Here is a 57,671-nt window from a genome sequence, read left to right on the forward strand (position 1 = left end):
CATAGTGTTGACCTGACTTGGAGCGGTGCAGCATCAGCGAATGTTGATATCTATCGCGATGGTCAATTACTAACAACTACTAGTAATGACGGTGCTTACACTGACTCAACTAACAATCGTGGTGGCGCGGTATATAGCTACCAGGTATGTGAAGCAGGAACTTCAACCTGTTCTTCTGAAGTGAATGTAATCTTCTAATATACTTTGTAATAAGAAAAAGCGGACTTAGGTCCGCTTTTTTTTTAAATAAAATTTTTAATTAATGCAAACATGCATTAACAGCTCAAATTATAACCATTTTCTTGATACAGTCTGATACATGCTCATAATAAAGTGTTACATTTCGCATAAAACTAACTAATTTGTACAATTAGTTTAATTATTGCTTGACGACTTTTTGATCACTTTGCTTTAATCATTAGCGCCTCATTTGCTATGGATGGAAATTGAGATTTGCATTCATAGCAGATGGGGCTTTTTTGTGCCCAGAAAATATTCATTGATAAGATCTTGGAAACATTCTGATAAATCACAAAAGAATAACATTCAATTAATTTGAATACATAAGTCGAAGACATAATTTAACCAACGAGGGGTAGGTTTAATGTCATTTAAAGTAAAGATGGCTTGCGCGGCCACATTATTAGCGCTTGGTTCAGCTGCACACGCTGAACGCGTGATCGTTTCTTACGACAGCAACGGTCAAGGCCTTAAGAAAGGTCACCAGGTTAAAGTAGAAGGTAATGGTTGGTTCGCTGTTGAACTTGATGAGAATGGCAAAAGCGCCATGCGTGGCCAGAAAGGCTTCAAGTCAATGGAAAAAGATTTCCAGCGTTTTCCAATGGCAATCTGGAATGATGATGCGGGCGATCCAAGTGCGCAGCAGTTGACTCCATATGCTGTTTATCAATCTCAGGCTAACCAGCTTGTACTTCAGTCAGGCCAGAAAGTATGTGTTATCGATTCTGGTATTGCTGGTGCTCAAGGTGAAACTGGCGGCAAAAATAACGACTTTAACTGGTCCGTAATCACTGGTGACAGCGATTCAGGTACTGGCGACTGGTTCACTGACGGTGGCCCACACGGTACTCACGTAGCGGGTACAGTTGGTGCAGCTGACAATGGTGTTGGCGTAGTAGGTATGGCTCCTGGCGTACCGATGCACATCATCAAAGTATTTAACGAAGCGGGTTGGGGTTATTCTTCTGACTTGGCTTACGCTGCAGAAAAATGTACGCAAGCTGGCGCTAACATCATCACCATGTCACTGGGTGGTGGCGGTGCTAACTCAACTGAAGAGAATGCATTCAACACTTTCACCAATAACGGTGGTTTAGTATTGGCAGCAGCGGGTAACGATGGTAACAACGTTCGTTCATACCCAGCAGGCTATAAATCAGTGATGATGGTTGGTGCTAACGATGGCAACAACAACATTGCTAGCTTCTCTCAATTCCCAACTAACACCAAGACTTCTGGTCGTGGTAAGCAAGCTACAACTGAAACGCATGATGGTTATGGTGTTGAAGTAACTGCCGGTGGTGTTGATACTTTATCAACTTACCCAGCTGGCGGCGCTACTATTGCTAGCCTGACTGTTGATGGCGTTGGCGTTCCAACAGCAGCAACAGACAACACTGGTTCAGTGTCTGGCGCAACTTACTTCATGGGTACTGCTGAAGCAACTGATTCAGGCGCTAACGGCAAAATCTGTGTGATTGATCGCGGCAACATTTCTTTTGCTGACAAAATCAATAACTGTGGCAACTCAGGCGGTATTGGTGCAGTCGTTATCAACAACGTAGCTGGCGAAGGCGTTATCTACATGGACATCACTGGCGTTACAACCAGCATTCCAGCGGTAGGTACAGCATTTGAAGATCGAGCAGCCATCGTAGGCGCAGCAAATGCCAGCATCAGTTCAGGTGCAAGCGATTACGGTTACATGAGCGGTACTTCAATGGCGACTCCAGCAGTAGCCGGCGTAGCAGCTCTAGTATGGTCTAATCACCCAACTTGTACTGGTACAGAAATTCGCGAAGCATTAAAAGCAACTGCGGAAGATCAAGGTGCAGCAGGTCGTGATGACTACTTCGGTTATGGTATCGTTAAAGCCAAAGCAGCTAGCGATTACATTACTGCAAATGGTTGTGCCGGCGGTGATCCTACAGACCCAACGGATCCACCAGCAGGTGATTTAACTGCAAGCGGTAGCCGTTCTAAAGGCGGTGGTCAGCTGGATCTAGTTTGGAGTGGTTTCACAAGCTCTAATGTTGACATCACTTTAACTTCAGGTGGCGCTACAGTGCTTCAGGATACTCAAGTGAATGATGGTGCAGTATCTTACTCAGGTGCAAGCAAGCAAGCGACTTACACAGTAACAATTTGTGAGTCTGGCACAACAACCTGTGCAGCTTCATTCGACTTATAATCGAATACTAGCGTAATAATCAGCCCCGCTTCGGCGGGGCTTTTTTATGCATAAGTGAAAAGAACTCAATGCAAATATGCATTAGTAAAACTTATTGGTAAGACCTCTATACAAAAAGCAAGAATTTGTTTGATTGTATCCATTTATGTTGATATAAGTATTCTGCTTTCATTAGAAAAAATAATGTTTGAAAGCAATTCTTTTAACATAAATTATATACACACTAAGGGGTAGGTATATGAAAAAAACACTAATAGCTAGTGCTGTTGGTATGGCCGTCGTGTCATTCTCAGCTACGGCAACTCAACCAACCTATTCATCAAACGATGAATTAAACGTGCAGAATCGTTGTATCGTAAGTTTTCATGATTCAGTAGACGGTTTGCAGGTTAAAGGGTTGGCTAAAGGCTTAGCGCAAAGAGCGAATGCATCAGTTCGCCATGTTTATCAAAACTCAATCAAAGGCTTTACCGTGAATGCACCTTGCCATGCTGCTGAAAAAGCGTTTGGCGGTGACATGAATGTGAAAAGCATGAACCCAGACGGTGTTGTTAGCGTTAGCTTTAAAGGTAAGCCTGGCGGCGGTGGTGGTGGCGGTGGCCAGACTACGCCATGGAGTGTAACTCGTGTTGGTGGTCCAGTCAGCGGTTCAGGTTATACAGCCTGGGTTATCGATACCGGTATTGATGTTGACCATACTGACCTAAATGTTGATGCCAATCGTGGTTTCTCGGCTTTTACTTCTGGTAAAGATACGGGTGTTGACGATGGTAACGGACATGGTACACACGTAGCAGGTACCATTGCTGCGCTTAATAATACGCAAGACGTGGTTGGTGTTGCTGCAGGCGCAACTGTGGTTCCGGTTAAAGTTTTGGATTCACGCGGTTCAGGCTCATATTCAGGCGTTATTGCCGGTGTTGATTATGTAGCTGCCAATGCTAATTCAGGCGATTGTGCAAACATGAGCTTGGGTGGCCCAGTAAGCCAGGAGCTTGACGATGCGGTTAAAGCAGCGGCTCAAAACTCAGGTGCTTATTTTGTATTAGCGGCTGGTAATGATGGCGACCACGCCAGCAACCATTCTCCAGCACGTGCTAATGGAAATCGTGTCTATACCATTTCAGCAACGGATTCCAATGACAACATGCCGTACTGGTCAAACTATGGTAACCCACCCGTAGATTATGCTGCGCCAGGCGTAAGCATTCTGTCATTACGTGCCGGTGGTGGTACAACAACCATGTCAGGTACATCAATGGCATCACCAGCTGCTTGTGCTGTGATCATGATGCGCAACGGTAACCCATCAACTGATGGCACGGCCGGCAATGATCCAGACGGCAATCCAGATCCAATCATCCATCTATAGATAAGTTTGGATACTTTGGGGTAGGAGAGGCGCTCTTAGTTGAGCGCCTTTTTTTTGTGAAAAAAAAAGATAGGCAATGGACAACAAGAAGACTGCTAAGAAGAATCTGAGAGAAATAGAAAATGCTACAAAAGGCTACAAATGAAGGGTTTTTTGTAAAGCATATCGACACTTTTCACATTATATTTAATTATTGGTTTGTCCAGTTCTCAATATTTAAAATAATGATTGCGTGATAAAAAATTGATTGCTATAAAAATGGAGCCTGTTCAATCGAATATATTTTGAGCAGCTATTTCTAAACAAAGATATCGAAACAGATAAATACAGTAATTCACAAATCCTAAGGGGTAGGTATATGAAGAAATCTTTAGTCGCAAGTGCCGTTGGATTAGCGGTTCTTTCCACATCAGCTTTGGCTGTCGAGCCAACTTTTTCATCGAATGATGAGCTCAATGTGCAAAATCGTTGTATCGTGAGTTTCAACGACTCAGTCGATGCATCTCAAGTCAAAGGTCTTGCTAAAGGACTTGCACAACGCGCTAATTCATCAGTTCGCCACGTTTACCAGAATTCAATTAAAGGTTTTGCTGTCAACATGCCATGTCATGCTGCTGAAAAAGCATTCGGTGGTGACATGAATGTGAAAAGCATGAATCCTGATGGCGTTGTTAGCGTTAGCTTTAAAGGCAAGCCTGGCGGCGGCGGTGGTGGCGGTGTCCAGACTACCCCATGGAGCGTGACTCGTGTTGGTGGTCCAGTCAGTGGTGCAGGTTATACTGCTTGGGTCATTGATACTGGTATCGATGTTGATCACGGCGACTTAAATGTTGATGCCAGCCGAGGTTTTACCGCATTTACGAAAGGTAAAGACGCTTCTGTTGACGATGGCAACGGTCATGGTACGCACGTCGCGGGCACTATTGCTGCGCTTAATAACACCCAAGACGTAGTCGGTGTTGCAGCCGGCGCAACCGTGATTCCGATTAAGGTATTAGATTCGCGCGGTTCAGGTTCGTACTCAGGTGTTATTGCCGGTATCGACTATGTAGCGGCAAATGCTAATTCAGGTGACTGTGTGAACATGAGTTTGGGTGGCCCAGCTAGCTCTGACGTAGATAATGCGGTAGAAGCGGCAGCACAAAGCTCAGGTGCATTCTTCGTGGTAGCGGCAGGTAATGACGGCAGTCATGCCAGCAATTACTCGCCAGCACGCGCAAGTGGTAATCGTGTTTACACCATTTCAGCTACAGACTCGAATGACAATATGCCGTACTGGTCGAACTATGGTAACCCACCAGTAGATTATGCTGCTCCAGGTGTGAGCATTCTGTCTACTAGAAAAGGTGGTGGTACAACGACCATGTCAGGTACTTCAATGGCATCACCAGCAGCATGTGCTGTAATTATGCTTCGTAACGGTAACCCATCGACTGATGGCACAGCCGGCAATGATCCAGACGGCAACCCAGATCCGATTATTCATCTGTAAGGGTGTTGTCTACAACTAATAATAATTAACGGATAGTTAATTCAAGCGCTCCTCGGAGCGCTTTTTTTATGCAAAATGTAAAACATGATGTAGCTAAAAAATACAGTCAGGTAAATGTGAACTAAGAGCAGATTATTTTTTAACCAGTTGCTATAAAAGTGTGAGTAAAGTACCTATTCAAACCAGTTGTACTGTGGAAAGTGAAGGTACTTGGACTAACAAAGGAGAAGGAAATGAAAATAGCGACTAAATTAAGCATCGTGGCATTGTTGAGTTCAACTGCAATGATGGCAAATGCAGACCACCAATGGGCTGATTATCACTGGGCAACACTCGGAAATGGATTGAACCTGCCGGTAATTGACAGCGTATCGCCAGACTGGCAAGCATCCTATACTCAATCCTTGGCTGAGTGGGAACAGGGTACACCTATTTCTCACAATGAAGTAGGGCAGGATGACTCCAGTCGAACACGTAAGCAGTGTCGAGCGGCAGACGGCAAAATGCGGGTATGTAATGCGAACTACGGTTATAACGGCTGGGCCGGACTGGCATCAATTAACTTGGATTCAAATGGCCATATTATTAAGGGTGTAGCAAAGATGAATGACAGTTATCTGGCATCTTCATCGGTAGCATACCGCAATCACGTGATGTGTCAGGAAATCGGGCATGTTTATGGTTTAGGCCATACATCAGAAGATGGTTCGAGTCAGCAAACCTGCATGGACTATTCGAATGATGTGAATAGTCAATGGCCAAACTCTCATGACAGACAGTTGTTAACTCAAATGTATAGCCATGACGATGGTTATGAAACAACCGATGGCTCTGGCAGTGAAGAGCCTTGCCGTGGCGGACCAAAAAAATGCGGCAGCAAAGCTGCAGATGTAGGAATGGGCATCAAAGTATGGCAAAAAGGCAGGGCACAGATTAGAGTAGCAAAAGGGCCTGATGGAACCTGGTGGATTCACCACATTACTCTAGCCGAGGGCTACAATGATATTGTTGAACATCATTGATCCGAACCTGTAAAAATAAAAAGCGCTCCTTGGAGCGCTTTTTTTATACATCGCATATAAGCGTGAAGTTATAGAATGGGATAAGGCTTATGTCTAACCTATATTATGAATTCAGATCTGGTAGGGGCGGGCCAATGTGCCCGCCCTAATCACATATAGGTATGGAAGTCAGTACCAGCGCGGGTCTGCCTCTTTGGGTTTAACTCAATCTATGAATTCAAAAGAGAGCTGGGATTCATTCTATTCATCCCAGCCTACCAGTCACCGTTCTTAAATGAAGATAGATTACTGCTGTGGTTTTTGCTGATTCTGAGGGGCTGTTCCATACATGTCTTGCGCACGCTGATAAAGCACCCAGCTGGTGAAAATGTATTTATCACCAGATATCGGCTTCTGACCACGGTGAGTATGCGTAAAGCCAGCAGGGAAGATAACCAGTGAGCCTTGCTCAGGTTTGCTTTTGATTTGCTGGTAGAAAAATTCAGTTTCGCCGCCTTCTTCAACGTCATTCAGATAGAACATCCAGACCAGACTACGATGCAAGCTGTCCTGATGCGGATCGGTTGGATGCGGGTAATGCTCTGAGTGCCAATGGAAATAGCCACCCTGGCCTTTATCGTATTTCTGCATATTAACAGGGCCAAGACGGTAAACGGCTTTAATAAACTCGCCTAAACTGGCGTCATCCATCTTTTCAACATCAACATAGCTCAAATTTTCCATCTCGCCTTCTTTATTCTGATACTGAAGCGAAATAGCTCCTGCTAGTAGGAATGGATATTGACGCACATAATGAATCAAACCACGCAACACAACGTTTTGCAAATGAAGCATTTCCTCCTGCCACTCATCCGGAAAACTGGTGCAGGTAATGTCGGTACTATTCTTTTTGATTTTATCGACACCGGCGCCGGTTTGGCCTTGGTGTTTGTGTTTGCTCTGTTCGAATTTTTCGATACAGCGCTGACAGAATTCTGGATCTAATGCTTCTTTATAAATGTTAATGAAACTGGACATACCAATATAACCCCATTTGTAAATATGATGTTGGTCTTTTATTAATCAAAGTTGCCATAGCCTATTATACTGGGTACATTGTTGCCAGTCCTTTTATGTAATCATATAAATTCAGAATAAAGACGGTAAAAATGATGAGAAGAAGAAAGTTTATTGGAGCTTTGGGTGCTGGTGCAGCAGTCGCGGGTTTGGCTGCGTGCGGCGGTGCGCCAACTGAATGTGCTGACGGTCAGGTAGCGGTTAAAAATGGTGAGAAGATCAAATGGACCATGGTGACCACTTGGCCAAAAAACTTTGCCGGTTTAGGAGAAGGTGCTGAATATCTGGCCAAGTTAATTGGTCAGTTAAGTGGTGGCCGCATGGAAGTCAAAGTTTACGGAGCGGGTGAGTTAGTGCCGGCGTTACAGGTCTTTGAAGCGGTCGCAACCGGCGCTGCGCAAATGGGCCATGGCGCTGCCTATTACTGGTCAGGAAAACTCTCGATGGCACCTTTCTTTGCGGCGGTACCTTTTGGCCTCAACGCACAGGAAATGAATGGTTGGTTATTGCATGGCGGCGGTATCGAATTATGGCGTGAACTCTATGCGCCATTTAATTTGATTCCAGAGCCAGCGGGAAATACAGGCGTGCAGATGGCGGGTTGGTTTAATAAAGAAATTAACTCCATCAATGACATTAAAGGCCTGAAAATGCGTATTCCAGGATTGGGTGGTGAAGTCTGGAAGCGGGCAGGCGGCATTCCAGTGCTAATGCCCGGCAGTGAGGTCTTTACTTCGCTGGAAACCGGTGCCATTGATGCTGCTGAATGGGTTGGTCCTTATAATGACCTGGCCTTCGGTTTATTTAAAGCAGCTGAATATTACTATTATCCGGGCTGGCAGGAGCCAGGTTCAACGCTAGAGGCGTTAATTAACAAAGAAGCCTTTGAGGCATTGCCGCAGGATCTGCAGGATGTCGTTCGCCACGCCTGTCGAGTAACCAACGCTGATATGCTCGCGCACTTTACGGCTGAGAATAATAAAGCGCTGCAAACACTGGTCACCAAACATGGCGTGCAGCTAAAAGAATTACCCAAAGATGTGCTTAATGAATTAAAGACGATTTCAGATACTATGATTGAAGAACAGGCCAAAACAGAACTCGATCAACGGATTTTACAATCCTTTAAAACTTTCCGTGATCAGGCCAAGAGTTGGCATCAGGTTTCAGAGGTCAGTTATTATCAGGGAAGGCTATAAGCTAGAAAAAAGACAGAGCTAAAAATAGTTAAAAAAAGGCGCCAATTGGCGCCTTTTTTTATTTTAAAGAAAACCGGTGAGTTTGTGAGCGGACTTTTCGAGCAATATCGAGGTTCCATCCTGTAGAAATAATAATAGAAACATTCTGAAAGAGCTGAGTCTGGGGATGTTCCTTGATTAAATCTGCAATTTGTTTCGCTGCTTTATCTAGGTCAATGTCTGTATCAAAGCTATGAATATTAATGACAAGGTTTTTTTGTTTTACGCCACCCATAGAAGGATGTGAAGAAACGTTAATATTTACAGCCGTGACAAGATAATTAGTCTCTGTTTCAAGATGAGGTATGAGAGTGTCAAACTGATTAATAATTGCTCGTTTGTCTTGGTGTCTATCGAAAGATAAGGAAAATACAACGAGAAGCAGTGGAACAATTGCCAAGAAGTGCCATTTCCAGAATGGGGTGGGCAGCTGTTTTTCTGCGGAGTCATTCACCACCATCGTGCCTACAGCATAATCGTGGAGCATACGACGACTAGGGCGATTAAATATAAATAAGTAACTTGAGATAATCAAAACAAAACTGGATATCAGGGTAATAACAAAATCTATAACGCTAAAAGGGGTTACCCAAAAAAGGATGATTGCAGAAACATAAAAAGGAAGATCTAAAACGGTATAGCGAAGAAAAGCTCGTCCTATTGAAAGATAACTGCCCTGCTGGTCCGTAACTCTGATATCAAGAAGAGACTTGCCAATAGTTTGACCGTGTAAAATATTACTGTAGCCCAATGTGAAATAGCTGGCCGATATAACAAAGCCGATAAAAATAGCGTAAGAACCAAAGGTAGAAAAAAAATCAAAAAGATAAATTCCGATTAACATTAATAGCAACGTTAATATAAGAGCGTCAATGAGATAAGCAATAGTTCTGCGCCAAAAGCCTGCAAAATAAGGCATTCCTTTTATATCGAAAGCTTCAATGTTGCCGGTTAGTTTTCGCTCTTCAAGTTCTTTAATAATGGCTTGATAGTTATCTGGAAATTGCTCCTTTTCCACTGCATTGAGTGCCTGAAGGAGCTCATTATAACTGTATTTACTGTAATCAATTGTCTGCATTAGAGCATCTCCTGAATAGTAATCTCTTCCTGAAGCAAAACAGACATAACCTGGTTTGCAGTCTTAACATTGCCGCTCGTATAGTATCGTACATATTCCTGATCTTTAAAATTAAGCAGTTGGTTTTCTGCAAGGATTCTGGTTAATTGCAAAGATACGGCATCGGCGGTGTGAATAATCTGTAGCTCCTGATTTCCTGCCACCTGTTGCGAAGAAATTTTACGCATCAGTGGGGCTAAAAACGGATAATGGGTGCAGCCAAGAACCAGCACATCGATATGTTCATCAATCATGGGCTGCAGATATTTCTCGACTAACTGAAAAGCTTTTACGCTGGTTAAATCACCGCTCTCAACCTGCTCAACAAAACCATCACAGGCAGACTCAAACACTTTCTTATCTTTGGCATATTCCGCTAGCAATTTCTTATAACGGTCACTTTTCAGTGTATGGTCAGTAGCAAAAACGCCGATTTTGCCTGTGCGGGTGGCGAAGGCTGCTGGCTTAATCGCTGGTTCCAGGGCGATGATTGGAATATCAAATTCACTGCGTAACCATTCTGCCATGACAGCTGTTGCAGTGTTGCAGGCGATAACCATAGCCTTAGCCCCCTGCTCAATAAAAAAGTTGGCGATGTGGCTACAGCGTTTGTGCAAAATATCTTTAGGCAGGCGACCATAAGGCGCGTAGGCAGAATCTGCTACATAGAGCAGATTTTCATTAGGCAAATGTTCGCGAATGGACTTTAAAATCGATAAGCCGCCAACACCTGAATCAAAAACACCAATAGGTGCATTACTCATTATGATTCACCTCAATTAACCGCTGACATAGGCGGGCAGCCAGGTAGCTAAAGATGGCCAGGCAGCAATCATCGCCAACACCACAATTTGAATCGCGATAAAGGGTATAACACCACGATAAATTTGCGAAGTTCGGATGCTTTTCGGGGCTACGCCACGTAAATAGAACAGCGCAAAACCAAACGGTGGTGTCAGGAATGAGGTTTGCAGATTAATCGCGATTAAAATGCCCAGCCAGATAGGGTCAGCGCCCATCATCAACAACACGGGGCCAACGATTGGTACCACCACAAAAGTGATCTCAATAAAGTCGAGAATAAAACCGAGCAAGAACATTACCAACATGATGATCAGTAATGCGGTGAACAAACCGCCGGGTAGATCGGCGAAGAAGTGTCGAATTAATTCATCGCCACCATACATTCTAAACACTAGCGAGAAGATGGAGGCGCCAATTAAAATCAGGAAGACCATGCTGGTGGTTTTAACCGTTGAGCGCATCACATCCAGCAAACGAGCAAGCGTTAACTTGCGACGCAAAACAGCCAGTACAATAGCGCCCAAAGCGCCTATCGCCGCGGCTTCAGTCGGCGTGGCGATACCATAAAGAATGGAACCTAAAACGGCGACAATCAGGAGCAAAGGCATTGATAGGTTAATCAGCGCTTTCCAGATAACGCTGCGCATATCGACCTTGTCATCGAATTCAATCGCCGGTGCCGCTTTGGGTCTGCGCCAGGCCACAAAAGCGATATACAGCATATAACCAACCACCAGAATCATGCCCGGAATAATAGCGCCCATAAACAGATCGCCAATAGAGGCAACTTGATCGGTTTGTAAGCCAAGACTCTTGGCTTCGGTCATGGCATTAGCCAGTACATCACCTAACAGAACCAACACGATTGAAGGCGGAATAATCTGGCCAAGGGTTCCCGAGGCACAAATAACCCCGGTCGCCAGCTCTGGCTGGTAGCCGCGTTTAATCATCGCTGGCAAAGACAGCAAACCCATGGTTACAACCGTTGCACCAACAATACCAGTACTGGCCGCCAGCAACATGCCAACAATCGTTACCGCAAAGCCCATACCACCGCGCAACTTGCCAAATAAAGTTGCCATCGAATCCAGCAGATCTTCAGCAATCTTGGTGCGCTCCAGCATCAAGCCCATAAAAATGAACAGCGGCACCGCAATAAGGGTACTTCGCTCCATAATCTTATACAGGCGGCCAGGCAAAAAGTTGAGCTGAATCGGTTCGATCATGCCGGTACCGGCGCCAATAGCCACAAAGATTAAAGACACACCGGCCAGAGACAGTGCAACCGGATAACCCCATAGCAGAACCAGACACACTGACAGGAACAGCAACAATGGCATTAAGTTAAAGAGCGTATCAGCCATGATGTATCTCCTTGTCACCGGTCATCTGCGGCACTGACTCAGTGTCTTCCTCCGCGCCATGCGGTAAAGGCTTCCAGCTCAATAAATAAGCCAGATTGTGCAGGAATTGAGCCGTCCCCTGAATAATCAATGTGATCGGAAGCGCCAGCAACACGGTTTTAAACATATAAAGGTAAGGCAAGCCGCCAGGTTGGCTGGAGCCTTCTTTAATCTTCCAGTTGAAGATGACGTAATCGAGGCTGTAAACAATCAGGAAAATACATACCGGTAACAACAGAATCAAAAAGCCCGCCATATCGACCAGTGCTTTAGTGCGATGCGAAAAGCGATGATAGAAGACATCAACCCGCACATGATCATGATGCTTTAAGGTATAGGCCGCACCGAGCATAAAAACGATGCCATGCATGTAGGTGACGGATTCTTGTAGCGGAATGGCGCTAATACCAAAAATATTACGAAGGACCAAAACAGCAACCACGATCAGCACCATAAACAGGGTCAGCCAGCTAATCAGCTTGCCGGTCCACTCGGTAAAACTTTCGAGGATGTGTATTAGCGCAAGAATAGGGCGTTTGACCATAGTCCTGACTCTTAAATTTATGTTTATTAAGCACTAAATGAAAATTTAGGCACGGCTTATCCACAGGTTTGAATAAATATTAACAAACCCGCATATTAATAAGGTTCTTTTAGTTGGCTTTGTAACAGCCTGAAAATACTGAGAAAATCGACGAAGGATAGATTCCCCAAAACCTATATAGGTGATTTATTATATGATTCCCAGTTTCCCTCAAAAAGTTTTCACCATAGTTATCCACAGAAATATTAACCTTGTGGATAAAAAATAAGCAAAAACTCAGGCTGATAAAGATACTCCAAAACAGCCTAAAGATCCAATAGCTGAGAAGCTAAAAAGTAACATTTAGAACCAACTTTATACATAGAATAAATATCGTGTTAGAAGTAATGGGAATAAAATGATTGGCTCAGCGTTAAACAATCGAAATAAAGAGTTTTTCGGGCCGATTGTCTGCTAACTGAACAGTGGAAGAAAGCGCCAGGAATATAAAGATAAAGGAAAAAGAGGAGAATCGTATGCAATCAACAGTGAAGAGTGCTTTGCTGAGCTTAGCCATCATCGCCAGCCCTATGGTTATGGCCGATAGCGCTAAAGAGAACGTCATAAAAGCCACCGAACCATTAACGGAGCAAAGCGAGCAGCAATTAGATCGTTACTTTCACCTATTAGCCGGTAACAACCGCTTCCTGGGAACCGCTGTTATCTACCAAGACACAACACCGGTCTACCAAATAACCATCCAGCCAAGTAACAAAGCGAAAAAAGGATGGAGAACCAGCACAGACCACGACCTTAAATACAAAATCGGCTCAATCAGCAAAACCTTTACCTCGGCAATTATTTTCCAGCTGATCGAAGAAGGAAAACTAACGCTCGACACCAAGCTGTCGAAGTTCTACCCCAAAGTAAAGAACGCCGACAAGATCACCATCAAGCATCTGCTCAATCATCAATCCGGCATTTTTAACTACACCAGCGAACCAGACTTCATCAACTATGTGTATTTACCGAAAGACAAAGACTTCCTGGTTAAGAGAATCGAAAGCTTCGATTCCGTCTTCGAGCCTGGTGAAAAAGCAGAGTACAGCAATAGTGGCTACTTACTACTAGGCTTTATCGCCGAAGACATCGAGAAGAAATCATACGCTAAAATTGTCGAAGAACGGATCAGTCAGCCTTATGGGCTAAACGACACCTACTATGGAAGCGCTATCAACGATAATAAAGGCGAGGTGCACTCATTTGAATACAAAGGCAAGTGGGGCAAGATGGCGCAGTGGAACATGAACATTCCGGGAGCCGCTGGCGCGTTAGTATCTAACGCCGATGATCTGAATAGATTCATCAATCTGTTATTCGACGGCAAAGTCATCAGCAAAGACAGCCTCAAAACCATGACCACCATGGACATGAAATATGGCCTTGGCATTTTCGAAACCAGCTATGGCGAGGAAGACGATAAACTCGAAGGCTATTGGCACAATGGCGGTATCGAAGGCTTTAGAACGCATCTTGCTTATTACCCAGAAAAAGATTTAAGCGTCGTCCTATTATCCAATGCCCTACGTTACGACATGCGCGAAATCTACGAAGCCATGCTCGACGCCTATCATGGAAAAACCGTGGCCGAACCAGAGTTCGACAAACCCATTGAGCTGAGTAAAGAACAACTGGAACCATTAGTCGGCGACTACAGCAGCGACACCTTCCCGCTGGATATCACACTCAGCATCAAAGACGGCCAGCTTTATGCCCAGGCAACCGGACAGGGAGCATTCCCGCTAACCGCCTACCCAGACGACAAGTTTGAATACATTGAAGCCGGCATCGAAATACGCTATGACCGCGACATCGCCCAGTTCGTGCTGATCCAGGGCGGACAAGGCTATGCCTTCACCAAAGAAGGCGCAAAAAAACACAAAGGCTTTGAAGTATCAGAGGCAGTGCTAGAACAATACGTTGGAGTCTACGCCGCCGACGACTTCCCGCTTGATCTCGAAATCAGCATCAAAGAAGGAAGCCTTTACGGACAAGCCACCGGCCAATCCGACTTCCCGCTAACAGCCGAAAGCGAAACCCGCTTCCGCTTCAAACTAGCCGGAATCGTCATCAACTTTGAAGCCGATAAAAACCAACTGATAATCACCCAGCACGGCAAAGATACAGTGTTGGTAAAGAAATAGAGACGCTAATATGTAACGGTAGGGGCGAGCTGCGCTCGCCCCAAAACTAGGCATGATAAAAAATTAAAGGACAAAAAATGACTCAAAGGCATGTCATCCTGAACTGTGACCAACGGGAATACCTTTAGGTAATTCAGGCGACCAAAGGGAATCCCTTTAGGGAATCTGCTCTTAGGTTTTTTAAGTTCTTTATAGTTAGAGTAGAGTGCGCCGAAGTACGCCCTACAGTGACCTGTTAGTCCTCAAGGCGTGACCAGAGGAGTACGCCAACATACCAAGGCCTTAGCTGTCATAACGAAAGGACAAAAAATGAAACCACTAATACAAACTCTTAAACTAGTGTTGATGACCGCCTCATTCTTGATGATAGGCATTCCAGCATCAGCATGGGCAAACCCGCAACTGGCAACAATTCCCGGCTCGCGGGTCAACATGGAAATCCTCGAACCAAAAAGTTTCCAGTCAGAAGACATTCCGTATCCGCACCAGGTAACGGTTGCCCTACCGGCAAGCTACAAGGTTCAGCCTGACAAAACCTATCCCGTACTCTGGGTATTGGATTCACCAATGATCATGCGCTCAACAGTCGGATTACTCGATATTTTAGTGCTTGGCAATCTAGCACCTGAAATGATTGTGGTTGGCGTCGGCAGTCCAACCGAGGAAGGCTTAGCAGGCGTTGGTCGACGAGTCGTAGACTTCTCGCCACCCGGGGATGGTTATGCCCCAGCGGGATTGCCCGGTGAGCGTTGGTCAGAATTGGCGCCGATACCAGAATTCCCGCATAAAGCAGATGCTTTCCTGGATTTTCTAGTGGACGATGTTAGAACAGAACTCGCTAAGGAATACCGATTCTCAGGAGAGCATGCACTACTAGGGCATTCGGCTGGCGGAATGTTTGCCGCCTATAGCCTGTTCACACGCCCCGATGCGTTCCAGAAAATGATAATCGGCAGCCCCTATCTAGAAGGCGTCAAAGGTGCCGTATTTGATGCCGAAATGAAATACGCCGAATCTCATGATGATCTCGATGTAGCAATCTTCATGGCCGTCGGCGAAAAAGAAACCGAAGAATACTTCATCGCCATCTCAGGCATTGTAGAATCCACAGCCCGACTGTCGCGCACACTGACCGCGCGCCACTATCCCTCGCTAGAGCTCAAAACCAGAATCTTCGCCGAAAAAGATCACTACACAGTACTACCGGATCTAATCATCAACGGCATCGGACACCTATGGCGCGACGAAATCGCCGAATTACCATCCTCATGGCCAGAACCAAAGAAAAGCAACTGACACAACAGCTGGTCTTCTGATGAAAGTCAGGGGACCAAAGGAAATCCCTTTAGGGAATCTGCTCTTGAGCAGTTTCTTTCGAGACTTGTAAATAACTATTAATAATAATAAAGTCTTGCAGATAGATAAATATAACAAAACCATTTTAGGAAGGATAATTCATGGATTTATTTAATTTAGAGAGAGAAAGAAGGATTTTGAAGTCAGGAGTAAGGGAAATATTCACACCATATCAACCAATAATGACTCGAGAGTTATTCTTCGGTAGGTCGGAAGAAGTATCAAGTATTATTCAACAGTTAAACACACCAGGGCAACATTCGGTTTTGTTTGGGGATAGAGGTGTTGGTAAAAGCTCTCTTGCAAATGTAGCAGCAGAAATGTTGAAACCGTTGAAGAACGACTCACTGATAAAAAAACGATGTGATAGTAGTGATAACTTTTTAACGATAGTTGAAAAGTTGCTTATAGAGGTAGGGATAGATCTTCAAGTAAGCAATACTCAAACACAAAATGAAGGAAGAGGAAAAGCTGGATTAAAACTACCACTTTTTAATGCAGGTGTTGAATCGAAGTCTTCAGATAGTGTCTCAAAAAAAGGATTCGAAGGTAGAGCCTATTCTCCTAGCTGGGTAGCGGAAAAAGTGAAAGGTCTAAATGCAATTTTTTTATTAGATGAGATAGATGTTATAAAAAAAGAAGAGAAGTGGAAAGTAGCTGAACTGGTAAAGCAGCTAAGTGATGAAGGATCACAGTTAAAATTTTTGATCGTGGGTATAGCAGAAACTTCGAGTGAATTAACACATGGGCATAAATCAGTCCAAAGATGTCTAAAAGAAACACCCTTAAAAAAGTTATCAAATCAAGAAGTAGAGCAAATTGTACTTGAAGGAAGCAAAAAGCTTGGTTTAGTCTTTGCACAATCTGCTATTAGAAAAATAGTTAAAGTAAGTGCTGGTTATGCACATTTTGCACACTTGTTAGCATTGAAATCTTCAGAAAATGCAATTGCAGAGTCTCGAAATGAAATTTCTCTTGGGCATATTCAAAGAGCAACTGACGATGCATGTGGGGATGCAGAAGGTGCTCTCAGAACAACTTATAACGAAGCAGTAAGATCATCAAATACTGAAGAATTTAAAAAAATACTAATTGCAGCCTCATCAATTAAAGAAGATGAATTTAACGCCTCAAACTTAAGAAAGGCTTATTCAATATTATGGGGAGGAGAAATTAGTCAGGGGTGGCTAAACAATTATCTACAAAAAATTGTGTCTGAGGATAAAGAGACGATACTAAGGAGGCTAGCCAAAGGAGTGTATAAGTTTAATGACCCTAGGATGCCAAGCTTTATTAGATTAGCAAATTTAACAATGCTGCCTGAAACAGAAGACATAAGCGTAACTGACTAATAATGGAAGCTTGAGCGATCAAAAATTCCTATAAATTATTCGTGCAGAATAAATAAAAAAAACGCTATGGATTGAGTAGATTAGAGAGTTTATAGAAGTAAAACTGAGGATGTTTAATAAATATAATTTGTATAATTACAAGTTGCGATATTCAATTATCTTGTAGCTTGTTAAGTAATAATTAAATAATGTTCGTATTTAAAATTTACAAAGGAGACTATTATGGGAAGTACAGGATCCGGACGATTTTCAGATTATCCTGGTACGAGATCTAAAAAAGTAGGTCAAGATGGGGCTGATAGGGAAGGGGGGGCGAGCGGACAAGATAAATGTAAGAAAGCATTTACTGTGCTGTTAGAGGACGTCGGCAATTGTGACCTTTATTCGCAGTCCAAAGTTGTACCTAGTGTCGGGGAACAATTAAGTATTCACCTTGATAAGAAGCGAGTCTTAGCTGTTAATGTTAATGGAGTGAGTGTTGGAGCGCTACCAACAGAATACAACTATCTTGTGGCTTGTATGAACGATGGTTTCACTTATGTTGGGGTAGTGACATCTTCGGCAGTTGAGCCTGTTCCAACTATATCTGCCGATTTCAAGCCGCAATAATTATGACTACGCAGCCAGTATTAATTGTTGGTGAGCTTATTGTGGATTATACGCTTCCTCAAAATGGAGCGATGAGTAAACTTCGATTAGGTGGTGTATGCCATGCAGCGCGAGGTTTATGGGCAGCAGATATTGAATATTCAGTGGCCGTAGTTTGTCCACAGTACCTTCTTGAAGAAGCAAAACGATACCTTTCAGAGATAAGATGCAAAGATTTCATCTGGCTTGGTGATGTTGTCGGCGCACCGAATGTTGTTCTTATTGGTGACGTGAGGGAGGTATCTCAACAAGGATATGAAGACTTGATGCGTGATACCAAGGAAGTGAAGCTACATAGACCTCTGCCTTCACTCAAGGATTATAAGAAAGTGCTCATCTTTCCTGGTAAGTTCGATATTAGCACACTCGCCACCGCGTTCTCTAAGAATGCACGTTTATCGTTTGATGTCTCATACGATCTTGAGAGTCTTACATTGCTAGAAGTGTTCAGAGGTCGCGTGGAAGCTATTATTATTTCGACTTCATCCTCACTTTTCATGAAGCTTGGGAAGGACAATATTGAAGGATTGCTAGATGCTGTTAAGGAACTCTCACCTGACGTGTTTTTGTTAAAAGAGAATAGAGGTGGCAGCCGACTCTTTAACATCAAGAATGAAAGTGTTGATGAGATGCCTGCGAGTTTGGGCAGCACTATTAATTCAGTTGGTGTTGGGGATGTTTATTCTAGCGTGATGGTGGGGCTTTCTGAGAAGGGATGGGCTGAAGCTGCGTGGCGAGGCAGTTCGGTTGCTTCAGTATACTCCCAGTCAACGTTTCCCGATGACATAAGGCGCGATGTACAGCGTAATTTTAGACTTCCCATGGAGGTGCTGCAAGAGCTTGGCGGAACGGTACTTCCTTGGCACGATCGTCAAAGTTACCCGATCTACGTTGCCGGGCCTGACTTTTCTTATGTTGAAAAACGAGAGTTAGACTTTGCTGTAAAAAGTCTTACATATCATAACTTTATGGTTCGATGTCCCATACAGGAAAATGGTGAGTTAAAGCAACCAGCTAACGAATTTGATCTCCAACTCACATATCAAAAGGATCGTCAAATGATAAAGGAATGCTCTATGGTCTTCGCGGTTCCTCTTGGACGCGATCCCGGTACGCTCTTTGAAATCGGCATGGCAATTGAGATGGGAAAGCCGGTCATAACCTACGACCCTCGGTGTGAAAATGAGAACACTATGGTGATTGCTGGAAGTTCGGTATACTCAGCGGATCTTGATTTGTGTCTCAATGGTATCTTTGACGTTATTGCTAAATTAAGGACTGAATTGTGATGAAAAAAGCACTCCTTTTGGCTTCTGGTGGCTTAGATTCGACAACGGTTGGATACCAACTTGTGGCGGCAGGAGTAAAGGTTGTACCAATTTTCTTTGACTACGGGCAACACTGCTCGGAGATTGAGTGGAACCGAGTGAATGAAGTCTTGCCCTCGGATATGCAGCGGCCTGAGTACTTCAATATATCGGACATCTTCCAAGGTTCGTCGTCGCGACTAATTCGAGAAGCTGACCTTTGGACTGAGGAGGTTATGGATGACGATTTATACATTCCATACAGAACGATGCTGTTTTTTGCTGCTGCAGCTGCCCGCGCACAGACTGTTGGCATCTTTGATGTATATACCGGTTTTATTAATAGCAACCACGCTAAAGAAATTGACTGTACAGCTGCGTTTTTGAATAGTCTGGATGGACTTACAGCGAACATCGGGCCTGTGCGCTTTCATTCTCCATTCCGCAACTCATCGAAAGCAGATGTGGCGAAGGTTGCTGCTGAATTAGACGTTCCTATTGGGCGAACCTATTCGTGCCAAGCTTCGGCACAATTCCCGTGTGGAGCCTGTCCAAACTGTGTGGAGCGACTGAATGCGTTGAAAGAGGCTGATTTAATATGACTAATTACGCTATAGAAGTGTTGCATGCTGCACGATGCATTGTTAATTATGCACAAAGTGAAGGTCTGATTTTTGAAAAGGAACATCCACGTGTCATTTGTGAGCACCTAGGAGCTGTTATTGGAGATTCTATTCTTCAGGCTGGACTTAATTACAGTACTGTTGTGCGTCCACGCGTACAGGCTATTCTTCAATCCTACCCAAGTCACAATACTATTTCATCTTTGGTAGAGCTGATAAAAGAAGGAGAGACGGGTGAGTTTTTATGTTGGCACCATGGTGAAAAAATAAGGCGTTTTAATGAATTGGTGTTGTTTTTACAAAGTTGGGGAGTAGAAAACGCTCAAGATTTGCGAGAAGAATTAGTATCAAGCGAGCTTTTTGATGAAATTCAAAGTGTGAAAGGGGTGGGGCCTAAAACTGTAGATTATATGGCGTGTTTAATCGGTGTCGAGTCTATTGCAGTTGATCGTCACGTACGGTCCTTTGCTAAAGCAGCAGGAGTTGAAAGTGATAGCTATCACTTCCTTAGAGAATCTTTTTGTTGTGCTGCTGATCTTTTATCCCTTCCACGAAGGGAATTCGATAGTTGGCTATGGAGTCGAGCTGCAAAGCCAGAACGTGTTCAGTTGAGTCTTCCTGTTTAGATGAGGATTACGGTAAACGGAGCAAGCAGTGCTTGTAAAAAGGATAATGATAATAGAGCCTTACAACCGAACAATATAATAAAATGTTATGTTGTCAGCGACCATTTGTATGAGCTCGGGAAATGAAGTTCTTGTTAAACGAACAGAGGCGGAATGAAATTCAAGAGTAGAAACTTACGCGCAATCGCGGAGTTGGTAGTAGGAGACAAAGAATTCTTCCCCTACCGCTCAAGTAGTTACATCACTCAATTTTTTGAGGAATGCGATCTTGATTTCGTCCACGATGGGTCAACGCGTTGGCGTTGGGCTGCCGATCGCTTAGAGGAATTGCTTCAGGAACCGCAACCCGCTACTCACTCCCTTCCCGAACGTTTTGTTCATGTTCTTCGTGTGTTAATGCATAAATCCGACGCTGAGACAAATGATCCTGATCGCTCAAAGGCATTGGAAGAGTTGAACAAGCCCCTGTCACGAGAAGGCTACGAAGCTTTCTATGGAGAAGACGCCCTCTTGTATATTCGCCATGTAGGCACAAAAATAATATCACTTTCTGCAAATCCGCATCGTCCATTTACTCCGAAAGAAATTGAAAAGCGAGACCAGTTAATTAACTATTTGGATAAGTGCTCTGAAGACGAATTAATTGAAGACGTTCTTCTCCCTCTATTCAGGCAGTTGGGTTATCACCGAATAACGGCGGCAGGGCATAAAGACAAGGCCTTGGAATACGGGAAAGATATCTGGATGCGGTTCGCCCTTCCCACACAGCATGTTCTTTACTTTGGCATACAGGTCAAAAAGGGAAAGCTGGATGCATCCGGAGTAAGTAAAGCAAGAAACGCTAACGTGTCCGAGATCTACAATCAGGTGTTAATGATGCTCGGCCATGAAATATTCGACCCTGAAACAAGTAGGCGTGTCTTGGTTGACCATGCATTTATAGTTGCTGGAGGGGAAATTACCAAACAGGCGAGAAATTGGCTTGGAGGGAAGTTAGACGCGTCCAAGAGAAGTCAGATACTCTTCATGGACCGCGAAGATATATTAAACCTTTATATAGCGAACGGCCTGCCACTGCCGCAAAAGGCCCTTCCCTTAACAGAGTCGGAGTTTGATGATGACATTCCATTCTGACTTGGCTTGGAACATGGTCAGACACTATTGTCGGACGCTTCAGGGCTCCGAAATTGCCGCAAAGCTTCTCATTAGGGCAACTGATAATCAAACTCGTAAAAATGGTCACCATCCTCGATATAAATATTCATCTGCCCAGAAAGTCCAGCTAACTGCCCCACGCCTGAGTCGGGTATGACTTCGAGGGTTAACTTCTCAGCCCCTAATTCCATCACTCCATAATGTTGCAGCACAAAGCTCCCTTGTTTTCCATCAAGGGTACCAACTACCTGTTCGATGGCTACATAACCGGCTGAGCCTTTGGTTGGGGTCATGACACTGAGCATTTCGCCATTACTGGTAGCATCCAATGGGCCGGAGAAGACTTTTTCTATCGACATACGACGAAAGTTCATGCCATCAGTTCCATTGATGGCAGACTCGATTGGGTTCAGTGTTACTGAAAACTGACCTTCTATTTTCATTATTCCCCCTTACTAACAAACTTTTTAATCAAATCTATCGGTAATGGGAAGACGATGGTGTTGCTGTTCTCGCCTGCGATTTCAGTGAGCGTTTGCAAGTATCTAAGTTGTAGAGCTTCTTCTTTTTGCCCTAACACTTGTGCGGCTTCGAATAACTTTTGCGAGGCTTCCATCTCACCTTGTGCGTGAATGACTTTGGCCCGACGGCGGCGTTCGGCTTCGGCCTGTTGGGCTATGGCGCGAATCATGCTTTCGTCCAGATCGACGTGTTTAATTTCCACGTTGGAAACTTTAATGCCCCAGGCGTCGGTCTGGCTGTCGAGGATCTCCTGAATGTCTTCGTTGAGCTGGTCGCGCGAGGCGAGCATTTCATCCAGTTCATGCTGACCCAGTACGGAACGGAGTGTGGTTTGTGCTAACTGGCTGGTGGCATCATAGTAGTGCTCAACATTGATGATGGATTTTTGTGGGTCGACTACGCGGAAGTAAACCACTGCGTTTACTTTGACCGAGACGTTATCACGCGAGATAACATCCTGGGTTGGCACGTCCATGACGATAATCCGCAAATCTACGCGCACGATTTGTTGCACGAAGGGGATTAGGATAATCAGACCAGGGCCTTTTACTTTCCAGAATCGGCCAAGCATGAAAATAACGCCACGTTCATATTCGCGAAGAATCTTAAACATGCTGGCGACTGTCAGTATGATCAGCGCCAGAATAATCGGATAAAAAATGTTCATAATAAATCCTTCTATTGAGCTTAAAGTTCGGGTTTGTCATCCACGATTGGGATGACCTCTAAATCTAAATCATTAACGGCTACTACCTTGACTTGCTGTCCTGCTTTTAAGGGCTGGGCACTTTTTGCTTTCCAAATCTCTCCATGAATTTTAATCCAGCCTTTGTCATCAAAATCGTGTTCGACAATGCCAACTTCAGACAGCATTTCTTCAGTGCCGGTGACTACGGGTCTATTCCTGGCTCGAATGGCGAGACTGAGTACGAAGCTGAGTAATATAACGCTGACGATGGTGACGAAAATGAGAATCGGCATGGCAATCGCCATTCCTGTTTCCGGCTCATTAAAGAGCAGGAAGGAGCCGAGAATAAAGGCGATGATTCCGCCAACGCCGAGAATGCCGAAACTGGGCGCGAATGCCTCGACCACCAGCAGGGCAATGCCGAGCACTAATAATCCAGCGGCGACATAATTGACCGGCATGATTTGCAACGCATAGAAGGCAAGCAATAGGCTGATAGCGCCGATAACCCCAGGGATGAAGGTACCGGGGTTGTAGCCTTCAAAGATCAGGCCATAGATACCAACGATCAGCAAAATATAGGCAATATTCGGATCGCTGATAATGCTTAACAGCTGGGTCTTCCAATCGATTTCAATTTCATCAATGAGCATGCCGTCTGTATCAATTTCGCCCTGACCTGAGGGTAGACGAACTGACTTTTGATGAATCATGGATAAGAGTTGCTGAGGGTTTTCGGCAATCAGATCAATCACGCCGATTTCCAGCGCCTCTGTTGAAGAAAGACTTTCCCCTTCGCGCACTGCGTTTTTAACCCAGTCGATGTTGCGGCCATGGTAGGCGGCGAGACTTCTTAAATAGGCTTCCGCATCGTTTATAACCTTCTTTTCCATGGCAGTTTTATTGGATGGCGCGGATTGTGTGGGTTGATCGTTAGACTTTTCAGAAGCTGCTTCATCTTGAGTAGGTTCTTTACTTTGGTCTGGTTGGTTTGGTTGATCGGGAGAGGGCATACCGCCGATAGACACAGGCGTTGCCGCGCCAAGATTAGTGGCCGGGGCCATTGCCGAGACATGGCTGGCATACAGAATATAAGTTCCGGCGCTGGCCGCGCGCGAACCGGGGGGATAAACATAAGTCGCGACGGGAACCGGCGATGACAAAATGGCGCGAATAATGTCACGCATTGCCAGATCGAGCCCGCCGGGTGTATTCATTTTGATAATAATCAACTGATAATCCTGCTCAGCAGCTTCCTCGATATTCTCGACGAGGAAGTGGGCTATAGCTGGATTGACCGAGCCATCAAGCGTGAGCTGCATGGCGCGTTTAGGCGAGTTTGTTTCAGCAGAGTGAAGTTGCTGCGCCGAAAAGCACAGGAGTAGAAAAGACAGCGCAATGTACAAAGCCTGTTTCATACCAAATCCTTCTAGCTAAAGCCCCCAAGATCGGGAAGCAGGAATTCATGGCTTCATGCCATAAGAATAATGTAGCGCGAATGCATGCGGAATACAAAGGTGCTATGTCAAGAGTGAGAGTTTTGTGAAAAAGAAAAGTTGGTGTACAGAGTGAAGAAAATGCAAAGGCTGAAAGTTGACAAAAAGGAAACGCCCAGTATAATCGTTGACAAAATGGAAACAACGAAATTTGATGCATATTATAACGAAAAGGCCCTTTATGGAGGCCTGTGTTAAGTATCCGAATGACAGAGTGGCGATTATGGATGCGTATAGAGTTTTAAGAGCGAATACGTTCGAAACACCTGATCAGCAACGTCAGTTATTTCCGTCATTGGATAACTTTAAATACAAGAACAAGTGGTGGGTTATTGATATTGGCGGCAACAATTTAAGGTTGTTAGCCTTCATCCAATTCATCAATAACAGGTTTTATGTAAAGCACATCGTAACTCATGCCGAGTACGATAAACTGTGCCAAAAATATAGGTAAGGTGATTGATATGTCACAGATAGCCGAAGTTATTAAGTCCAGCTACCAGCAGTTTTCAGAGGTGGCCAGGGATTATATCAATATAAAAGATGATGAGCATTATCAAGAAAGCTTAGCGTTTATTGAAGAGCTGCTTGAAGAGGCCGAGGATGGCCAAGATGATTCTATCAATGGCTTAATTGATATCATTGCTCACGCTATTGAAAAGTATGAAAGTAAAGATCCTGATATCGTCCAGTTTGAACAAGAAGCAATGAGTGTTGGTTCCGATGTGGCTGTACTGAGATTATTGATGCAGCAATATAATCTAACCGGTGCAGACTTTCCGGAAATTGGCGATCGATCATTAGTTTCAAGAATTCTTTCTGGCAGTAGAAGCTTAACTAAATCGCACATTCAATCATTATCAGAACGATTTAATTTAAACCCAGCCTGGTTTTTTGTGTGTGAGCAAAAAGATATGTAAGCAATAAGTTAAGTTGCAAAGACAGTTGATTGAAGCAAAGAGCCGAAGGGCTCTTTTTTTTGAATTAAAAGAATCACTAAGAAAATTCGTAATATATTGTAGACACAAAAAAGCCCGACTATTTCTAGTCAGGCTTTCTTAATAATGGTGGCCCGGGGCAGACCAATTTGTCAGGCAGAAAAAATGCTCCTGCATTTTCTGTATTCCCGCCATCCCTGGCGGTCAGTAAATTATCACATTGCAGCTTGCTGCAATGACCGTAAGGCAAACTACAGGGATGTAGTTTGTAATTGAACGCAGTTCAATTCGAGAAGTATTTCTGCAGGGCACAAAAAAGCCCAGCTATTTCTAGCTAGGCTTTCTTAATAATGGTGGCCCGGGGCAGAATTGAACTGCCGACACAAGGATTTTCAATCCTCCGCTCTACCAACTGAGCTACCAGGCCGCAGGACGCGTATTAAACCGATTGAGGGGCTTTAAGTCAAGCCCCTTTCTTAAAATTATTAGAATTTTATTGGCTTAGGTTAAGAGGTCTTTATTTGTCTTCTTCTGGGACGTAGCCTTCGGGCTTTTCGTAGTCGCCACCAAACAGGTACATTTCCATTTGTTCGGCCAAATAGGACTGCGCTTGCGGGTCCATCAGGCTGAGTCGTTTTTCGTTAATGAGCATGGTTTGATGGTTTAACCATTGGGTCCATGCTTCTTGCGAAATCTCGTTGTATATTTTTTCACCAAGTTCACCTGGGTATGGTTTGAAGGACATGCCTTCGGCTTCTTTTTGCAGTTTTTTGCAGAATACGGTGCGTGACATTTCTATCTCCACTTGTCATCGGTTGAGTGGTTTGCCGTGCTTTTCAAACTCAGGCGTTCTCTAGGAACTTTCTAAGAGTTTGCTCAGTAATTTGCTGACCGGAGTGGGTAGGCCAATCTCGCTCAGCTGACTTTGACTAAACCAGTCTGCTTGTGCGGGCTCCATGATACTCGGATGGGAATTTTTTTCCACTAATGCTTTCTCTGCTTGTGAGCTAAGAATAAGAGGTTGCACCTTTAGCTCGTAGTGGCTGAATTTATGCACAAATGCTTCGAGCTGTTGGATGTCTTCAGGGCTCATGTCTTGCTGCTGCACTTCGGGTAAAGCCCACAGGCCACCCCAGATGCCGCTTGGAGGTCTTTTATGCAGCATGACTTTGTCTTCCTTAATACTGATGAGCCAATAAACCGATTTACTGGGGCGCGCTTTCTTGGGCTTTTTGCCGGGGTACTGGTCAACGTTGCCATTGTGATAGGCCAGGCAGTTCCCAGATAATGGGCAGCTTTGGCAATCGGGTTTGCTGCGGGTACAGACCACGGCGCCTAAGTCCATCATCGCCTGATTGTAGGCAGCGGTTTCTTGTTTGGGCGTGTTAGCTTCGGCTCTTTCCCATAAAGCTTTTAAAACTTTGCCGTTACCCGGCCAGCCTTCAATGGCGTAGCAGCGTGCCAGTACACGCTTGACGTTACCATCGAGAATGGCAGTGGGCTGGCCAAAAGCAAAAGAGGCGATGGCGCCTGCAGTTGAGCGACCGATACCGGGCAGGGTTTCGATAACCTCAGGATCGCGCGGAAACTGGCCGTCGTATTCGTTTTCGATGATGCGTGCGGCTTTGTGCAGGTTACGGGCGCGACTGTAATAACCCAGTCCACTCCAATGCTGCATGACCTGATCGTCGCTGGCCTGTGCCAGATCGGTCAGGGTCGGGAAACTTGCGACGAAGCGCTCAAAATAGGGAATGACGGTGGTGACTTGAGTCTGTTGCAACATGATTTCTGACAGCCAGATCAGGTAGGGATCCTGAGTGTTCTGCCACGGCAGATGCTTGCGCCCGAAGGCATGGTAGTAATCAATAACCTGATGAGCAAAGTCTGTGGATGACCAGGGTTTTATCATGAGCGTTTAGTTTAAAACTGATAAAGAATAGGCAGAACGATGGACAGGGTAATCCACATCAATATGACCAGCGGTACGCCGACTTTGATAAAGTCTGAGAATTTATAACCGCCTGCGCTCATGACCAGCAGGTTGGTTTTATAAGCCATCGGAGTGGCAAAACTCATGTTAGCACCAAACAGAACCGCCATCACAAAGGGCTCAGCTGGTAGGTTGAGCTGGTTGGCGATACTGACCGCAATTGGTGTGCCAATAACCGCGGCTGCGTTGTTTGACACGACGTTGGTCAATAAAGCGAGCAACAACATCAGGCCGCTTAATAACACCGCAGGAGGAGCGCCATACAGCGAAGCAACGAATGCTTGCGCCAGATACTCAGCAGCTCCTGTTTCAATCATGGCGATACCGAGCGCCAAACTGGAAGCCACAATCAGAATGACTTGTGCGCTGAGGGCGTGCATGGCTTCGCGCCAGGTCATGCAATGAACAAGAATCATCAGCATGGCGCCGCCCAGGGCGCTGATGGCAATCGGCAGTGCGCCAACCGCAGCCAGCAGAACGACCAGACCCATAATCGCTAATGCGCGAGGTGCGCGATGCGATTTAGGCAGATCCGTAGTCGCATCAAGAATCAGGATTTCACCACTTTTCTTAAACTCGGCAATATCTTTTTGGCCACCCTGAACCAGCAACACATCGCCCACATGTAAAGTCACGGTGCCAAGACCCTTGTTGTGCATATCGACTACGCTGTCGCCACGATGTAGGGCAATCGCCACCAGACCATACTGGTCGATAAATTCCACATCTTTAAGAGTGCGGCCCGCGAGCGGCGAGCCAGGAGTAACAACAATCTCAGAAAGTTGCTGGTTCTCGGCGGTTAGCGGATGGTCTTCGCTAATTAGTTTGCCGCGGCGGAACAATTTAGCGCCCAGCACCTGCTCGTATTCCTTGAGGTGATCCGGAGAGTCGATCACTCGCAGCCGGTCGCCAGCCTTTACTTTGGCATCGGGCATCGGAACGATGGAAATTTCTTCGCCGCGCTGGATACGAATGACCTTCATCTGACCATCGGTTTTATTGATGACTTCAGACAGAGTCTTGCCGTCAGCGAATGAACCTTCTTCGATATGCAACTGGGCAGTAAATACTCGCGGAGAGGTGTTCTTCATAACCGCCTGACGTTCAGGCAGGATGCGCGGAGCGACCAGCCATAGATAAACAATTGCAACGCTGGCGGCGATGCTGGCAGGCAGTAAAAAGTCGAACATGCCAAAATCGGGCAAGCCAAGGTCGGATGCAACCGAAACCACCAGGAGGTTAGTTGAGGTACCAATAGTGGTTGCCATACCACCGATTATGGTGGCGAAACCCATCGGCATTAACAGCGAAGACGGACTACTTTTGGTGCGAATGGCAACGCTGACAAGAATCGGGAGGAGCAATACAACAATCGGCGTATTGTTAACGAAAGCGCTGAGTACACCAGCAATAATAAGAGTTAAAAGCAGGGAAAAGAGCGGTGAGGTTTTCCATATTTTGCCGAGAAAGCGCCCGATGGGTTCAAGAGCACCGGTTCGCACTAGTCCCTGGCCACAGACCATCAAACTACAGACCGCAATCAAAGCTTCATGACCAAAACCGCTAAAGAACTGCATCGGTTCGAGGCGGCCATTGAAGTTATGGAAAGGAGCAAAGCTGAAGCCAATAGTCAGCATCAGCAAAACGATCACGCACGAGGTTTCGAGCGGAATATCGTCGCGACGAAACAGGTACAACGCAAAGACCGTCAGTAGCAGCACAAAAAGAGCGTGATTGTTTGGTAAATCAGGAAACGGCATTCCTTAGTTCCACTCCTACTCTATGTCATTGTTTTTATGCCGGGTCGAACTGCTCACCTTACTGATTTGGGGCTATTTTCGCAATCCTTTTTGTCAGGCCAAAGCTAATGATGCAAAACTGTATAAAGAGTGTGCTAAAATCGCGCCAATCCCTGCAAGCCGAGATAAATCAGTGAGTTCCGAAGAGACTAAAAGCGAAAAACGAATCCGCAAAATCCGTAGTTATGTTCTGCGCGAAGGGCGACTAACTAAAGGTCAGCAACGCGCCATGGAAGAGCTATTTCCACAAATGAGTCTTGAGCTCCAGAAGCAGACTTATAACTTCGAGAGCATTTTCGGTCGCAAAGCTCCAGTGGTCTTAGAAATTGGTTTTGGTATGGGCAAGTCGCTGGCGGAACAGGCCGCCAACGAACGCGACAAAGATTTTATCGGCATCGAAGTGCACAAGCCCGGGGTGGGCGCCTGTTTAGTGCTGGCCGAAGAATATGAGCTGACCAATCTACGCGTCATCAATCACGATGCGGTAGAGATTATCGATCATTGCATCCCAGACAACAGTCTTGAACGCATTCAGATTTTCTTCCCCGATCCCTGGCATAAAAAGAAACACCACAAACGCCGTATCGTGCAAACGGAATTTTGCAAGAAATTACATAAGAAACTAGTCCAAGGTGGCATCCTGCATCTAGCCACCGACTGGGAAAACTACGCCGAATACATGCTCGAAGTATTGAACCCCATGGAAGAGTTTAAAAATCTGTCAGAGACAGGTGACTATGTGCCAAAGCCTGATTCGCGTCCGTTGACTAAGTTTGAAGCTAGGGGGCAGAAGCTTGGTCATGGGGTTTGGGATCTGATGTTTTCAGCGAAATAATTGTCTATTTTGCCGATAACTTTGTTATTTCATGATCTCAAAATCGTCATTACCTCATTGGGTAAATCCTCTTTTTCAATCATGAAATGCCGCGTTCTCGGCAAAATATCCTAATTATTTGTATGGGAGCTGTTGGTTGCAAATTGGTGCGCCAAGGCGCACCCTACGAAATAGCTTCCCCATGCTGTAGGGTGGGCCTTGGCCCACCACTGATTACTCACCAAAGCTGCCTTCAAAGTTAGAATTGCTTGCCCAATCTTTGGGGAATAGTCCTTTTGCGACATCCCGGTGGAAGGTGGAGTATTTCCAATCAGCTACATTTGAAACATAACCATGTTTGACCGGATTGTAATAACAATAATTAATATGATTTTCATAGTCTTTTGGGCCACGAATTTTATGCTCCCAAAAACGTCTTTGCCAAATGCCTCTTTCGCTTCGTGTCTGAGTAACATTTATTTCTGACTGCGAGGGCTTAATAGAACGAGAAAACTCACCTTTTATATAACGCCAAATGATGGAAAAATCATACTGGCTATCAGGAAGTGTTATCACGGTATGTAAGTGCTCAGGCAGAATGACCAGAGCATCAGTTTGAAAGGGGTAAGATCTACGAACTGTACGGATAGCCTTCGTAAGCAAATGGATATTATCGGTAAGAAGACTGGAGTTTCTATCCTGTAAATTGACAGTAAAAAAATAAGTTGCACCATTTTCGTAGGCGCGACGATAATTGGCCATAAAGTATTCCTTTACTTAATAGAGTTTGATGATTGATTGTGTTGAGGTGCCTTCGCGGACCCTATGGGAAGATTAAATTTCAGAGCTTACTGATTATCCGGCGCGGCTTTTATGGTTTCACCTTGGCTGGTGACTAAAGTCAGCTGGCCATAGTTGGTGATATCAAAGCGGGTAATGTTGGCGAGGTGTTTAAGAAAGTTAGCTTCTTGTTTCATCAGTGGTGGTTCGCAAGCCATTAAGGTGGTGGTGATGGGGCTAATGGAAATACCTTCTCCGGAGAGGCTGTATGTGGTGGCGTAGCGATTGCAGCTGGCCACGCCGCCCAGTTCCATTTGAGCGTTGAAGTTAAGTGAGATTTTAGAGTCCTGGATGAGTAAGTTGTCTGCAACCGAAAGTACTGTCCAGTTACTTTCGGTGAGCAATGAGCGCGGCTCGCCTCCACATCCGTTCAGTATTTTCTGCTTAGTCTGTATTGAAACCGTATAGGGATAAGGCATGCCACTCATTGAGTCGTGGCAAAGTTTATCTTCCACCAGCAACGATAGTTTATCATCGGGTGTTTCCAATTGAATGCTTTGTCCAATCTTGATGAGTGGTTGGCTGGCGAAAGAACTAGTTGTTGTGTCCTTGCCATAATCCGTGATGAGTTCAAGCTGACTTTTGTTTATGTTCAATAGCCAGCCAGGTTCATTGCCACGTGCGGTAAAAGGAAGTTTTAATTGATCGCTGGTTCTGTCGGAGCGTTGGACAGTGACTTTCTGACAATTGGAATTACTGTCATTGAATTCGAGAATGGCACTATCGCCTTTTTGCCAGAACATAATATTGTTAGATTTATTCTCAAACTTGCTCCCAGAGCCGCTTGAGGTTTGGCTCAGTTGGTAACTTTTGTCTTCAATGATAAGAGTCAGGTTTTCGCCATAAAAGTCAGCTTTAACCAGTAAATGGGCGCAAATGAACTCTGCTGATACGCTATCTTTAGACAAGCTATCATCTTGTTTATTATCCGAGTTTTGGGGTTGGTTCGTCTTGTCTGGCTCTGAGCTGCAGCTAACTAGCAGCAAGCAGCCAATTAGCCAAATGGTGGGGAGTCGAGTGAAATCCATAACTAATTTCCTTTTTGTTTTTCTGTAACTTTATGGTGTGCATTGTATGTTTTAATTGAGCGATATTATATTAATTCGGTCGCTTTTTTTGGGGTCGATTTCTTCGTGAATAAAGCGTTGCAGAAGCTCATTGAGAAACAGAGTCCCTTTTTCCGTGGGTTGAATTCTATCCCTTGTGATATGTAAAAGTCCATCTTCAGCGGCCTGGACAATAGCTGGTTGGATGTCGTTAAGCAGAATCCCGCCGCGTTGCTCGAAATAGGCTGTTGGAACACCGTCTAATAAACGTAACGTATTGAGCATAAACTCAAAAGGAATTTCGTGCTCGGGAATTGGGTGGCTGGCGCGCACCTCGGTAACTGTTTTTTGCAAATAGTCTTTTGGGTGGCGACTTTTGGTGGTGCGATGGACCTGGTTAAGATCAAGACGGGTAATTTTTCCGTGCGCTCCGGCGCCAATGCCAAGGTAGTCACCGAATTGCCAATAATTTAAATTATGTTGTGAGCGAAATTGTGGTTCTTTTGCAAAGGCCGAAATTTCATATTGACCATAACCATGTTGCTGCAATAAAGCTTGGCCTTCATCCTGAATGGACCACAGAGTGTCATCCACCGGCAAGGTTGGCGGTTGCTGATAAAACAAGGTATTAGGCTCAATGGTTAGTTGATACCAGGAAATATGTTGAGGTTTGAGATTGATGGCTGTCTGTAAATCAGACAAAGCCTGTTCAGTAGTTTGGTCAGGCAGGCCGTGCATTAAGTCGAGATTAAAAGAACGAAATCCAGCCTGATGAGCAAACTCTGCGGCTGCAATTGCCTGTTCGGGATTGTGCACGCGGCCAAGCAGTTCAAGATGCCTGGCATTGAAACTTTGCACGCCTATCGACAGGCGGTTAATACCGGCCTGACGAAAACCTGCAAACCGTTCGGCTTCGAAAGTGCCCGGGTTGGCTTCCATGGTAATTTCGATATCGCCCTCAAAGGGAATGCGTGCCCGAACGCCACTGATTAAGCGATCCATACCCTCAGCAGAAAATAAGCTGGGCGTGCCGCCACCGATAAAAATGCTGTGCAGTCTGCGTCCCCAGACTAAAGGTAATTCCTGCTCAAGATCTAATAACAATCGATCGATATAGGCCTGTTCGGGAATATCGTCAAGTCCACCAAGCTGTTTAATGCCATGCGAATTAAAATCACAGTAAGGGCATTTACGAATACACCAGGGAATATGGATGTAGAGTGACAGGGGTGGATTGGTCAGTAATGACATGGTAGCTATGAATTCTTGGCGGTATGAACAGCAGTTAGCTGTTCCATCAAACTGCGTAAGGCCTTGCCGCGGTGACTGATAGCAGCTTTTTGCTCGGCAGATAACTCAGCGGCAGCGCACTGATGCTCGGGACACCAGAACAAAGGGTCATAGCCAAAACCTCCTTCACCTTGCTCCTGTTCTAAAATACGACCTTCCCAGCTGCCCTGGCAGATAAGAGGGGTCGGGTCGTCAGCATGTTCCATAAAGACCAGAATGCATTGGTAACGTGCGCTACGCTCGGCAGTTGGTACCTCATTAAGTTTGGTGACTAATAAGTCGTTGTTCGCCTGGTCATCTGCGTTGCCTTGATGAGCGGGATCATCAAGTGCAGCAAAGCGAGCAGAGTAGATGCCTGGCATGCCTTTAAGATAGTCCACCTCAATGCCTGAATCATCGGCAATGGCTGGCAAGCCAGTCACTTTCGCAGCATGACGAGCCTTGATGATGGCGTTTTCAACAAAAGTGGTGCCGGTTTCTGGAACTTCAGACACGTTAAGCTCTGTTTGCGGAATAATCTGATAGTCGAAACTGGCGAGCAGTTCGCTCAGCTCTTTGACCTTCTTGGTGTTGCCGGAAGCTAGAACGATTTTTTGCATGAGGTTTGATTGATTAAAGTGAGTGGTCACTATTATAGCGCAAAAAAGAGGCGCCACTTAAACTTAATAGCAGGTCTAAGTGGCTTAGAAGGCTTATTCACTAAAGAATTTCTGTTTAAAGCTAATGGTTTCCGGTCTTTCAAAACCCGGGATACGTACTGTGAATTCAATAGTCATTTCTTCTTCAGGGCGAAACTGGAAATCAGAGATATAGTAAATGGCTTTTTCTTCTTTAATTTCCTTGAAAGCAAGTTCATTAAATTGGGACAAGCTGTTGATGACCTTACCCCGGACATTCGCCGGAACAGCAGTCTGCTTGGTTGGTTCTCCATCTTTATGAATTGAGACATTTAACACCGCGGTAAAACCACTGCGCGGAATATTGTAGTTGCTGGCAATATCGGGTTGTAAAAAAGAGCTGTTAAATGCGTTGTAGTAGATGATGTAGTCGCCGACTTTTTTTTCAGCGGCAAGTGCTGTGTTTGCAGAAGTAGCCAAAAATAAAGCTACTACCGTAATAAGCGAGCAAATTAAGGTTGAAATTCTGGTTTGCATAGAAAGCCTCCCACTATGTCCTTGGCGATGGAGTTTCCTCAGCAGTGCTTAGGAAACAGTTTAAGTCTTCAGTGTAATACAATACTCAATAGTCTTCATTGAAGACTTGCCCGAATGAGAAAAAAATCCGGGCAGTGCTGTTGTGGCTAAAGCTATTATGGGGCAAGCAGGCTGTTACCAAACTTAAATAAAACACCTTGTAAAAAGAACAAGCCCAACAAAACAATCATGGGCGATAAATCAATGGTGCCACCCAGTGGGGGAATGATGCGCTGAATGGGTCTTAGAATAGGACGTGTGACCTGGAATAGGAAAATAAGCACCGGATGGTGGCGACCACCACTCATAAAACTGGCGATCATCAAACCAATGAACAGGATTAGAAGCAGGTTGGAAATAACCATGAATAAGCCTGAAATAGGTCCTAGCCCCACCAGAACGAGAAACAAGAAAATCTCAGTGGTAAGTCTGGCGGCTTCTGCTTCAGGGATGAATAAGTATACGATGGCGAATATTTTTCCGGTTATCAGGGCGAGCGCCACAATAAAAGCTGCTAAGTTAAACTTACCCAGATCAGGCAATATTGGGCGTAACGGATTGATGACCGGCGCGGTAAATTTGTGGATAAACTGAGCTATGGGATTAAAAAAGTCAGCGCTGCCAAGCTGTAGCAATACACGCACCAGGAACACCATGGCAAACAGGTTGATAACATACTCAAGGATGATAAATGCTGGATTCATGCGTTAGGGCTCTTAATATCGTTAATCTTGCTCAGACTTGCTGGCAATTTCAGCAAGCTCTTTTCCTCGAACTACGGAGGCGTTAACAGCGTTGGCAACCAGCTCAGGGAGCTTGCCATTATTCAAAACGTCTAATGCGGCTGCTGTGGTACCACCTGGGGAAGTAACATTGCGTCGCAGCTGGCTAATTTCAAGGTCGGGGTTGTCCTGTACCATACGGGCAGCGCCGAGTGCGGTCTGTGCTGCAAGCTGCCGGGCGGTAGATTCCGGAAGGCCTTGTTTAATAGCTGCAACTACCACCGATTCCATATACAAGAAATAATGAGCTGGGCCACTGCCAGAAACCGCGGTAACCAGATCCATTTGTGATTCATCATCCACCCAGACGCTAAGCCCCACCGCGTCAAAAATAGCGGTAGCTGCCTGTTTGTGTTGCTCGCTAGTATGTCGGTTAGCGAATAAACCTGTCGCTCCAGCACCGATTAATGAGGGTGTATTAGGCATGGATCGGATAACCGGTATCGTGCTACCCAATAAATCTTCGATGGTCTGGCAAGCAACACCAGCCGCGACGGAAATGATGCAACACTTTAGATCTAACGACTGTAAAGGTTTGCAGGCAACAGCCATTTTTTGTGGTTTGACTGAGAGCAATAGATAATCGGCATTTTTAGCAACAAAGGCGTTATCGTTGCTGGTATTCAGATCAGGGTAACGCTCCAGCAATGCATCAAGCTTACCCTGGCTAGGATTACTAACGAAAATCTGTTTGGCTGAAAGACCTGATTGGATCAATCCGCCGAGAATACTGGCTGCCATATTACCGGCACCGATAAAACCAATTTTTGCATTTGCGATAGCTTGAATTGCGTCAGACATGAGTACCTTATTCGTTTAACTAAACAGTGGGTTTGCCAAAAGTGCGCATAGCATAACAAAGCCGAGCTTGACTGGCTATTTTACTGCCCAGCAGCTGGCTGCTTACGCTCACCGAAGATGGCTGTGCCTAATCGTATCATGGTGCTGCCAGCCAAAATAGCTTGCTCATAATCACCGGACATACCCATGGATAGGGTGTCGAGCTGTGGATAGTCGGACTGTAGCTGCTGGTAGAGCTGGTGTATTTTTTCGAATTGATGAAACTGTAGCTGCGGATCGGTTTGTTTAGGTGGTAGCGCCATGAGTCCGCGCAATCTGAGTCGCGGTAGTTGTATAATCTCATGAGCCAGTTTTTTGCATTGTGCTGCATCGACACCTGCTTTCTGGCTTTCACCAAATAGATTGACTTGTATTAGCACATTTAAAGGAGATTGAGCCTTATCGCGATGTTCATTGAGCTTATTGGCCACTTTTAAGCGATCAACGCTTTGTACCCAGTCGAAATGTTGAGCAATATCTTTGCACTTGCGGCTTTGGATGGCGCCTATCATGTGCCAATTAATGTTGAGATCGGACAGGTTAGAGATCTTATCCACTGCTTCTTGCACCTGATTTTCACCAAAATCACGCTGTCCCGCAGCATAAGCTTCACGAATACTGTCTGCAGAATGTCTTTTACTAACAGCGACTAATTGCACATAGTGTTTAAAAATCCGTCGCTTAGCGCAGGTTTTTACGATTTGTAGTTGCAGATCTGCAAGATGAGAGGCTATCCTAGACATATTATTAAAACGCAATTATCAGGTGTGGGGTCTAACATATGGATATTACAGAGCTTTTAGCTTTCAGTGTAAAGAATAATGCATCGGATTTGCATATTTCTGCGGGTATGCCGCCTCTTATTCGTGTCGATGGCGACATTCGTCGCATCAATGTTCCGCCATTTGAAGACAAGGAAGTGCACACGTTAATCTACGATATTATGAATGATAAGCAGCGAAAGGACTATGAAGAGTTCCTTGAGGCTGACTTCTCGTTTGAATTAAAAGATTTAGCACGTTTCCGTGTTAACGCCTTTGTACAAAATCGTGGCCGTGCCGCAGTTTTCCGTACCATTCCTTCTCGCGTATTAACTTTAGAAGAGTTAAATGCGCCGAAAATTTTCCAGGATATCTCATTAGAGCCACGTGGTTTGGTTTTGGTTACAGGGCCAACAGGTTCCGGTAAATCAACAACGCTGGCTGGCATGATCGATTATGTGAATGAAAATAAGCATGATCATATTCTTACCATTGAGGACCCCATCGAGTTCGTACACGAAAGTAAGAAATGTCTGGTTAACCAGCGTGAAGTGCATCGTGATACACACAGTTTCTCAAATGCATTGCGTTCAGCGCTTCGTGAAGATCCGGATATTATTCTGGTTGGTGAGATGCGTGACCTTGAAACTATTCGCTTAGCGTTAACTGCGGCGGAAACGGGTCACTTGGTATTTGGTACCCTACATACCACCTCTGCGGCTAAGACCATTGACCGTGTGGTTGATGTGTTCCCTGCCGGTGAGAAAGCGATGGTTCGCTCTATGTTATCGGAGTCATTGCAGGCAGTTATTGCACAAACACTGTTGAAGAAAAATGGTGGTGGTCGTGTGGCAGCCCATGAAATTTTGGTGGGTACGCCAGCCATTCGAAACCTGATTCGTGAAGATAAGGTCGCACAAATGTACTCTGCGATGCAGACGGGTTTGTCACTTGGTATGCAGACGCTGGATCACAGCTTGAAGCAGTTGGTCAGTAAGGGTGTTGTGTCACGTACTGATGCCCGTGCAAAAGCCAAGAGCAAAGAAGATTTCTAGGAGACATTAATGGATATTAATCCACTATTAAAAGCACTAATGGAACATAAGGGTTCGGATTTGTTTGTAACAGTCCATCGTCCGCCCTGTATTAAAATCAACGGCAAAATCGTTCCGGTCACCAAAACAATGCTGACTCCGGCGCATGTTGAAGCGCTGATTCATTCTTCAATGACAGAAAAGCAAAAGAAGGAACTGGAAGAGAAGAAAGAGTGCCAATATGCGATTAGTGTAGAAAATATTGGTCGTTTCCGTGCCAGTGCTTTTTACCAGCGTAATCAACCGGGTTTAGTGGTTCGTCGTATTGAAACCAAGATTCCAACCACAGAAGAGCTGAAGATCCCTAATATTTTGAATGACCTGGTCATGAAAAAACGTGGGATTATTATTTTTGTCGGCGCAACCGGTACCGGTAAATCAACCTCACTGGCTGCGATGATTGGTTATAGAAATCGTAATTCTGCAGGCCATATCATCAGTATTGAGGATCCTATTGAGTACGTGCATCGACATGATCAATGTATTATCACCCAGCGTGAAGTCGGGATTGATACGGAGTCATTTGAAGTAGCACTGAAAAATACCCTGCGTCAGGCACCCGATGTTATTCTGATTGGTGAGGTTCGTACTAAAGAAACTATGTCCAACGCGATCACTTTCGCTGAGACTGGTCACTTGTGTTTATGTACTTTACACGCCAATAACGCGAACCAGGCTATTGACCGTATTTTGCACTTCTTCCCGAAAGAAGAGCATTCTAGGGTGTTAATGGATTTGTCTTTGAATACTCGCGCCATTATTGCGCAACAGCTAGTACCGACTAAAGATGGAAAGGGTCGACGTGCAGCGATTGAAATCTTAATTAACACACCTTTGATTTCTGATCATATCCGCAAAGGTGAGGTTCACTTACTTAAGGAATTAATGGCTCGCTCGAGAGAACTTGGAATGCAAACCTTTGATCAGGCATTGTTTGATTTGTACGTTGAAGGCGAGATCAATTATGAAGATGCATTGTTGTATGCTGATTCGGCGAACGACTTGCGTCTTAAGATCAAGCTACATGAAAAAGATGCTGATTCTCTTACTGAGGGCACAGAAGGGCTTCAAGTTGAGATGGACGATGATCGGGGTAGTGGACGAATGTTCTAACCTTGTCTTATTTAAGACACATGATAAAAAGCCAGCAATCTTGCTGGCTTTTTTATGATCTGCATGAAATTACAACTATCGAGTCATCGATAATTCACCGTGATCTTTCTGGTGCCATTGGCTTACAAACTCGCTAAGCTGTTCGGCAGTTAAGGGTTTGCTAAATAGATACCCCTGAATTTGATAGCAGCCGTGATTCTTCAGTAGTTCAAGCTGGTCCTGTGTTTCCACACCTTCTGCTACCACTTTTAATTCAAACTCTCTGCCAATATCAATAATGGCTTTGCTCAAAGCCAGATCTGATTGACTGGTGGGTAGTGACTTAATGAATGAGCGGTCGATTTTGATGGTATCAATGGGCAAATATTTCAAATAAGTTAGGGATGAATAACCGGTACCGAAATCATCAATTGCGATAGAGATGCCTCGATTACGCATAGTCTGTAAAGGATTATGGCTGTCAGAGAAAAGCTCGAGAGAAATATGCTCAGTAATCTCAACCTGTAGTATTTCCGGTGGTATCTCATAGTTTTTTATCAGCTGGAAAAACTGTTTCATGAACACTGGGTCATGTAAGTTTAGGCTGGACAGATTAAGAGCGAAACGTGGAGCCGGGAGCTCGGCTTTAAGCCAGGAAGCAATTTGCTTGAATAGTGAGTGAAGTAGCCAGATAGAAAATTTGCGTATAAGGTTGTGTTTCTCAGCAAGTGGAATAAAGACTTGAGGCGAAATGGTTTTATTCAAACTGGCAGAATGCCAGCGAGAGAATACTTCAACCCCAGTAATAGAATTGCTTAAGCAGTCGATCTGAGGTTGAAAGACTAATGAGAACTCATCATTTTGCAAAGCGTTATGAAGTGCTTGAGTGAGTTCGGACTCAGTAGCTAACTGTGTTATGACATTATCATGGTATTGGGCGTAATGGGCGCTGGAGTTTTGCAAGGTCGATAATGCCATATTGGCTTTATGGAGTAGGTCAAAGACGTTGGCATCTTCGGGGTAGCGGGCACTGGCCAGGTTGATGGCGGCTAATGCCATGCCCTTCTCCTTATCACTGTCTTCTATGTGGAAAGGCGAATTGAGGACGGTTTCCAGGTGCTGCAGTCGACGTTCCACAAAAGCAGGATTGGGAGAGTTTAAAAAAGGAATAAAAATGGCGAGTTGGTCATGAGCCACAGAACCAACGATATACTCCCTGACAAAACTATTCCGAATTCGATTGAGCGTTTGTTGATAGATCGAATGTATTGATTCCTGTGAATAGCCTGACAGCAATGAAGACATATCTTTGAAATGAATCAGAATACACAATCCATGTTTAAGGTTAGACAGGGTTAGCTTGTGCATCTGTTCCATAAACTTATTCTTATTGGGTAAATCTGTATGATAATCGATCTGCATTTGGCGCAGGATGGGTTTATAAACACGACGAGCATAAATTTTTTGTAGCAAGGTGGTACTCAGAGCAATGGCTAGAAAAAGCAGTAATATATTGATCAAGCTACTATAAACCGGCGCTAACAATAATTGCTTATCAATTTCTGCGGTCAACCACCAGTCGACATGTTGTAAAGGGTAGAAGACGAGGATCGCATCGTCGGCAGTGATCTCAGTAATAGATGTTCGGCTAAGGGCTTCATTAAGTTGATCACGTGTAATCTGAGAAGAAAAAAACTCTGGAGCTACCTCTTCGACGCTGGGGTCAACAGGTCGTAATACTGCATCACCATTGCGTTTGATAAGGTTAAACTGACCATCGTAGATGACTGGAGTTGATAGTATTTGTTGGTGGATATCGTTAAAACTGACATCACCGGTGACGACCCCATAAAATTGGTCATCTACTAAAATCGGCGCAGTAAAAGCCAGGTAAGTCGTTGTATAGTCATCGACACCCAAATAGGGTTCAGAAATGGTTGGTTGCATTGCCTCTTTGGCATTTCTATACCAGGGTCGGAGCCTTGGGTCATATCCTTTTGGTAACGGCCAGGGGTTGGAAGTATAGAAACCACTTTCTAAACCATAACCGAGGTATTGCAATAAGTTGGTATCAGCTATTCGTTCAAAGTAAATTTGTGGGATGGAGTCATGCTGTTCAGGAGGTTTGGAAGCAATTTCTTCGGCTAAACCAGTGACTAATCCTATCCTAGCTGACATCCACTCATCCAGGACACTGCCAGTTAACTCAGATTGATGGGTCAGTTGTTGGAAGGCGTTTTCGAGAAGCTGGTCACGCTGGGCAAAGTAGGTAAATGCTGCGAAAACGACAAAGTTTAGCCACAGAAGCCCAAGAAAGCTCCATAATAGCTTTTGATCGTTTGAGATTCTATCCAGCATTAGTTCCTTTGCTGACTCCTTGTTGTTTGCTTAAGCCCTTGTCCTTTTATGCTTAGGCACAGACGGCCAAGCATCAAAGGTGGTGAGCCTGCACTGATTATAAGCAGGTTTTACGCAAGTTGACAAATATCAACTCTGTTGGTGATGCTGTTCGAAGAAGCCTTTGAGTATCAGTTCAGCCGCATAAGCATCGATCGGGTTTTGCTTTAATTTCTTATAACCGCCTATTTCATACAAGTAATCTTTGACTTCGGCGGAGCTTAATCGCTCATCATGTAGATAGGTGGGAAGACCAAAGCGGCCATGCAATCTATTGGCAAATTTGCGTGCTTTTTGAGTGACCTCCTGCTCGCTGTCATCCATATTAAGGGGTAATCCAACCACAAAAGCTTGTACGCTCCACTCTCTAATCAGATTTTCGATGAGCTTCCAATCGGGTTGGTCATTAGTGACAGCAAGAACAGTCAGTGCCTGACTCGACATTTGGGTGCGCATACCTGTTGCAACGCCCAGTCTCTTCTCTCCAAAATCAAAGCAAAGATAGCGTTCGGCATCGGTTAATGTTGCCATCAGGCGTGGCCTTCCTGCTCTGCTATTTGTGTCCAGTCAATTCCGAGCAGTTGAGTAGCTTTTAGCCAGCGCTCCTCAGGACGAGTTCTGAATATAATGTCATTATCAGCGGGGGCAAATAACCAGGAGTTTTCTTCGATTTCTTTTTCGAGTTGCCCCTCATCCCAGCCTGCGTAACCAAGCGTAATAACAACATCTTCTGGGCCTTCATGTTTAGCGATTGCCTGTAAAATATCTTCAGAAGTTGATAAGGCGATATCATCACTGATAGTTAAGGATGATTCCCAGCTTCCTATAGGAGTATGCAGAATAAATCCTCGCTCGCGATCTACCGGGCCTCCAGCGAGTAAAACACGCTGGTCAACATGATCGGCTGCTGTATCGATATTGAGGTGCTTGAATAATTCGTCATAAGTTGCTTCCAGAGGCAGACTTAATACAAGACCCAAAGCTCCTTGCTCATTATGCTCACAAATATAGGTAACACTCCTTGAGAAAAAAGGGTCATGTAAAGTTGGCATGGCAACAAGCAGGTGGTTGGCTAAAGATTGAATCGCTTCCATGTATAAACGGTCACTAACTTAAAGGTGAATGAATAAAGTTTATTGTATCAATTTCTGGTATTTAAGCTATGGTCAGGTTTGAACTGCCAGGTGCGAACAATTTCTAAAATATCCGTATTCTGTCGAATGGACTCTGGGAGGGGTTCAAAAGGAGCGGACAAACGAACGATGTCCAGCGCGGCTTGATCAAGGATCTTTTCACCGGATGTCCTAAGAATAACAACATCGAGCAGATTGCCATCTTTATCAATACTGACTTTTAAGGTTAAGCTGCCATAGATGCCTCGCCTTTTCGCTTGCTCGGGGTAATGTAAATTACCCACCTGCTCGACTTTTTTGCGCCACAGTTCAAGGTATTGAGCGTCTGCTGGTGATTCATAAATAGCGGCAGAAATCTGGCGTTTTTTCAGGCCACGGGTTTGTAACTGGTTAGCAACATCCTGCTCAAGATTGTACTGCTCCAGTCGTTCGGGTGGTGGCGTGATTTCAGTCGGCTGGTTGACTTGGTCCGGTGTATTTTGTTGGTTGTCCTCGGTATCAGTGGGTTGCTCTATGGTCTGTTGTGAATCGTCGGTGGTGACTAGCTGTAAAGTTTGTTTGGACTGGTGTTGCTCGGGCACCAGCTCCAAAGAAGGGGTGTCAGTTTCTCCTTCAACATTTTTGAAATGTTCGAGTTTAGTAGTCGCACGTTCGGCTGTTTCGGACTCACCGGCACCTTGTTGATTGGTTTGACCAACGAAGTCGGCTTTTTCAGGAGGCTCGATGCTTTCCCGTTGAGCCAATGTCACATCAAGAGAAATGGGAATCTGGCTGGGCTCTGTTTGTGGCAACACAAAGCGTACCCCTAAAAAAAGCAGCAGATGGAAGCAGATAGCCAGAAATAAAGTGAACTTCAAGCGATCGCCGTCTTTTACCGGCGACTGATTGAGTTTTACCAATTCTTTTTGAGGCGGTTGCATGACCTGGCTCATAGGCTCTTATTCATAGGTTGCTGTTAATTTAAAGGGTAAGGTATTTTTATTGTGTTATTTGTTGCTCAATACTTTCGAAAAGCTTGGCGGCAATATTTATGCCATATTCATTTTCTAATTCTCGCATACAAGTGGGGCTGGTAACGTTTATTTCGGTCACATAGTTACCAATCACATCTAATCCAACAAAGAATAATCCTCGTTTGACCAATTCTGGAGCAATTGTTTCGGCCAGTTTCTTTTCTTGCTCAGTGATGGGCATAGGAACACCGCTACCACCTACTGCAAGATTGCCACGGGTCTCACCTTTTTGTGGAATTCGTGCTAGTACATAAGGAATAACTTCACCGTTAACTACCAGAATTCGCTTATCACCCTGCGTTATTTCGGGGATGAAACGTTGGGCCATGGCAAGATGTTGTCCACTCAGGGTCAAGGTTTCAATAATGACAGAGGTATTGGGGTCGCCTTGTTTGATACGGAAGATAGAGGCTCCACCCATGCCATCCAGAGGTTTTAAAATGACATCCTGGTGTTCTGCAATAAAGCGTTTCAGTAAATGAGCTTTGGAGGTAACCAGGGTAGGTGGAGTCAGCTCAGGAAACCAGGCCGTAAACAGTTTTTCATTACAATCTCTCAGGCTTCTTGGGTTGTTAACCACGAGTGTTCCTTGCTCCTGAGCCAGCTCGAGAAGGTAGGTGCTATAAATATAATTCATATCAAATGGCGGATCTTTGCGCATCAATACCGTGTGAAAGGAGCTTAAGCTCTTGCTTTCAGGCTCTTCAGTCTCGAACCATTTGTGCGGATTGTTGAACACTTTGAGGGACTGACAGTTGACCCTGACTTCGCCTTCTTCCAAATAAAGGTCGTGTTGTTGGCAATAGTATAAATTCCAGCCTCGGCGTTGCGACTCTAGTAGCAATCCGAAACTGGTATCTTTAACGGTATTAACCTGGTCGATGGGATCCATGACCATTAATAAAGAATATGACATAAAAGAAAAAGAATGTGGTTTAATAATAAGTTATCATGAAGCTTGAACCAGCAAAACCTTTATTCTTAGAAGAAAAAGGTTGCATGGATTCAGCAACAGAATTAGTCTGAAAATGTGAACTGTTTTGCGACTTCTTGACTTTTATGCTAAAAGGTAAGTAGAAATCTAAAAAAAAGTTGAAGAAAAGGCGCTAACTCTTTATTAAATAGTGAATTTTCGCTGTTCATAGGTAGCCATACATGAGTGATTTGTTCAAAGGTTTGAAAGTGATGGTAGTGGACGATAGTAAAACTATTCGTCGTACTGCTGAGACACTTTTGAAAAAACAGGGATGTGATGTAGTAACGGGCGTAGATGGATATGACGCTTTATCTAAGATTGCCGATTATAAGCCCGATATTATCTTCATCGATATTATGATGCCGCGCCTGGACGGGTATCAAACATGTGCACTCGTAAAGAGTAACCAGAATTTTAAGGGCACTCCTATCATTATGTTATCCAGTAAAGATGGGGTGTTTGATAAGGCAAAGGGCAGAGTCGTTGGTTCTGATAACTATTTGACCAAGCCATTTAGCCGAGACGAATTATTAAATGCCATATCCCAGCAGTTACAAAACAAACCGGCTGTGGCTTGATTAAGAATTTAAGATTTTAAAGAGAGGTAATTTATAATGGCGCGTGTACTAATTGTTGACGATTCTCCAACAGAAGCACATATTTTAACCGGCATGCTAGAAAAGAATGGCCATCAGGTTATTACTGCTCCTGATGGTGAGTCGGGCATCGTTTCAGCAAAAGCCAACCACCCTGATGTTATTCTTATGGATGTTGTGATGCCGGGTTTGAACGGCTTTCAGGCAACTCGACAACTGAAAAAAGATCCTGCAACATCATCAATCCCTATTATTATCGTATCTACTAAGTCGCAAGCAACTGACCGAGTTTGGGGCATGCGCCAAGGCGCCAATGACTATATTACGAAGCCTGTGGATGAAGCCTCTTTATTAGAGTCTGTGAATAACGTATTAGGATCATAATCTCTTATGTCTGGAACTGATGCGACCAATATTGTTGGCATACTTGCTGACATAGCCGAACGTAGTCAGAAACATCGTGACTCGCTACCACAACATGACGTTAGTGGTGGCGCTTTCTATAGCGGAGTTAGTTTTGTATTGAATAACATAAACTATATTGCTCCGCTTGATGAAATTTCTGAAATTATCCCTGTTCCTCAAACAACCAAAGTCCCTGGCTCCAAAAGCTGGTTGAAGGGTGTTGCTAACTTGCGTGGTGTTTTGTTGGCGCTAGTTGATTTACAGGAATATCTGGGTCGTCCTAGTTCTAGAAATATTTTAAAACAAAGAGTTTTAGTGCTTGATCAGCATGGGTCATATTTAGGTCTGATTGTTGATGAAGTACGTGGCTTGCACCACTTTGAAGAAGGTGAGCAAGTCGAAGGCAGCTTGACTGCCGATGCAGTTATTGCTCCTTACATTGTAGGGGGTTTTGAACGAAACGGGGAGTTATGGCGGGTTTTTGGGATGAAGGAGTTATCGGAAAGTCCGGAACTTCACCAGGTCGCTGTGTGAATTTTTACAACAATATGAAGTTAAGATGTCTCGGGAGCAACCTATGAGTGAGACCAAAAAGAAGATGAAGAAAGCTAACCGTTCTGGAATCGGTTTTTATGCTTTTTTATTGATCATTGTCTTGATCGCTTTGATGGCTAATTTTGGTTACGGCTTTTTAGAAAGTCAAAACCGGATTAAGCGTACAGAGCTAGCATCTGAAATGAAAGTATTGTCGCAACAAATTGCAACAAATGCTTCGGAAGCTGCTCAAGGCACGGAATCGGCATTTGGAGAGCTGAGAACAGCTACGGACCAGTTTGCAGGCAACTTAAGAAGGCTGGTAGATGGTGATAGTGTAACCTCATTACCGCCAGCGCCATCGTCCATCAGAAATAACGAGTTGGAAGCTCTACAGGAAATATGGAGAGAGGTTGAGCCTGATGCTGAAGCAATCCTGAATGGTAGAGAAATTGTAAATCGCATGTACATCAATGCAGATGAGTTGGCAGAACAAATTCCAACCATGCAACGTCAATACGATAGTGTGATTGATATACTTCTTGATAACCGAGCTGATGGCGAAGAGGTTCACCAGGCAACGAGACAAAAGTGGTTGGCTGAGCGTATTTCATCTGGCATGCAGAAAGTGCTTCGTGGTGGTGAAGAAGCACAAATCGCGGCAGAGGACTTCGGCCAGGACGTTGATACCTTCGGTGTGTATTTGGAAGGGCAGCTGAACGGCGATGCATTGCTTGAGATTCGACGCGTTAATAATCCCGAGGCACGCGTGGCTCTTGAGTCAATTGTTGATGAATTCCAGTCGGTCAGCGAGAAGGTTGACTACATCGTATTCAGTACCCCTAAACTATTTGAAGTACAGAATGCATCGGACAAAATTTATAACACAGCTGATGCCCTACTAGGTAGAACAGCGAGCGTTGAAGCGGCTTTTGCTGCTATGACAACCAGTTTCACTGAGCCTGGTAGTCCATATATTTCAGGTGCGCTTTTTATTCTGATTTTGTTATTGCTAGTAGGCATGTACCTCAATCAGCGTAAAGCAGAGAAGGTTCGTTTACGTGAGTCGGAAGTTTCTGCAGAGCGTGAGAAAGAAGAGAATGCGCGAAACCAGGAAGCGATTATTCGACTACTGGATGAGATCGACAGCTTGGCAGATGGTGACTTGACTGTTAAAGCAACCGTAACCGAGGACTTCACGGGTGCTATTGCTGACTCATTTAACTTAACCATTGACCAGTTGCGTGGTGTGGTTGGCGCGATTAACGAAGCGGTTGACCAGGTATCAAAATCAGCAGAAGAAACACAGCAAACATCAAGTGCGCTGGCTGAAGCTTCTCGCCAACAGGCGCAGGAAATTACCGGTGCATCTGCGGCGATTAACGAAATGGCAGTCTCTATTGAGCAAGTATCTGCCAACGCATCTGAGTCATCTCAGGTTGCGGAAAAATCGGTGGAAATTGCGAAAAAAGGTGGTGAAGTTGTACGAAATACCATCCGAGGCATGGATACGATTCGTGAGCAGATTCAGGAAACATCGAAACGTATTAAACGTCTGGGTGAGTCATCACAAGAGATTGGTAACATCGTATCTTTGATTAACGATATTGCCGACCAAACGAACATCCTGGCATTGAACGCGGCGATTCAGGCATCGGCAGCGGGTGAGGCCGGTCGTGGTTTCGCGGTTGTTGCGGATGAGGTTCAGCGATTAGCAGAACGTTCATCAAATGCGACAAAACAGATTGAAGCGCTGGTTAAAACGATTCAAACGGATACTAACGAAGCGGTAATTTCGATGGAAGATACCACTTCTGAAGTTGTTCGTGGTGCTCGATTAGCACAAGACGCGGGTGTGGCACTGGAAGAAATTGAAACGGTATCAACCAACCTGGCGGACTTGATTCAAAGCATCTCGAACGCTGCACGTCAGCAAGCTGCATCAGCTGGCCATGTATCCAATACGATGACGGTTATTCAGGAAATTACTACGCAGACTTCCGAGGGTACTCAAGAGACAGCTCGTTCGATTGGTAAATTGACCGAGTTATCAGAAGACCTTCGTCGTTCGGTTGCCGGCTTTAAATTGGATTCAACTAATGACGATTACTTCCGAGGTGAAGACACTTCAGCAGTAGAAGTTGACGAAATTAATGAAGAAGACAGCTTTGAGAACATGTTTGATGAAAGTGATGATCTCAATGACGAGTCAACCGGCGAAGAACTTGATGAGTCATTAGAATCTTTGAATGAAGAAACAAGCGAGCTAGAAGATTCCAATGAAGATTTGCAAGATGCTAGCGATGAACTTGAAGACTTCTTGAAAGAAGCTGATGAGAGCCTTGAAGAATTAGACGATGATATCTTTTTGGAAGATGAGTCTAAAAAGAAAGATTGATTGAATTGAGAGCCGCTAATTGAAACATAGCTCTTTAACCCATGTACCTGAAATGGAGACTGCCACCTTTGAACGTTGGCAGTCTTTGATCAGGAAATACTCAGGGATCTGGATTCCAGCAAATAGACAGCTTTTTTTAAAGACAAGTTTATTGAAAAGAATCCGAGATCTGAACCTGCAGGGTTACGATGAGTATTATACGAGGTTACAGGATAAAAACTGGGCTTCATTAGAATGGTTTCAGTTGATTGATGCGCTGACTATTCATGAAACGAGCTTCTTTAGACATAAAGAATCGTTTGATTTGGTGCAGCATGTTTGTCAGCAAAAGATTATTCAATCAGCCAATTCGAACAGTGATTGTAATGTGCAAATATGGAGTGTTGGCTGCTCTACTGGCGAAGAACCTTATAGTTTAGCCATTGCACTCGAAGAACTGAGTTTGAATTCGTTAACTGAAAAAGGGTTGCGCTTTTATTACGGTATTACCGGAATTGATATTAGTTACCCGGCGCTGAGTGCTGCAAGACGAGCGATATACAGCGATAGAAAATTACACATGATGTCACCAGAGATACAGGCATCTTATTTTAATCGTCATGATAGTAAGCACTGGCGAGTCAAAGAGAACATTCAAAATAGAGTGTTATTTTTGCAAGGAAATCTCAATGATATTGGGAATTCGCCAAAACGAAATTATGACGTCATATTTTGTCAGAACGTACTGATTTATTTTCGCCCTGAAGATCGTATTAAAATATTGGAAGGGCTGGTTGAAAGGTTAATACCTGGCGGAGTACTGATATTAGGACTAGGTGAAATTATTAACTGGACACATCCAGAACTGGTGCGGATTGATGAAAGAAACTGTTTGGCATATCAGCGACAGCTATAGCTACAAAAAATGGTGTAAGCATGAGAGATAATCAAACAAAAGTAGCTTTAAATTGGGTTAAAGACGAAGTCGAAAGCACCCTTGAACAAGCGCAAAATGCGATCAAGGCGTACGCTGAGGACGAAACTGATAAAACCCAAATACACTTCTGTGCAAATTGCATGCATCAGATCCGCGGAACTATGCAGATGCTTGAGTTCTCAGGAGCTGCGTTATTAGCAGAAGAAATGGAAGCGCTTGCCGAAGCAATTGGCGAGAAAAGAGTTGATTCAAACGAAAAGGCTTATGAAGTCTTGTTATCAGCTATTCTAAGGTTCCGAAGCTACTTGTCGCGTTATGCAGAAGGTAAGTCAGATCTTCCCGTTATCTTGTTGCCCGCTATTAATGATATGCGCACCTGTCGTGGCGTAGATACTTTAGGTGCAGGCAATCTTATCAGTATTCCAACCGAAGGTATTGAAGCGCCTTCACCGAAGAATAAGACAGAACTTAAAGGCGATATCCTGGCAGAGGTCAAAACGTTACGCTCTCAGTTCCAGCAGGGTTTGTTGGGAGTTATTCGAGATGTGGACACACAATCAAATCTGGACCGGATGCAACAGGCAACTGAAGCCTTATGGGGATTGGAGAATCGTGTTCCTTACCAACCTCTATGGTGGGTTACATCAGTTTTCTTAAGAAATATTGGCTTACTTTCGAAGAAAGATACTCCGGTTATTAAGAGTCTTTTGGGTCAGGTCGACCGTCGAATTAGAGAACTCATTGAGCAAACGGCTAATCAAGAAGAAGCAAACAAAGTTCTAATTAATATTCTTTTCTATGTTGCTCAATTTGATACGGACGATCAGCAAGTTCAGGAAGTCCAGGATAAGTTCCAATTGAACCAGTTAATGGAATCTCTGGGGGATTTAGAAAGTGAATCAAGTGATTTAACGGGGCCTGACACTGCAAGCGTTCGAATCGCACTTAATGTTATTAAAGAAGATTTAGGTGAAATCAAGGAATCGTTAGATCTTTATATCCGTACTAAATCACAGGAAAGAGAACCATTAGAAGACATGGTTCCTGCAATGCAAAAAATTTCTGACACCATGTCAATGCTAGGACTGACACAGTCCAAGGACATGATTAGTAAGCAGATGAAGTCTATTGGTGATTTGCTGGATGGTTCAGAGGCTGATCGTGAACAGGGCTTGATCTATATTGCTGAAGGAATTTTATCGCTCGAAGATTATATTGAGCGAGCACTCAAAATGGACAGCAAACAGCTAGCCAATGAAAGTCTTGGTCAAGGAGAAGGTGAGTCTCTACAGATTATTAATGCTCGCTATCAATTAGTTCAAGAAAGTCGTGGCAACTTACATAAAGTTAAAGACGCTATCACAGATTATTTAGACGAAAGCCATAACATTAATCGCCTTGAACATGTGCCGGAACTACTGAAAGAAGTAGAAGGTGCACTAACCTTTGCTCAGCTTGATAACTTGCTTACTGTTATTTCGAAAGCAAAGAACTTTGTCGTTAAATATTTGATTAGCGAAAAAGTAGTCTTAAGTGAAGCCGAAGTATCAACACTGGCAGATGCGGTGAGTTCGGTGGATTATTATTTAGAAGGTTTGATGTCTTCTGGCTTACACGGTTTACCCGTTATCTTGCAAAGAGCGACGGATAGCATCAGCCAACTTGAAGAACACTACGGTAACCTGGACGAAGAAATGTTACCAGTGCTTGATGATGCACTGGATATGCCTGATATAGAGATGGTTGAAAGAGACGACTATGCTGAAGGCGATGATAGTGATGAATTAATTGATGATGAAGTTCGTGAAATCTTTATTGAAGAAGCGGACGAAGTTCTGGAGGAGATGCATAGCCTACTTCCGGAATGGAAAAAAGATCAAAGTAACAAAGAGGCATTGACGACGATTCGACGCAACTTCCACACCTTGAAGGGTAGTGGGCGAATGGTTGGTGCGACTGACATCGGAGAGTTAAGTTGGTCGATAGAGAATATGTTGAATCGACTGATTGATAAAAATATAGAGTTTACCCCTGCTTTAATGATAACGACCGAAGAAGTGGCAAATATATTGCCAAGCATGGTCAAGCAATTTGCTTCGGGTCAAAAAACGCAATTTCCAAAAGAGCTAGCGGAAAGGGCAAATCGTATCAGTAAGGGTGAAATGATTACAGATCTTCAACCACAGGTTGAACAAACCGAGGAAGAAGCAGATCAGGCAGCAGAGCAAGAGCTGTTTGACATATTCAAGCAGGAAGCAGAAGGTCACGTTACCAGCTTGGAAATGTTTGCTAATCAACGTCAGCAGGGCATTACTCAAAGTCAAATTAGCGATAACTTATTGCGTTCATTACACACTTTAAAAGGTGTGGCCCATATTGCCAATATTCAATCATTGACTAATGTGATTGTACCCGTTGAAAGTTATTTCCAGGAGTTAAAAACCAGAGAGCTTCTTGCAGAAGAAGCAGATATGGCTTTGATTGATCATACAAAAGATCTATTAAGACATATTATTGGTACTCCAGAAGATGATCAGGTGATTTCGGTACATGAAGAAGAAATACTTCAACAGCTGACTCAACAGCAAAAAAGGTTTGATGAGTCAGGCGACTCTGGTCAAGAGCAAGGACGTGATCCTGAGTTAATTAAAGATATATTTAATGTAGCCTCCGACGTACTGGTTGATATTGAAAGTACTAACCTTCAAGAAACGCCAGAAGCAGAGCGTATTGAAAAAGTTTCATATTTGATGGCATCAGTGGATCGCTTAAGAAGTATTTTAGGCGAAGCAGAACTCAATGAAATTGAGCAGGTTGTCACTTCCCTTGGCGATGCCTTACAAAGAAATATGACTGCCCGCAAAGTTGATACATCTATTGGTGTATTACTACAGGAATCCTACAATCAGTTGGAAAATCAATTCGATTGTTTGGCCGCTAATTTATCCATTCCAGAAGCTGGAGATTTAATTCAAGCACTACAAACATGGGAGCCATCTGAAGCTTCTGGTTTAGAACTTGAGTTGGAGTCTGGTTCGGGTGAAGATTTATCAGAAGTTGTAACAGAAGAAGCTGAGGCTGATAGTCAGCAAGCTGAAGATGATGCTACAGCTGAAGAACTTGCAGAAAAAGCCGAAAAACCGGAAGAAGAGTCAGCAACTGATGACAATAGTATTGAATTTAGCCTTGACGATGACTTCTTAACACCCAAGCAAGAAGAGAAAGCAGACGCAACCGAGACTCCAACCGAGGAAAAAGCTGCGGCTGATGATAATTCGATTGAGTTTGATTTCTCTGACGAATTCTTAGCTTCTGAACCCGTCGAAGAAGAACCTGCGTCGGAAGCTGAAGAGCTTGAAGCCGACTCGGACTTGAGTATGGAAGATGCGGCAGAAGAGCTTGGTTTAGACTTGGATGATGAGTTGGATAGTGAGCTGGACTTGTCAGAAGAGTTGGAAGTTGATGAGAGTAAAGCCGTCACTGAAGAAACCTCTGAAGATGAAACTCAACAGGATGTAGTTGAAGAAGCCTCTGAGGATAAAGCTAGACAGGAAGTAGCTGAAGAAACAGAAGCACCTTCAGAAGCTGATGAAGAAAAAACCGATGAAATCAGCTTTGAAAAAGAAGATGAACTAATAGCAGAGTCAGAAAAAGAGTCTGCAGAACCGGCAAAAGAGTTTGCTAAAACTATCAGCCTTGATTTGGATGTGGATGATGAGTTACTCGAAATATTCAGTGAAGAGGCAGAAGAGTTATTCGATAGTGATGCCGCGCTGTTACAGAAATGGCGTCAGGAGCCTGATAACTTAAAAGTTATTGCCGAACTACAACGTAACTTACATACCTTGAAAGGTAGTGCAAGAATGGCTGGTTTCTCGCCAATCGGCGACTTGGCTCATGGCTTAGAGGATTTATATACAGCTATTACCGATCAGCTATTCTCTGCATCCGATCAGGCGATTGATTTAGCCGAGCGAGCTGAGGATCAGCTACTTGCAATATTTAATGCGAGAAATACTCCAGATCAGATTCCTTCACCTGAAGCCATGCTGGATGAAATCCAAGGATTTATTTCGGCTCAGAAAGCTGGCAGAGCCTACGTAAGGCCGCAAGTTGAAGATGTTAAACCTGCAGAACAGGTAGAGCAGGAGCAGCCGGTTGAAGAGGCCAAAACTGAGCAACCTAAAGAAGACGTTAAGCCAGAAGAGCCGGTTGCAGAAGATGAAGCTGCTTGGAATGAAGAACTTGCGGAGCTGTTCTTAGGTGAAGCTTCGGAGCTTCTGGCTTCTTACGAAGAGGCTATTGAGCGCTGGTCAAATGATTTGCACAATACCGAGCCTTTGAATACTGCTATGCGAAATCTGCACACGTTGAAAAGTGGTGCAAAACTGGCAGCGATTACACCAGTAGGAGATCTAACCCATAAGCTTGAGGGGGTTATTGAAACTCTTGCCAGAGATTCGCGCGTAGGTCAAAGTCGTTGGGTTGATATGTTACGCCGTAGTTATGATGAATTGCATGACATGGTGGAACAGGTTCGCAATGGCGAGATGCCGGCTAAGCCAACTGAACTGTTGCGTAAACTGGACAGCGACAAATCCGCTATAGAGTCACAGATTGATCAGCTAGACAAGCAAGACTTGGCTGAATCAGGCGAGCAAGCTGAAGTTAAGGTTGTTTCTCTTGCTGACAGACAGAAACAGAAGGAAGAAGAAGCCAAAGAGGCAGCAAGCCGCGATGTCATTCGTGTTCGTTCAGAAGTCTTGGACAACTTGGTGAACTTGTCTGGTGAGGCTTCAATCTTCCGTTCGCGCCTTGAGCAGCAGGTTGCTGACTTGAATTTCAACTTAAGTGAAATGTCATCAACGGTTGATCGCTTGCGTGAACAATTACGTAATCTTGAGATTGAAACGGAGGCTCAGGTTCTTTATCGTCGTGAGATTTCAGGTGTCGATTTTGATGAGTTTGACCCTCTTGAAATGGACCGTTATACACGCCAACAAGAACTGACCCGAAGCTTACTTGAAGCTGCTAGTGACTTGATGTCGATTCAGGAAATTTTAGAGACAAAAGTTGGTGACGCTGAAGCAACATTACTGGCGCAAGGGCGGGTTAACACCGAGCTGCAAGATCGATTAATGCGTACCCGAATGGTGCCGTTTAACAGTATTGAAAGTCGACTTCGTCGCATGGTACGCCAGATCTCAACCGAGCTAAACAAAGAGGTTGATTTGGTTCTGGAGTCTGAAGGTGAAATGGATCGCACCGTTATTGAGCGCATGGTGGCACCACTTGACCATATGTTAAGGAATGCGATTGACCACGGTATTGAGTCAAAAGCTGAACGTAAAAAATCGGGCAAAGCTGAAAAAGGTACCGTACATTTAAGCTTATCAAGACGAGGCAATGAAGTGTTTATCCAGATTCAGGATGATGGCGCTGGTATCCGTAAAGATAAGGTTCGTGCTCGAGCAGTGTCTCAAGGCATGATTGATGAGTCTTATAATCCATCGGATCGTGAATTGTTCCGCTTAATCCTGCAACCAGGCTTCTCGACCGCGGAGACGGTAACACAGATTTCTGGTCGCGGTGTTGGTATGGATGTAGTACATAGCGAGATTCTGCAGCTGGGCGGCTCATTAAACATTAGTTCAGAAGAGGGACAGGGCACTACTATGACAGTGCGCTTACCTTTCACCCTATCTTCAAATCAAGCGTTGATGGTGAAAGTTAAAGGTGAGCCTTATGCGATTCCTCTATCAAATATCACTACGGTGGCTCGTGTCAGCGCAAAAGAAGTTTTGGAAATCTATCAAGACAAAGATAAGACATTCTCACACTTGGACCAAGAGTTTGAACTGCGCTATTTAGGGCAAATCCTTGATCGTAACTCAGACATAGTCCCTCCAGTTGATGAATACGTGCCAGTATTGATTATTCAAGGTGAGGATAAGCCGATTGCTGTTCACGTTGATGAATTAATCGGTTCGCGCGAGATTGTTGTAAAAAATATTGGTCGCCAGATTTCTACAGTGCCAGGTATCTCGGGCGCTTCAATTCTGGGTGATGGTAGCGTCGTACTGATTCTTGATATGCAAACACTGGTTGACCGTTTCCATGAGTGGGACTTTGCCCATGAAGAAGGTATGGTTCAAGAGACGCCTGTTGAAGATCGCGTTCCAGTTGTTATGGTTGTCGATGATTCGATTACTGTACGTAAGGTTACTGCGAGATTATTACAGCGTAACCAATTCCAGGTAATGACTGCAAAAGACGGTGTTGATGCGATTACACAATTGCATGATGATATACCGGATGTGATGTTGCTGGATATTGAAATGCCTCGTATGGATGGTTTTGAATTAGCAACCATCATTCGACATGATGAAAGACTTAAGCATATACCGATCATTATGATTACGTCACGTACCGGTGAGAAACACCGTGAGCGTGCAGAGCAGATTGGTGTTAATCGTTATCTTGGTAAGCCTTATAACGAGGATGCTCTGCTAGGAACGATTGATGAGATGCTAAAGCTTGACGACTAAAGGATTTAACAAGCTGCAATGAATATAATGTTGGTGCTACTGGCCGCTTCGACAGGTGGGCCAGCAGCAGTAAAGGCTTTTATTGATGCCTTGCCTGATAAGCCGTTGCCGGTTTGTTTTGTTCTGGCAAACCATATTAATGAAGGCTCCTTGCCGAATCTGCAAGCAATGCTGAATGAGCATTCTTTTATTGATGCCGAAATTATCGATCAGTATAAAGAGATAAAGCCAGGCAAACTTTACATTACACCGATTGATAAAAAGATTAGCTTTGTTGTACAGGGAAAGATCATTATTACAGACGAAGTTTGGAGTAAGCCCTATGCTCCCAATATTAATGAATTATTTGCCGAGTCGCTAGAACTAAGGGATGTGGAAAAATTAGCAATTATTTTTAGTGGTATGGGTGATGATGGTTCTGCAAATGCGGAGCTGCTAACAGCGAGTGGAGTTGATATCTGGTGTCAGACTGTAGAAAGCTGTATCCAGTCATCAATGCCTGAAAGTATCATAAAAACTGGACAAGTCACATATAAGGATGACCCTGCGGGTTTAGCTGCACAATTGGTCATTTTGTTAGAGGCGTTATTTCCAGTTGATCAATACGCGTGAGATGAAGCATGACTGATACAGTAAAAGACGTTTATAGTTTTTTGATTCCTATGATTGAAAATAGTCTGTTGTTGCCTAATGCGACAGTGGCTGAAATCGTTCCATTCATGAATGTGGATCTAGCAGAGAACGCAGAGTCGAGTGATGATTGGCAAATTGGTCAAATTATCTGGCGTAATATTAAAATTCCAGTGATATCGCTTGAGCGCGTGCAGGGTAAGAAAGATCTGGGGGAGCTACGTCGTTCGCGTATTGCTATTGTGTATACTCTGAACGGTAATCAGGAGGTCCCTTATGTTGCAATCATGGTGCAAGGGATTCCACGCTTAATTCCGATAGATGAGGATAACAGTCAAATGCTGGAAGAAGAATTGCCGACAGGCGTAAAAGCTTGGGCTGATCTTGATGGCCGCAAAGCGCTAATCCCCGATCTTGACCTAATCGAAAAAATGATCGTTGAGCGTAATTAGCTCTAGAGATAAGTCCTAGAAATCACCCCATAGACCATTCATAACTGACACGGCAGCTAAGGCTGCCGTTTCTGTTCTCAGTATTCTTGGCCCCAGTTGAACGGGTTTACAGCCTTGCCCTTTAACCGACTCAATTTCTTCATCACTAAAACCGCCTTCGGGCCCAACCCACAACTGAAGCTCAGACTGAGAATTAGCTGTTATAGACTTGAAGCTGTGCTTGCTGTCCGGATGCATGAAAAAACTGGTGTCATTAAGCTGACTCAAAGCAGTTTGCAACTGAATAACAGGGTGCAGAACCGGGATAGTGTTGCGGCCACATTGCTCGCAGGCACTTTCAATAACCTTTTGCCAGTGTTGATGTTTTTTGTGCCAACGCTTTTCATCCAATTTAACGCCACAGCGCTCCGTGATCAGCGGAGTGAAGTGTTTTATGCCTAACTCAACCCCTTTCTGCAAAGTTAGCTCCATCTTATCGCCACGAGAAACGCCCTGAAATAGGTGAATATTGAGGGGGGATTCGTTATTTGTAGCAATCTTTTGAACAATGTTCACGGTAACCTGATTACGTTCAATGTTGATGATTTCGCTGTAATAGCTATGGCCATCACCATTAAAAAGTTCAACTTGTTGCCCCAGGGTCATGCGTAAAACACGGCTAACATGAATACCCGCTTCTTTCTCAAGTATCACCTTAGAGGGAATTGACAGTGGATGAGAGGTGAAAATACGTGGCACACGCATGAGTTAATCCTTTGT

The 57,671-nt window shown here is 44.4% G+C and carries 53 protein-coding genes and 1 tRNA gene (2 of these 54 cut by a window edge); 27 read left to right on the forward strand and 27 right to left on the reverse strand.

Features of this window, described 5'->3' with window-relative positions; all coding sequences use genetic code 11:
- From ACYTXU_RS13125 to ACYTXU_RS13145, 5 genes are all read left to right on the forward strand, one after another.
- Window positions 1-198: the 3' portion of a S8 family serine peptidase gene (locus ACYTXU_RS13125; protein WP_462207277.1), read on the forward strand. 1,872 nt of this gene lie to the left of the window's left edge; the window shows 198 of its 2,070 coding nt (coding positions 1,873-2,070); its start codon lies off the left edge, out of view; it ends in the stop codon at window positions 196-198.
- A gap of 406 nt (window positions 199-604) precedes the next feature.
- The gene (locus tag ACYTXU_RS13130; protein WP_462207278.1) at window positions 605-2,431 is read left to right on the forward strand and encodes a S8 family serine peptidase; all 1,827 of its coding nucleotides are present in this window, start codon (window positions 605-607) and stop codon (window positions 2,429-2,431) included.
- Window positions 2,432-2,669: 238 nt separating this feature from the next.
- Complete coding sequence (locus tag ACYTXU_RS13135) at window positions 2,670-3,803, forward strand: S8 family serine peptidase (RefSeq protein ID WP_462207279.1); 1,134 nt, start codon at window positions 2,670-2,672, stop codon at window positions 3,801-3,803.
- A gap of 358 nt (window positions 3,804-4,161) precedes the next feature.
- Window positions 4,162-5,295, forward strand: a complete 1,134-nt coding sequence (locus tag ACYTXU_RS13140; protein WP_462207281.1) for a S8 family serine peptidase — start codon at window positions 4,162-4,164, stop codon at window positions 5,293-5,295.
- A gap of 233 nt (window positions 5,296-5,528) precedes the next feature.
- Entirely contained in the window at window positions 5,529-6,317 is a 789-nt protein-coding gene (locus ACYTXU_RS13145) for a zinc metalloprotease (protein ID WP_462207283.1), read from the forward strand.
- Between the two features lie 285 nt (window positions 6,318-6,602).
- Here ACYTXU_RS13145 and ACYTXU_RS13150 read toward each other — a convergent pair whose 3' ends face one another.
- Complete coding sequence (locus tag ACYTXU_RS13150) at window positions 6,603-7,334, reverse strand: 2OG-Fe(II) oxygenase (protein WP_462207285.1); 732 nt, start codon at window positions 7,332-7,334, stop codon at window positions 6,603-6,605.
- A gap of 131 nt (window positions 7,335-7,465) precedes the next feature.
- Here ACYTXU_RS13150 and ACYTXU_RS13155 point away from each other — a divergent pair, with 131 nt between their 5' ends.
- The gene (locus ACYTXU_RS13155; protein ID WP_462207286.1) at window positions 7,466-8,572 is read left to right on the forward strand and encodes a TRAP transporter substrate-binding protein; all 1,107 of its coding nucleotides are present in this window, start codon (window positions 7,466-7,468) and stop codon (window positions 8,570-8,572) included.
- A 58-nt stretch (window positions 8,573-8,630) separates the two neighbouring features.
- Here ACYTXU_RS13155 and ACYTXU_RS13160 read toward each other — a convergent pair whose 3' ends face one another.
- The 4 genes from ACYTXU_RS13160 to ACYTXU_RS13175 are packed head-to-tail and all read right to left on the reverse strand — an operon-like array spanning window position 8,631 to window position 12,479.
- Window positions 8,631-9,689, reverse strand: coding sequence for an RDD family protein (locus tag ACYTXU_RS13160; RefSeq protein ID WP_462207288.1), 1,059 nt, complete (start codon window positions 9,687-9,689; stop codon window positions 8,631-8,633).
- On the reverse strand, window positions 9,689-10,492 hold the full coding sequence (murI, locus tag ACYTXU_RS13165) for a glutamate racemase (protein WP_462207290.1): 804 nt from the start codon (window positions 10,490-10,492) through the stop codon (window positions 9,689-9,691). Before murI ends, ACYTXU_RS13160 begins: the two co-directional genes overlap by 1 nt.
- A 15-nt stretch (window positions 10,493-10,507) precedes the next feature.
- Window positions 10,508-11,896 carry a TRAP transporter large permease gene (locus ACYTXU_RS13170; RefSeq protein WP_462207292.1) on the reverse strand — a complete coding sequence of 463 codons (1,389 nt, stop codon included), beginning with the start codon at window positions 11,894-11,896 and terminating at the stop codon, window positions 10,508-10,510.
- On the reverse strand, window positions 11,889-12,479 hold the full coding sequence (locus ACYTXU_RS13175) for a TRAP transporter small permease subunit (protein WP_462207294.1): 591 nt from the start codon (window positions 12,477-12,479) through the stop codon (window positions 11,889-11,891). Before ACYTXU_RS13175 ends, ACYTXU_RS13170 begins: the two co-directional genes overlap by 8 nt.
- Window positions 12,480-12,994: 515 nt before the next feature.
- Here ACYTXU_RS13175 and ACYTXU_RS13180 point away from each other — a divergent pair.
- From ACYTXU_RS13180 to ACYTXU_RS13215, 8 genes are all read left to right on the forward strand, one after another.
- Window positions 12,995-14,662: a serine hydrolase domain-containing protein gene (locus ACYTXU_RS13180; RefSeq protein ID WP_462207296.1), complete on the forward strand. Its 1,668-nt coding sequence runs from the start codon at window positions 12,995-12,997 to the stop codon at window positions 14,660-14,662.
- A gap of 309 nt (window positions 14,663-14,971) precedes the next feature.
- Complete coding sequence (locus ACYTXU_RS13185; protein ID WP_462207298.1) at window positions 14,972-15,958, forward strand: alpha/beta hydrolase; 987 nt, start codon at window positions 14,972-14,974, stop codon at window positions 15,956-15,958.
- A gap of 161 nt (window positions 15,959-16,119) precedes the next feature.
- Entirely contained in the window at window positions 16,120-17,370 is a 1,251-nt protein-coding gene (locus ACYTXU_RS13190) for an nSTAND1 domain-containing NTPase (RefSeq protein WP_462207299.1), read from the forward strand.
- Between the two features lie 222 nt (window positions 17,371-17,592).
- The gene (locus tag ACYTXU_RS13195; RefSeq protein WP_462207301.1) at window positions 17,593-17,979 is read left to right on the forward strand and encodes a hypothetical protein; all 387 of its coding nucleotides are present in this window, start codon (window positions 17,593-17,595) and stop codon (window positions 17,977-17,979) included.
- Window positions 17,980-17,981: 2 nt separating this feature from the next.
- Window positions 17,982-19,307 carry a nucleoside 2-deoxyribosyltransferase gene (locus tag ACYTXU_RS13200; RefSeq protein WP_462207303.1) on the forward strand — a complete coding sequence of 442 codons (1,326 nt, stop codon included), beginning with the start codon at window positions 17,982-17,984 and terminating at the stop codon, window positions 19,305-19,307.
- Window positions 19,307-19,927 (forward strand): 7-cyano-7-deazaguanine synthase, encoded by a 621-nt coding sequence (locus ACYTXU_RS13205; protein WP_462209438.1) that lies wholly within the window; start codon window positions 19,307-19,309, stop codon window positions 19,925-19,927. The genes ACYTXU_RS13200 and ACYTXU_RS13205 overlap by 1 nt, the downstream gene beginning before the upstream one ends.
- Entirely contained in the window at window positions 19,924-20,574 is a 651-nt protein-coding gene (locus ACYTXU_RS13210) for a hypothetical protein (protein ID WP_462207304.1), read from the forward strand. Before ACYTXU_RS13205 ends, ACYTXU_RS13210 begins: the two co-directional genes overlap by 4 nt.
- Window positions 20,575-20,727: 153 nt before the next feature.
- On the forward strand, window positions 20,728-21,708 hold the full coding sequence (locus ACYTXU_RS13215) for a hypothetical protein (RefSeq protein ID WP_462207306.1): 981 nt from the start codon (window positions 20,728-20,730) through the stop codon (window positions 21,706-21,708).
- A gap of 71 nt (window positions 21,709-21,779) precedes the next feature.
- Here ACYTXU_RS13215 and ACYTXU_RS13220 read toward each other — a convergent pair whose 3' ends face one another.
- The 3 genes from ACYTXU_RS13220 to ACYTXU_RS13230 are packed head-to-tail and all read right to left on the reverse strand — an operon-like array spanning window position 21,780 to window position 24,357.
- Window positions 21,780-22,172, reverse strand: coding sequence for a DUF3224 domain-containing protein (locus ACYTXU_RS13220; protein ID WP_462207308.1), 393 nt, complete (start codon window positions 22,170-22,172; stop codon window positions 21,780-21,782).
- Entirely contained in the window at window positions 22,172-22,918 is a 747-nt protein-coding gene (locus tag ACYTXU_RS13225; RefSeq protein WP_462207310.1) for a slipin family protein, read from the reverse strand. Before ACYTXU_RS13225 ends, ACYTXU_RS13220 begins: the two co-directional genes overlap by 1 nt.
- Before the next feature lie 20 nt (window positions 22,919-22,938).
- Window positions 22,939-24,357 carry an NfeD family protein gene (locus tag ACYTXU_RS13230; protein ID WP_462207311.1) on the reverse strand — a complete coding sequence of 473 codons (1,419 nt, stop codon included), beginning with the start codon at window positions 24,355-24,357 and terminating at the stop codon, window positions 22,939-22,941.
- Between the two features lie 232 nt (window positions 24,358-24,589).
- Between ACYTXU_RS13230 and ACYTXU_RS13235 the strand changes: the two genes are divergently transcribed.
- Window positions 24,590-24,889 carry a type II toxin-antitoxin system HigB family toxin gene (locus ACYTXU_RS13235; protein WP_462207313.1) on the forward strand — a complete coding sequence of 100 codons (300 nt, stop codon included), beginning with the start codon at window positions 24,590-24,592 and terminating at the stop codon, window positions 24,887-24,889.
- A 10-nt stretch (window positions 24,890-24,899) separates the two neighbouring features.
- The gene (locus ACYTXU_RS13240) at window positions 24,900-25,355 is read left to right on the forward strand and encodes a helix-turn-helix domain-containing protein (RefSeq protein ID WP_462207314.1); all 456 of its coding nucleotides are present in this window, start codon (window positions 24,900-24,902) and stop codon (window positions 25,353-25,355) included.
- Between the two features lie 369 nt (window positions 25,356-25,724).
- Here ACYTXU_RS13240 and ACYTXU_RS13245 read toward each other — a convergent pair.
- The 4 genes from ACYTXU_RS13245 to ACYTXU_RS13260 form a co-directional block, all read right to left on the reverse strand.
- A tRNA-Phe gene (locus ACYTXU_RS13245) sits at window positions 25,725-25,800 on the reverse strand.
- 90 nt (window positions 25,801-25,890) lie between these two features.
- A complete protein-coding gene (locus tag ACYTXU_RS13250; protein ID WP_290624634.1) occupies window positions 25,891-26,166 on the reverse strand; it encodes an oxidative damage protection protein in 276 nt (91 codons plus the stop codon).
- Between the two features lie 60 nt (window positions 26,167-26,226).
- Window positions 26,227-27,282, reverse strand: a complete 1,056-nt coding sequence (gene mutY, locus ACYTXU_RS13255; protein WP_462207315.1) for an A/G-specific adenine glycosylase — start codon at window positions 27,280-27,282, stop codon at window positions 26,227-26,229.
- A gap of 11 nt (window positions 27,283-27,293) precedes the next feature.
- Complete coding sequence (locus ACYTXU_RS13260) at window positions 27,294-29,123, reverse strand: SLC13 family permease (protein ID WP_462207316.1); 1,830 nt, start codon at window positions 29,121-29,123, stop codon at window positions 27,294-27,296.
- Window positions 29,124-29,295: 172 nt separating this feature from the next.
- Between ACYTXU_RS13260 and trmB the strand changes: the two genes are divergently transcribed.
- Complete coding sequence (gene trmB / locus ACYTXU_RS13265; protein ID WP_462209439.1) at window positions 29,296-29,997, forward strand: tRNA (guanosine(46)-N7)-methyltransferase TrmB; 702 nt, start codon at window positions 29,296-29,298, stop codon at window positions 29,995-29,997.
- A 213-nt stretch (window positions 29,998-30,210) separates the two neighbouring features.
- On the opposite strand, the gene ACYTXU_RS13270 is transcribed toward trmB, so the two are convergent.
- The 8 genes from ACYTXU_RS13270 to ACYTXU_RS13305 form a co-directional block, all read right to left on the reverse strand.
- A complete protein-coding gene (locus tag ACYTXU_RS13270) occupies window positions 30,211-30,738 on the reverse strand; it encodes an REP-associated tyrosine transposase (RefSeq protein WP_462207317.1) in 528 nt (175 codons plus the stop codon).
- 86 nt (window positions 30,739-30,824) lie between these two features.
- Window positions 30,825-31,844, reverse strand: a complete 1,020-nt coding sequence (locus ACYTXU_RS13275; protein WP_462207318.1) for an META domain-containing protein — start codon at window positions 31,842-31,844, stop codon at window positions 30,825-30,827.
- A gap of 51 nt (window positions 31,845-31,895) precedes the next feature.
- Window positions 31,896-33,113 carry a radical SAM family heme chaperone HemW gene (gene hemW / locus ACYTXU_RS13280; RefSeq protein WP_462207319.1) on the reverse strand — a complete coding sequence of 406 codons (1,218 nt, stop codon included), beginning with the start codon at window positions 33,111-33,113 and terminating at the stop codon, window positions 31,896-31,898.
- 5 nt (window positions 33,114-33,118) lie between these two features.
- On the reverse strand, window positions 33,119-33,751 hold the full coding sequence (gene rdgB / locus ACYTXU_RS13285; protein ID WP_462207321.1) for an RdgB/HAM1 family non-canonical purine NTP pyrophosphatase: 633 nt from the start codon (window positions 33,749-33,751) through the stop codon (window positions 33,119-33,121).
- A 93-nt stretch (window positions 33,752-33,844) separates the two neighbouring features.
- A complete protein-coding gene (locus ACYTXU_RS13290; protein WP_462207322.1) occupies window positions 33,845-34,306 on the reverse strand; it encodes a DUF4426 domain-containing protein in 462 nt (153 codons plus the stop codon).
- A 155-nt stretch (window positions 34,307-34,461) separates the two neighbouring features.
- Window positions 34,462-35,049: a YggT family protein gene (locus ACYTXU_RS13295; RefSeq protein ID WP_462207324.1), complete on the reverse strand. Its 588-nt coding sequence runs from the start codon at window positions 35,047-35,049 to the stop codon at window positions 34,462-34,464.
- A 21-nt stretch (window positions 35,050-35,070) separates the two neighbouring features.
- Window positions 35,071-35,928 (reverse strand): pyrroline-5-carboxylate reductase, encoded by an 858-nt coding sequence (proC, locus tag ACYTXU_RS13300; protein WP_462207325.1) that lies wholly within the window; start codon window positions 35,926-35,928, stop codon window positions 35,071-35,073.
- Window positions 35,929-36,008: 80 nt separating this feature from the next.
- The gene (locus ACYTXU_RS13305; protein WP_462207327.1) at window positions 36,009-36,710 is read right to left on the reverse strand and encodes a YggS family pyridoxal phosphate-dependent enzyme; all 702 of its coding nucleotides are present in this window, start codon (window positions 36,708-36,710) and stop codon (window positions 36,009-36,011) included.
- Window positions 36,711-36,748: 38 nt separating this feature from the next.
- Between ACYTXU_RS13305 and ACYTXU_RS13310 the strand changes: the two genes are divergently transcribed.
- Both ACYTXU_RS13310 and ACYTXU_RS13315 read left to right on the forward strand, forming a co-directional pair.
- Window positions 36,749-37,783, forward strand: coding sequence for a type IV pilus twitching motility protein PilT (locus ACYTXU_RS13310; protein ID WP_012800154.1), 1,035 nt, complete (start codon window positions 36,749-36,751; stop codon window positions 37,781-37,783).
- A 9-nt stretch (window positions 37,784-37,792) separates the two neighbouring features.
- A complete protein-coding gene (locus ACYTXU_RS13315; protein WP_462207328.1) occupies window positions 37,793-38,935 on the forward strand; it encodes a PilT/PilU family type 4a pilus ATPase in 1,143 nt (380 codons plus the stop codon).
- 75 nt (window positions 38,936-39,010) lie between these two features.
- Here the strand turns inward: ACYTXU_RS13315 and ACYTXU_RS13320 are convergent, their stop codons facing one another.
- The 5 genes from ACYTXU_RS13320 to gshB all read right to left on the reverse strand — a co-directional run bounded on the left by ACYTXU_RS13320 (window position 39,011) and on the right by gshB (window position 44,373).
- The gene (locus tag ACYTXU_RS13320) at window positions 39,011-41,272 is read right to left on the reverse strand and encodes a bifunctional diguanylate cyclase/phosphodiesterase (RefSeq protein WP_462207330.1); all 2,262 of its coding nucleotides are present in this window, start codon (window positions 41,270-41,272) and stop codon (window positions 39,011-39,013) included.
- A gap of 129 nt (window positions 41,273-41,401) precedes the next feature.
- Window positions 41,402-41,842 (reverse strand): Holliday junction resolvase RuvX, encoded by a 441-nt coding sequence (ruvX, locus tag ACYTXU_RS13325; RefSeq protein WP_462207332.1) that lies wholly within the window; start codon window positions 41,840-41,842, stop codon window positions 41,402-41,404.
- The gene (locus ACYTXU_RS13330) at window positions 41,842-42,405 is read right to left on the reverse strand and encodes a YqgE/AlgH family protein (RefSeq protein ID WP_462207333.1); all 564 of its coding nucleotides are present in this window, start codon (window positions 42,403-42,405) and stop codon (window positions 41,842-41,844) included. The genes ruvX and ACYTXU_RS13330 overlap by 1 nt, the downstream gene beginning before the upstream one ends.
- A 47-nt stretch (window positions 42,406-42,452) precedes the next feature.
- Window positions 42,453-43,364 (reverse strand): energy transducer TonB, encoded by a 912-nt coding sequence (locus ACYTXU_RS13335; protein WP_462207335.1) that lies wholly within the window; start codon window positions 43,362-43,364, stop codon window positions 42,453-42,455.
- 58 nt (window positions 43,365-43,422) lie between these two features.
- Window positions 43,423-44,373, reverse strand: a complete 951-nt coding sequence (gshB, locus tag ACYTXU_RS13340; protein ID WP_462207337.1) for a glutathione synthase — start codon at window positions 44,371-44,373, stop codon at window positions 43,423-43,425.
- 239 nt (window positions 44,374-44,612) lie between these two features.
- On the opposite strand from gshB, the gene pilG reads away from it, so the two are divergent.
- The 8 genes from pilG to ACYTXU_RS13380 are packed head-to-tail and all read left to right on the forward strand — an operon-like array spanning window position 44,613 to window position 56,912.
- Window positions 44,613-45,011 carry a twitching motility response regulator PilG gene (pilG, locus tag ACYTXU_RS13345; protein ID WP_462207339.1) on the forward strand — a complete coding sequence of 133 codons (399 nt, stop codon included), beginning with the start codon at window positions 44,613-44,615 and terminating at the stop codon, window positions 45,009-45,011.
- A gap of 36 nt (window positions 45,012-45,047) precedes the next feature.
- Window positions 45,048-45,413, forward strand: coding sequence for a response regulator transcription factor (locus ACYTXU_RS13350; RefSeq protein ID WP_012800162.1), 366 nt, complete (start codon window positions 45,048-45,050; stop codon window positions 45,411-45,413).
- Window positions 45,414-45,419: 6 nt separating this feature from the next.
- On the forward strand, window positions 45,420-45,968 hold the full coding sequence (locus tag ACYTXU_RS13355) for a chemotaxis protein CheW (protein ID WP_462207342.1): 549 nt from the start codon (window positions 45,420-45,422) through the stop codon (window positions 45,966-45,968).
- Between the two features lie 43 nt (window positions 45,969-46,011).
- Window positions 46,012-48,366, forward strand: coding sequence for a methyl-accepting chemotaxis protein (locus ACYTXU_RS13360; RefSeq protein WP_462207343.1), 2,355 nt, complete (start codon window positions 46,012-46,014; stop codon window positions 48,364-48,366).
- Between the two features lie 52 nt (window positions 48,367-48,418).
- Window positions 48,419-49,261 carry a CheR family methyltransferase gene (locus ACYTXU_RS13365; RefSeq protein WP_462209440.1) on the forward strand — a complete coding sequence of 281 codons (843 nt, stop codon included), beginning with the start codon at window positions 48,419-48,421 and terminating at the stop codon, window positions 49,259-49,261.
- Window positions 49,262-49,281: 20 nt separating this feature from the next.
- A complete protein-coding gene (locus ACYTXU_RS13370; protein ID WP_462207345.1) occupies window positions 49,282-55,830 on the forward strand; it encodes an Hpt domain-containing protein in 6,549 nt (2,182 codons plus the stop codon).
- Between the two features lie 18 nt (window positions 55,831-55,848).
- Entirely contained in the window at window positions 55,849-56,442 is a 594-nt protein-coding gene (locus ACYTXU_RS13375; RefSeq protein ID WP_462207346.1) for a chemotaxis protein CheB, read from the forward strand.
- 8 nt (window positions 56,443-56,450) lie between these two features.
- On the forward strand, window positions 56,451-56,912 hold the full coding sequence (locus ACYTXU_RS13380) for a chemotaxis protein CheW (protein ID WP_462207347.1): 462 nt from the start codon (window positions 56,451-56,453) through the stop codon (window positions 56,910-56,912).
- A 15-nt stretch (window positions 56,913-56,927) separates the two neighbouring features.
- Here the strand turns inward: ACYTXU_RS13380 and ACYTXU_RS13385 are convergent, their stop codons facing one another.
- The gene (locus ACYTXU_RS13385; RefSeq protein ID WP_462207349.1) at window positions 56,928-57,656 is read right to left on the reverse strand and encodes a 16S rRNA (uracil(1498)-N(3))-methyltransferase; all 729 of its coding nucleotides are present in this window, start codon (window positions 57,654-57,656) and stop codon (window positions 56,928-56,930) included.
- A 3-nt stretch (window positions 57,657-57,659) separates the two neighbouring features.
- Window positions 57,660-57,671: the 3' end of an adenosylmethionine--8-amino-7-oxononanoate transaminase gene (locus ACYTXU_RS13390; protein ID WP_462207350.1), read on the reverse strand. Its footprint extends 1,338 nt past the window's final position; only the last 12 of its 1,350 coding nucleotides appear in the window; its start codon lies off the right edge, out of view; its stop codon occupies window positions 57,660-57,662.

Source organism: Kangiella sp. M94, from assembly GCF_054926195.1.

Excerpts from the sequence above, each read along its gene's own strand:
- ACYTXU_RS13130 (WP_462207278.1), top strand. The coding sequence starts at position 605 with ATGTCATTTAAAGTAAAGATGGCTTGCGCGGCCACATTATTAGCGCTT.
- ACYTXU_RS13135 (WP_462207279.1), top strand. The coding sequence starts at position 2,670 with ATGAAAAAAACACTAATAGCTAGTGCTGTTGGTATGGCCGTCGTGTCA.
- ACYTXU_RS13140 (WP_462207281.1), top strand. The coding sequence starts at position 4,162 with ATGAAGAAATCTTTAGTCGCAAGTGCCGTTGGATTAGCGGTTCTTTCC.
- ACYTXU_RS13145 (WP_462207283.1), top strand. The coding sequence starts at position 5,529 with ATGAAAATAGCGACTAAATTAAGCATCGTGGCATTGTTGAGTTCAACT.
- ACYTXU_RS13150 (WP_462207285.1), bottom strand. The coding sequence starts at position 7,334 with ATGTCCAGTTTCATTAACATTTATAAAGAAGCATTAGATCCAGAATTC.
- ACYTXU_RS13155 (WP_462207286.1), top strand. The coding sequence starts at position 7,466 with ATGATGAGAAGAAGAAAGTTTATTGGAGCTTTGGGTGCTGGTGCAGCA.
- ACYTXU_RS13160 (WP_462207288.1), bottom strand. The coding sequence starts at position 9,689 with ATGCAGACAATTGATTACAGTAAATACAGTTATAATGAGCTCCTTCAG.
- murI (WP_462207290.1), bottom strand. The coding sequence starts at position 10,492 with ATGAGTAATGCACCTATTGGTGTTTTTGATTCAGGTGTTGGCGGCTTA.
- ACYTXU_RS13170 (WP_462207292.1), bottom strand. The coding sequence starts at position 11,896 with ATGGCTGATACGCTCTTTAACTTAATGCCATTGTTGCTGTTCCTGTCA.
- ACYTXU_RS13175 (WP_462207294.1), bottom strand. The coding sequence starts at position 12,479 with ATGGTCAAACGCCCTATTCTTGCGCTAATACACATCCTCGAAAGTTTT.
- ACYTXU_RS13180 (WP_462207296.1), top strand. The coding sequence starts at position 12,995 with ATGCAATCAACAGTGAAGAGTGCTTTGCTGAGCTTAGCCATCATCGCC.
- ACYTXU_RS13185 (WP_462207298.1), top strand. The coding sequence starts at position 14,972 with ATGAAACCACTAATACAAACTCTTAAACTAGTGTTGATGACCGCCTCA.
- ACYTXU_RS13190 (WP_462207299.1), top strand. The coding sequence starts at position 16,120 with ATGGATTTATTTAATTTAGAGAGAGAAAGAAGGATTTTGAAGTCAGGA.
- ACYTXU_RS13195 (WP_462207301.1), top strand. The coding sequence starts at position 17,593 with ATGGGAAGTACAGGATCCGGACGATTTTCAGATTATCCTGGTACGAGA.
- ACYTXU_RS13200 (WP_462207303.1), top strand. The coding sequence starts at position 17,982 with ATGACTACGCAGCCAGTATTAATTGTTGGTGAGCTTATTGTGGATTAT.
- ACYTXU_RS13205 (WP_462209438.1), top strand. The coding sequence starts at position 19,307 with ATGAAAAAAGCACTCCTTTTGGCTTCTGGTGGCTTAGATTCGACAACG.
- ACYTXU_RS13210 (WP_462207304.1), top strand. The coding sequence starts at position 19,924 with ATGACTAATTACGCTATAGAAGTGTTGCATGCTGCACGATGCATTGTT.
- ACYTXU_RS13215 (WP_462207306.1), top strand. The coding sequence starts at position 20,728 with ATGAAATTCAAGAGTAGAAACTTACGCGCAATCGCGGAGTTGGTAGTA.
- ACYTXU_RS13220 (WP_462207308.1), bottom strand. The coding sequence starts at position 22,172 with ATGAAAATAGAAGGTCAGTTTTCAGTAACACTGAACCCAATCGAGTCT.
- ACYTXU_RS13225 (WP_462207310.1), bottom strand. The coding sequence starts at position 22,918 with ATGAACATTTTTTATCCGATTATTCTGGCGCTGATCATACTGACAGTC.
- ACYTXU_RS13230 (WP_462207311.1), bottom strand. The coding sequence starts at position 24,357 with ATGAAACAGGCTTTGTACATTGCGCTGTCTTTTCTACTCCTGTGCTTT.
- ACYTXU_RS13235 (WP_462207313.1), top strand. The coding sequence starts at position 24,590 with ATGCATATTATAACGAAAAGGCCCTTTATGGAGGCCTGTGTTAAGTAT.
- ACYTXU_RS13240 (WP_462207314.1), top strand. The coding sequence starts at position 24,900 with ATGTCACAGATAGCCGAAGTTATTAAGTCCAGCTACCAGCAGTTTTCA.
- ACYTXU_RS13250 (WP_290624634.1), bottom strand. The coding sequence starts at position 26,166 with ATGTCACGCACCGTATTCTGCAAAAAACTGCAAAAAGAAGCCGAAGGC.
- mutY (WP_462207315.1), bottom strand. The coding sequence starts at position 27,282 with ATGATAAAACCCTGGTCATCCACAGACTTTGCTCATCAGGTTATTGAT.
- ACYTXU_RS13260 (WP_462207316.1), bottom strand. The coding sequence starts at position 29,123 with ATGCCGTTTCCTGATTTACCAAACAATCACGCTCTTTTTGTGCTGCTA.
- ACYTXU_RS13270 (WP_462207317.1), bottom strand. The coding sequence starts at position 30,738 with ATGGCCAATTATCGTCGCGCCTACGAAAATGGTGCAACTTATTTTTTT.
- ACYTXU_RS13275 (WP_462207318.1), bottom strand. The coding sequence starts at position 31,844 with ATGGATTTCACTCGACTCCCCACCATTTGGCTAATTGGCTGCTTGCTG.
- hemW (WP_462207319.1), bottom strand. The coding sequence starts at position 33,113 with ATGTCATTACTGACCAATCCACCCCTGTCACTCTACATCCATATTCCC.
- rdgB (WP_462207321.1), bottom strand. The coding sequence starts at position 33,751 with ATGCAAAAAATCGTTCTAGCTTCCGGCAACACCAAGAAGGTCAAAGAG.
- ACYTXU_RS13290 (WP_462207322.1), bottom strand. The coding sequence starts at position 34,306 with ATGCAAACCAGAATTTCAACCTTAATTTGCTCGCTTATTACGGTAGTA.
- ACYTXU_RS13295 (WP_462207324.1), bottom strand. The coding sequence starts at position 35,049 with ATGAATCCAGCATTTATCATCCTTGAGTATGTTATCAACCTGTTTGCC.
- proC (WP_462207325.1), bottom strand. The coding sequence starts at position 35,928 with ATGTCTGACGCAATTCAAGCTATCGCAAATGCAAAAATTGGTTTTATC.
- ACYTXU_RS13305 (WP_462207327.1), bottom strand. The coding sequence starts at position 36,710 with ATGTCTAGGATAGCCTCTCATCTTGCAGATCTGCAACTACAAATCGTA.
- ACYTXU_RS13310 (WP_012800154.1), top strand. The coding sequence starts at position 36,749 with ATGGATATTACAGAGCTTTTAGCTTTCAGTGTAAAGAATAATGCATCG.
- ACYTXU_RS13315 (WP_462207328.1), top strand. The coding sequence starts at position 37,793 with ATGGATATTAATCCACTATTAAAAGCACTAATGGAACATAAGGGTTCG.
- ACYTXU_RS13320 (WP_462207330.1), bottom strand. The coding sequence starts at position 41,272 with ATGCTGGATAGAATCTCAAACGATCAAAAGCTATTATGGAGCTTTCTT.
- ruvX (WP_462207332.1), bottom strand. The coding sequence starts at position 41,842 with ATGGCAACATTAACCGATGCCGAACGCTATCTTTGCTTTGATTTTGGA.
- ACYTXU_RS13330 (WP_462207333.1), bottom strand. The coding sequence starts at position 42,405 with ATGGAAGCGATTCAATCTTTAGCCAACCACCTGCTTGTTGCCATGCCA.
- ACYTXU_RS13335 (WP_462207335.1), bottom strand. The coding sequence starts at position 43,364 with ATGCAACCGCCTCAAAAAGAATTGGTAAAACTCAATCAGTCGCCGGTA.
- gshB (WP_462207337.1), bottom strand. The coding sequence starts at position 44,373 with ATGTCATATTCTTTATTAATGGTCATGGATCCCATCGACCAGGTTAAT.
- pilG (WP_462207339.1), top strand. The coding sequence starts at position 44,613 with ATGAGTGATTTGTTCAAAGGTTTGAAAGTGATGGTAGTGGACGATAGT.
- ACYTXU_RS13350 (WP_012800162.1), top strand. The coding sequence starts at position 45,048 with ATGGCGCGTGTACTAATTGTTGACGATTCTCCAACAGAAGCACATATT.
- ACYTXU_RS13355 (WP_462207342.1), top strand. The coding sequence starts at position 45,420 with ATGTCTGGAACTGATGCGACCAATATTGTTGGCATACTTGCTGACATA.
- ACYTXU_RS13360 (WP_462207343.1), top strand. The coding sequence starts at position 46,012 with ATGAGTGAGACCAAAAAGAAGATGAAGAAAGCTAACCGTTCTGGAATC.
- ACYTXU_RS13365 (WP_462209440.1), top strand. The coding sequence starts at position 48,419 with ATGGAGACTGCCACCTTTGAACGTTGGCAGTCTTTGATCAGGAAATAC.
- ACYTXU_RS13370 (WP_462207345.1), top strand. The coding sequence starts at position 49,282 with ATGAGAGATAATCAAACAAAAGTAGCTTTAAATTGGGTTAAAGACGAA.
- ACYTXU_RS13375 (WP_462207346.1), top strand. The coding sequence starts at position 55,849 with ATGAATATAATGTTGGTGCTACTGGCCGCTTCGACAGGTGGGCCAGCA.
- ACYTXU_RS13380 (WP_462207347.1), top strand. The coding sequence starts at position 56,451 with ATGACTGATACAGTAAAAGACGTTTATAGTTTTTTGATTCCTATGATT.
- ACYTXU_RS13385 (WP_462207349.1), bottom strand. The coding sequence starts at position 57,656 with ATGCGTGTGCCACGTATTTTCACCTCTCATCCACTGTCAATTCCCTCT.